The sequence below is a fragment of the Rhodococcus jostii RHA1 genome (assembly GCF_000014565.1).
GTDB lineage: Bacteria > Actinomycetota > Actinomycetes > Mycobacteriales > Mycobacteriaceae > Rhodococcus_F > Rhodococcus_F jostii_A.
Genome location: NC_008271.1, coordinates 115344 through 173014, shown reverse-complemented (window position 1 = coordinate 173014; position 57671 = coordinate 115344). Strand labels below are relative to the sequence as shown.

General features: G+C 62.7%; 51 protein-coding genes and 2 pseudogenes (1 of these 53 only partly in view). 29 read left to right on the top strand and 24 right to left on the bottom strand.

Annotated elements, in window-relative coordinates:
* Positions 1-632 precede the first annotated feature (632 nt).
* The 5 genes from RHA1_RS43600 to RHA1_RS43580 all read left to right on the top strand — a co-directional run bounded on the left by RHA1_RS43600 (position 633) and on the right by RHA1_RS43580 (position 8325).
* The gene (locus RHA1_RS43600) at positions 633-1859 is read left to right on the top strand and encodes a multidrug effflux MFS transporter (protein WP_011600447.1); all 1227 of its coding nucleotides are present in this window, start codon (positions 633-635) and stop codon (positions 1857-1859) included.
* A 798-nt stretch (positions 1860-2657) separates the two neighbouring features.
* Complete coding sequence (locus tag RHA1_RS43595) at positions 2658-4295, top strand: FAD-dependent oxidoreductase (RefSeq protein ID WP_011600445.1); 1638 nt, start codon at positions 2658-2660, stop codon at positions 4293-4295.
* Positions 4296-4406: 111 nt separating this feature from the next.
* A complete protein-coding gene (locus RHA1_RS43590) occupies positions 4407-5516 on the top strand; it encodes a Zn-dependent alcohol dehydrogenase (protein ID WP_011600444.1) in 1110 nt (369 codons plus the stop codon).
* A 122-nt stretch (positions 5517-5638) separates the two neighbouring features.
* Positions 5639-6457, top strand: coding sequence for a mycofactocin-coupled SDR family oxidoreductase (locus RHA1_RS43585; RefSeq protein ID WP_011600443.1), 819 nt, complete (start codon positions 5639-5641; stop codon positions 6455-6457).
* 11 nt (positions 6458-6468) lie between these two features.
* Entirely contained in the window at positions 6469-8325 is a 1857-nt protein-coding gene (locus tag RHA1_RS43580) for an acyl-CoA synthetase (RefSeq protein ID WP_011600442.1), read from the top strand.
* Between the two features lie 487 nt (positions 8326-8812).
* On the opposite strand, the gene pgi is transcribed toward RHA1_RS43580, so the two are convergent.
* The 5 genes from pgi to RHA1_RS43555 all read right to left on the bottom strand — a co-directional run bounded on the left by pgi (position 8813) and on the right by RHA1_RS43555 (position 14624).
* Positions 8813-10465 (bottom strand): glucose-6-phosphate isomerase, encoded by a 1653-nt coding sequence (gene pgi / locus RHA1_RS43575; RefSeq protein WP_011600441.1) that lies wholly within the window; start codon positions 10463-10465, stop codon positions 8813-8815.
* Between the two features lie 28 nt (positions 10466-10493).
* On the bottom strand, positions 10494-11507 hold the full coding sequence (fgd, locus tag RHA1_RS43570; RefSeq protein ID WP_011600440.1) for a glucose-6-phosphate dehydrogenase (coenzyme-F420): 1014 nt from the start codon (positions 11505-11507) through the stop codon (positions 10494-10496).
* Between the two features lie 91 nt (positions 11508-11598).
* Entirely contained in the window at positions 11599-12732 is a 1134-nt protein-coding gene (locus RHA1_RS43565) for an MBL fold metallo-hydrolase (protein ID WP_011600439.1), read from the bottom strand.
* A 125-nt stretch (positions 12733-12857) separates the two neighbouring features.
* Positions 12858-13748 carry a TIGR03619 family F420-dependent LLM class oxidoreductase gene (locus RHA1_RS43560; protein WP_011600438.1) on the bottom strand — a complete coding sequence of 297 codons (891 nt, stop codon included), beginning with the start codon at positions 13746-13748 and terminating at the stop codon, positions 12858-12860.
* A gap of 39 nt (positions 13749-13787) precedes the next feature.
* Positions 13788-14624, bottom strand: coding sequence for a cupin domain-containing protein (locus tag RHA1_RS43555; RefSeq protein ID WP_050787713.1), 837 nt, complete (start codon positions 14622-14624; stop codon positions 13788-13790).
* 223 nt (positions 14625-14847) lie between these two features.
* Here RHA1_RS43555 and RHA1_RS43550 point away from each other — a divergent pair, with 223 nt between their 5' ends.
* The 5 genes from RHA1_RS43550 (at position 14848) to RHA1_RS48720 (ending at position 19131) form a co-directional block, all read left to right on the top strand.
* Positions 14848-15753, top strand: a complete 906-nt coding sequence (locus RHA1_RS43550) for an SDR family NAD(P)-dependent oxidoreductase (RefSeq protein WP_011600436.1) — start codon at positions 14848-14850, stop codon at positions 15751-15753.
* Positions 15754-16017: 264 nt separating this feature from the next.
* Positions 16018-16890: an alpha/beta hydrolase gene (locus tag RHA1_RS43545; RefSeq protein WP_167541035.1), complete on the top strand. Its 873-nt coding sequence runs from the start codon at positions 16018-16020 to the stop codon at positions 16888-16890.
* Complete coding sequence (locus tag RHA1_RS43540) at positions 16887-17192, top strand: YciI family protein (protein ID WP_011600434.1); 306 nt, start codon at positions 16887-16889, stop codon at positions 17190-17192. Before RHA1_RS43545 ends, RHA1_RS43540 begins: the two co-directional genes overlap by 4 nt.
* A 27-nt stretch (positions 17193-17219) precedes the next feature.
* Positions 17220-18776 (top strand): AMP-binding protein, encoded by a 1557-nt coding sequence (locus tag RHA1_RS43535; RefSeq protein ID WP_011600433.1) that lies wholly within the window; start codon positions 17220-17222, stop codon positions 18774-18776.
* A gap of 28 nt (positions 18777-18804) precedes the next feature.
* Positions 18805-19131 (top strand): WhiB family transcriptional regulator, encoded by a 327-nt coding sequence (locus tag RHA1_RS48720; protein ID WP_011600432.1) that lies wholly within the window; start codon positions 18805-18807, stop codon positions 19129-19131.
* 283 nt (positions 19132-19414) lie between these two features.
* Here the strand turns inward: RHA1_RS48720 and RHA1_RS43530 are convergent.
* From RHA1_RS43530 to RHA1_RS43505, 5 genes and pseudogenes are all read right to left on the bottom strand, one after another.
* A pseudogene (locus RHA1_RS43530) lies at positions 19415-20560 on the bottom strand (IS3 family transposase).
* A 326-nt stretch (positions 20561-20886) separates the two neighbouring features.
* Complete coding sequence (locus RHA1_RS45415; protein WP_011600428.1) at positions 20887-22353, bottom strand: ATP-dependent nuclease; 1467 nt, start codon at positions 22351-22353, stop codon at positions 20887-20889.
* Positions 22354-22567: 214 nt separating this feature from the next.
* Positions 22568-25678 (bottom strand): type I restriction endonuclease subunit R, encoded by a 3111-nt coding sequence (locus RHA1_RS43515; protein WP_050787710.1) that lies wholly within the window; start codon positions 25676-25678, stop codon positions 22568-22570.
* Position 25679: 1 nt separating this feature from the next.
* Entirely contained in the window at positions 25680-26855 is a 1176-nt protein-coding gene (locus RHA1_RS43510) for a restriction endonuclease subunit S (RefSeq protein ID WP_011600426.1), read from the bottom strand.
* Positions 26852-28588 carry a type I restriction-modification system subunit M gene (locus tag RHA1_RS43505; RefSeq protein ID WP_011600425.1) on the bottom strand — a complete coding sequence of 579 codons (1737 nt, stop codon included), beginning with the start codon at positions 28586-28588 and terminating at the stop codon, positions 26852-26854. The genes RHA1_RS43510 and RHA1_RS43505 overlap by 4 nt, the downstream gene beginning before the upstream one ends.
* Positions 28589-28921: 333 nt before the next feature.
* Between RHA1_RS43505 and RHA1_RS50200 the strand changes: the two genes are divergently transcribed.
* The gene (locus RHA1_RS50200) at positions 28922-29167 is read left to right on the top strand and encodes a hypothetical protein (protein ID WP_041813741.1); all 246 of its coding nucleotides are present in this window, start codon (positions 28922-28924) and stop codon (positions 29165-29167) included.
* A gap of 820 nt (positions 29168-29987) precedes the next feature.
* Positions 29988-31061, top strand: a complete 1074-nt coding sequence (locus tag RHA1_RS43495) for a coiled-coil domain-containing protein (protein WP_063721826.1) — start codon at positions 29988-29990, stop codon at positions 31059-31061.
* Between the two features lie 136 nt (positions 31062-31197).
* Here RHA1_RS43495 and RHA1_RS43490 read toward each other — a convergent pair whose 3' ends face one another.
* A complete protein-coding gene (locus RHA1_RS43490) occupies positions 31198-32169 on the bottom strand; it encodes an ATP-dependent DNA ligase (RefSeq protein ID WP_011600421.1) in 972 nt (323 codons plus the stop codon).
* A gap of 592 nt (positions 32170-32761) precedes the next feature.
* Positions 32762-32926 (bottom strand): hypothetical protein, encoded by a 165-nt coding sequence (locus RHA1_RS51135; protein WP_167541034.1) that lies wholly within the window; start codon positions 32924-32926, stop codon positions 32762-32764.
* A gap of 168 nt (positions 32927-33094) precedes the next feature.
* Between RHA1_RS51135 and imuA' (RHA1_RS43485) the strand changes: the two genes are divergently transcribed.
* From imuA' (RHA1_RS43485) to RHA1_RS43470, 4 genes are all read left to right on the top strand, one after another.
* Entirely contained in the window at positions 33095-33562 is a 468-nt protein-coding gene (imuA', locus tag RHA1_RS43485; protein ID WP_011600419.1) for a DnaE2-dependent mutagenesis accessory factor ImuA', read from the top strand.
* Positions 33563-33676: 114 nt separating this feature from the next.
* Complete coding sequence (locus RHA1_RS43480) at positions 33677-34807, top strand: tyrosine-type recombinase/integrase (RefSeq protein ID WP_011600418.1); 1131 nt, start codon at positions 33677-33679, stop codon at positions 34805-34807.
* The gene (locus RHA1_RS52800) at positions 34804-37308 is read left to right on the top strand and encodes a tyrosine-type recombinase/integrase (RefSeq protein ID WP_237727127.1); all 2505 of its coding nucleotides are present in this window, start codon (positions 34804-34806) and stop codon (positions 37306-37308) included. Before RHA1_RS43480 ends, RHA1_RS52800 begins: the two co-directional genes overlap by 4 nt.
* A 3-nt stretch (positions 37309-37311) precedes the next feature.
* A complete protein-coding gene (locus RHA1_RS43470; RefSeq protein WP_011600416.1) occupies positions 37312-37833 on the top strand; it encodes a DUF6262 family protein in 522 nt (173 codons plus the stop codon).
* 147 nt (positions 37834-37980) lie between these two features.
* Here RHA1_RS43470 and RHA1_RS43465 read toward each other — a convergent pair whose 3' ends face one another.
* Positions 37981-38577: a hypothetical protein gene (locus RHA1_RS43465; RefSeq protein WP_011600415.1), complete on the bottom strand. Its 597-nt coding sequence runs from the start codon at positions 38575-38577 to the stop codon at positions 37981-37983.
* A 70-nt stretch (positions 38578-38647) separates the two neighbouring features.
* Positions 38648-39679, bottom strand: coding sequence for an LGFP repeat-containing protein (locus RHA1_RS43460; protein WP_011600414.1), 1032 nt, complete (start codon positions 39677-39679; stop codon positions 38648-38650).
* Positions 39680-39726: 47 nt separating this feature from the next.
* Here RHA1_RS43460 and RHA1_RS48705 point away from each other — a divergent pair, with 47 nt between their 5' ends.
* The 4 genes from RHA1_RS48705 to RHA1_RS43445 all read left to right on the top strand — a co-directional run bounded on the left by RHA1_RS48705 (position 39727) and on the right by RHA1_RS43445 (position 42397).
* Positions 39727-40554: an LGFP repeat-containing protein gene (locus tag RHA1_RS48705; RefSeq protein WP_011600413.1), complete on the top strand. Its 828-nt coding sequence runs from the start codon at positions 39727-39729 to the stop codon at positions 40552-40554.
* Positions 40542-41078 (top strand): hypothetical protein, encoded by a 537-nt coding sequence (locus RHA1_RS43450; RefSeq protein ID WP_011600412.1) that lies wholly within the window; start codon positions 40542-40544, stop codon positions 41076-41078. The genes RHA1_RS48705 and RHA1_RS43450 overlap by 13 nt, the downstream gene beginning before the upstream one ends.
* A gap of 254 nt (positions 41079-41332) precedes the next feature.
* On the top strand, positions 41333-41812 hold the full coding sequence (locus RHA1_RS48700) for a hypothetical protein (protein ID WP_148228589.1): 480 nt from the start codon (positions 41333-41335) through the stop codon (positions 41810-41812).
* Between the two features lie 75 nt (positions 41813-41887).
* Positions 41888-42397, top strand: coding sequence for a hypothetical protein (locus RHA1_RS43445; protein ID WP_011600410.1), 510 nt, complete (start codon positions 41888-41890; stop codon positions 42395-42397).
* On the opposite strand, the gene RHA1_RS51130 is transcribed toward RHA1_RS43445, so the two are convergent.
* Positions 42394-43965 carry an LGFP repeat-containing protein gene (locus RHA1_RS51130; RefSeq protein ID WP_050787708.1) on the bottom strand — a complete coding sequence of 524 codons (1572 nt, stop codon included), beginning with the start codon at positions 43963-43965 and terminating at the stop codon, positions 42394-42396. The genes RHA1_RS43445 and RHA1_RS51130 overlap by 4 nt on opposite strands.
* Before the next feature lie 106 nt (positions 43966-44071).
* On the opposite strand from RHA1_RS51130, the gene RHA1_RS50180 reads away from it, so the two are divergent.
* The 3 genes from RHA1_RS50180 to RHA1_RS43430 all read left to right on the top strand — a co-directional run bounded on the left by RHA1_RS50180 (position 44072) and on the right by RHA1_RS43430 (position 45777).
* A complete protein-coding gene (locus RHA1_RS50180; protein ID WP_148228588.1) occupies positions 44072-44413 on the top strand; it encodes a hypothetical protein in 342 nt (113 codons plus the stop codon).
* A gap of 513 nt (positions 44414-44926) precedes the next feature.
* Positions 44927-45439 (top strand): DnaE2-dependent mutagenesis accessory factor ImuA', encoded by a 513-nt coding sequence (imuA', locus tag RHA1_RS43435; RefSeq protein ID WP_011600408.1) that lies wholly within the window; start codon positions 44927-44929, stop codon positions 45437-45439.
* Positions 45439-45777, top strand: coding sequence for a hypothetical protein (locus RHA1_RS43430; protein ID WP_011600407.1), 339 nt, complete (start codon positions 45439-45441; stop codon positions 45775-45777). The genes imuA' (RHA1_RS43435) and RHA1_RS43430 overlap by 1 nt, the downstream gene beginning before the upstream one ends.
* 146 nt (positions 45778-45923) lie before the next feature.
* Here RHA1_RS43430 and RHA1_RS43425 read toward each other — a convergent pair whose 3' ends face one another.
* Positions 45924-46451 (bottom strand): hypothetical protein, encoded by a 528-nt coding sequence (locus tag RHA1_RS43425; protein WP_011600406.1) that lies wholly within the window; start codon positions 46449-46451, stop codon positions 45924-45926.
* A 31-nt stretch (positions 46452-46482) separates the two neighbouring features.
* Positions 46483-48255, bottom strand: a complete 1773-nt coding sequence (locus RHA1_RS51275; protein WP_193384963.1) for a hypothetical protein — start codon at positions 48253-48255, stop codon at positions 46483-46485.
* A gap of 614 nt (positions 48256-48869) precedes the next feature.
* Here RHA1_RS51275 and RHA1_RS43410 point away from each other — a divergent pair.
* Both RHA1_RS43410 and RHA1_RS43405 read left to right on the top strand, forming a co-directional pair.
* Positions 48870-49238: a hypothetical protein gene (locus RHA1_RS43410; RefSeq protein ID WP_011600404.1), complete on the top strand. Its 369-nt coding sequence runs from the start codon at positions 48870-48872 to the stop codon at positions 49236-49238.
* An 88-nt stretch (positions 49239-49326) separates the two neighbouring features.
* Complete coding sequence (locus RHA1_RS43405; protein ID WP_011600403.1) at positions 49327-49638, top strand: ParB/RepB/Spo0J family partition protein; 312 nt, start codon at positions 49327-49329, stop codon at positions 49636-49638.
* A 26-nt stretch (positions 49639-49664) separates the two neighbouring features.
* Here the strand turns inward: RHA1_RS43405 and RHA1_RS43400 are convergent.
* A pseudogene (locus tag RHA1_RS43400) lies at positions 49665-49976 on the bottom strand (gamma carbonic anhydrase family protein); the annotation flags it as partial.
* Here RHA1_RS43400 and RHA1_RS43395 point away from each other — a divergent pair.
* The gene (locus RHA1_RS43395) at positions 49973-50419 is read left to right on the top strand and encodes a DUF4192 family protein (RefSeq protein ID WP_237727145.1); all 447 of its coding nucleotides are present in this window, start codon (positions 49973-49975) and stop codon (positions 50417-50419) included. The pseudogene RHA1_RS43400 and the gene RHA1_RS43395 overlap by 4 nt on opposite strands.
* A gap of 143 nt (positions 50420-50562) precedes the next feature.
* Here the strand turns inward: RHA1_RS43395 and RHA1_RS45280 are convergent, their stop codons facing one another.
* The 5 genes from RHA1_RS45280 to RHA1_RS53435 all read right to left on the bottom strand — a co-directional run bounded on the left by RHA1_RS45280 (position 50563) and on the right by RHA1_RS53435 (position 54718).
* Positions 50563-50763, bottom strand: a complete 201-nt coding sequence (locus RHA1_RS45280; RefSeq protein ID WP_050787705.1) for a hypothetical protein — start codon at positions 50761-50763, stop codon at positions 50563-50565.
* A gap of 272 nt (positions 50764-51035) precedes the next feature.
* On the bottom strand, positions 51036-51779 hold the full coding sequence (locus RHA1_RS51120; RefSeq protein ID WP_050787704.1) for a hypothetical protein: 744 nt from the start codon (positions 51777-51779) through the stop codon (positions 51036-51038).
* 103 nt (positions 51780-51882) lie between these two features.
* Positions 51883-53058, bottom strand: coding sequence for an IS110-like element ISRhosp8 family transposase (locus tag RHA1_RS43380; protein WP_011600398.1), 1176 nt, complete (start codon positions 53056-53058; stop codon positions 51883-51885).
* 689 nt (positions 53059-53747) lie between these two features.
* Positions 53748-54584, bottom strand: coding sequence for an ATP dependent DNA ligase (locus RHA1_RS43375; RefSeq protein ID WP_011600396.1), 837 nt, complete (start codon positions 54582-54584; stop codon positions 53748-53750).
* Positions 54548-54718, bottom strand: a complete 171-nt coding sequence (locus RHA1_RS53435; protein WP_337505509.1) for a DNA ligase-like domain-containing protein — start codon at positions 54716-54718, stop codon at positions 54548-54550. Before RHA1_RS53435 ends, RHA1_RS43375 begins: the two co-directional genes overlap by 37 nt.
* Before the next feature lie 223 nt (positions 54719-54941).
* Between RHA1_RS53435 and RHA1_RS43370 the strand changes: the two genes are divergently transcribed.
* Together RHA1_RS43370 and RHA1_RS43365 are read left to right on the top strand one after the other, a co-directional pair.
* Positions 54942-55325 carry a hypothetical protein gene (locus tag RHA1_RS43370; RefSeq protein WP_041813734.1) on the top strand — a complete coding sequence of 128 codons (384 nt, stop codon included), beginning with the start codon at positions 54942-54944 and terminating at the stop codon, positions 55323-55325.
* On the top strand, positions 55322-55627 hold the full coding sequence (locus RHA1_RS43365; protein ID WP_011600394.1) for a hypothetical protein: 306 nt from the start codon (positions 55322-55324) through the stop codon (positions 55625-55627). The genes RHA1_RS43370 and RHA1_RS43365 overlap by 4 nt, the downstream gene beginning before the upstream one ends.
* Here the strand turns inward: RHA1_RS43365 and RHA1_RS43360 are convergent.
* Complete coding sequence (locus RHA1_RS43360; protein ID WP_011600393.1) at positions 55624-56718, bottom strand: IS630 family transposase; 1095 nt, start codon at positions 56716-56718, stop codon at positions 55624-55626. The genes RHA1_RS43365 and RHA1_RS43360 overlap by 4 nt on opposite strands.
* Positions 56719-57425: 707 nt before the next feature.
* Here RHA1_RS43360 and RHA1_RS43355 point away from each other — a divergent pair.
* Positions 57426-57671 carry the beginning of a hypothetical protein gene (locus tag RHA1_RS43355; RefSeq protein WP_011600391.1) on the top strand. Its footprint extends 411 nt past the window's final position, so only the first 246 of its 657 coding nucleotides appear in the window; the start codon lies at positions 57426-57428; its stop codon lies off the right edge, out of view.

The window sequence follows — 57671 nt, the reverse complement described above, 5'->3', positions numbered from 1 at the left end:
CGACCAGGTGGGGACGCGCCGATTGCAATCGACCTGCTTCTGCAGGGGGAGTCCGCTCGCACACCGGGGAGACACGAAGACCACATACCGGATTCGAGCTATCCGGTGTCGTTCTCGGTGGGCGACATCGATGGCCGTACCCGAATGATGTCGGGCGTAGGCGGATATGTGCTCTCCAGGCGTTCCTGAACTTGTGTCGCATCGCGGTCGGAGTCAAAGCCGACTTTGAGGCGAGTCCGCGGATCATGCGCGCTGATGATCGGGTGGATACGCACCAACCGATATACGTGCGGTGATCAGCGGTACACGGAACGCTCACGCATGGAACGATCTGTTTGGGGCCGAGCCGGGTACGGCGTAAGACAACGACACCACACAACCTCACCTGCACAATTGTTCGGGCCGTGCGACCGAGCGCGTCGGCGGCATCGTTTCCGTGGCAGTCTCTCCCCCGCCCTCTCCTGCTTCTCATTCGGTAAGAAATCGCACCTCTCACAATCTGGATACGCCCAGCGTGACCTGTCGTAAACGGTGACCCTCGCTGGGTTTGACCACGAGCACGTGCTTTCGCAAACACCGAGCCGCGCCATCGTCGCTGCCGAATTGATTCGTTCGGAAGAAGGGTCTCGTTCATGAGAGAAGCGATCACAGTGCCGATGTTGCTGGTACTCGCCCTGCTCTCGGCTACGTCACCAGTGGCCACCGGCGTGTACCTGCCAGGCCTGCCCTCCATCGCGTCCGCACTGGGTACATCGAACATCGGCGTGCAGCTGACGCTCACCACATTCATGGTCGGCCTCGGCCTGGGCCAGTTGCTCGCCGGTGCCCTGTCGGACAGCTGGGGTCGTCGCCGGCTCCTTCTGGGTGGGTCCGTGGCCTTCACTGTCGCAAGCGCGGTATGCGCGCTCGCTCCGACCATCGGTGTACTCACCGTCGCGCGGCTCATCGCCGGATTCTCTGGCGGTATCGGCGTCGTGCTCGCGCGGGCGGTGATCTCGGATCGGGCACGCGGGATCGAGGCCGCGCGACTGTTCAGCGTCATGATGATCATCGGTGGTGTGGCCCCCGTTATCGCCCCGGTGCTCGGTGGCATGTTGCTCGGCCCTATCGGCTGGCGCGGCACGTTCTGGGTGCTCACCGCGATAGGCGGGATAATGACATTCGGAGTGGCCACCGCCATCCCGGAAACCCTCCCACCGGAGACGAGACACACCGGCGGCTTGCTCGTGCTCGGGCAGAACTTCCGGCAAGTCGTCGGCGACCGCCGATTCGTCGGTTACGCGGCCGCGATGGCGATCGGCGCCGGTGCGATGTTCTCCTACATCGCGGCATCTCCGTTCGTCGTGCAGAAGATCTTCGGGTTCACGCCCACCCAGTTCTCGCTGGTGTTCGCTTTCAACGCCCTATCTCTCGTGACGGCTATGACGATCAATTCCCGTCTGGTTTCTCGTATCTCCGTCCGGCGGTTGCTCATATTCGGCGTCGGCGTCGTGTGGGTTAGCGGGTTGGGGCTGCTCGCGGTCTCGCTGTTCTCCCCGACTACGCCGTGGCCGTTGCTCGCATTGTTGCTGACGATGATGTTCGGCATGGGCTTGACGATGGGTAACGCCGTTGCGCTCGCGCAGGATCAAGTTCCTTCCGTTGCCGGTACAGGTTCGGCGGTGATCGGCGCTGCTCAGTTCGCGGTTGCCGCAATCGTCTCCCCGCTCGTCGGGCTTGGTGGTGAATCCACCTCGGTGCCGATGGCCGTGTCGATTGCTGTGTGCGGAACGATCGCGCTGACCGCGCTGCTCACTCTGACCCGCGATCGCCCAGAGACCCGACTGCCAGGATTCCGGTTTCAGAAAAATGCGCTCTGAACTGGGGTGATCAATGTTCTGCAGGCAACAATCTCCCGATTTGAAAGAGGCACTTCCAGTGCACTACGACATAAGGTCCGTGTGGTCTCGCGTCTGCGAGTTCGCGTCGGGCGAAGCCCCTTGGTGGACGAAACCCCGGTGCCGGTAGAGGTAGGGGTGCGGGTATCGGAGCTCTCGCCGCAGTCGGTGCCGCCCATCGCATCGGCTTCGGCGCCCATCCGGGCGCGGATGAAGCTTCCCGACCGCTGGACGAACCCCCGTCATCCCGTTCGAGAACGACTCGCCATCCCGATCGGCACACCAACGTCGTCGACCGATCGCTTTCGTAGTACGACCACGAAAACTGAGGCAAACTTTCAGCTCCGTCGCAGATCAACGGACATCTGGGGCCTGCCTCCGGCGACTCCGAAACGAAAAACATCCGAGCGGAGGTTTTCGTGTACTATGCCCAGTGAGCGGCGTCACATGACCTGTTTGGCGGGGTCGACGATGACCTCCGGATCGATGGAGCGAGGTGGCAATTTCGGTGGGTACGCACGACCGGGCCTACAGCCAACGCGCGATTTACGAGAGAGTGATCCGGTTCAAAAGCCTGCACATCGCTGGAATCTCGATCATCCCGGAGGCCGTCCACAGCAACGCAAATACGCCTTCGACCGTGTCCGTCGAATCAGTGTCCAAGCGACGCGGGTATCGCGCAATGCGCTCGGCGCGGATGAATGATCTGCGCCGGGCGCGATGTGTGTGACGCAACCAATCAAGTGAAAATGCGAACGAACCAAGTGAAGGTGCGAACGAATGGCTGAGACGTATGACACGCCGGTGCTGATCATCGGTGGTGGGCCGGTCGGCTTCGCCACCGCGCTCGATCTCGCGTGGCGTGGCTGCGAAAGCATGATCGTCGAGCGCGAAGCGGACGGGACGCAGGAGTTCCGGGCGAAGGCAACAGGCCTTGACGAACGGTCCATGGAACAACTGCGCCGCTGGGGCCTGCACGATCAGGTGCTCGAGGTGGGCTTCCCCGTCGACTTCCCCTTCGACACGGTCTACTGCACGTCGCTGACCGGCTACCCGATGGGTCGTAGTCTCAATCCCTCTATCCGGGAGGAGATCCCGCCGGTCGGTTCATCGGAGAAGCGGTATGCGTGCCCGCAGTGGGAGCTCGATAAGCTGCTAGTCGAGAGTGCCACCGCGAGCGGTCTGGTCGAGGTTCGGTGGAACTCGGCGTACGGGAAGATCACGCAGGACGCCGACGGAGTGACCACCGAAATCATCGATGCGGCAACCGGTGAGTCGTCGACGATCCGATCGAAGTACGTGGTCGCGAGTGACGGGGCCGGCAGTGCCGTGCGTCGCTCGCTCGGGATTCCGTTCGAGGGACCCCAGCTCGACTTCTCGCTGAACATCACGATCCGGATCCCGAAGCTGGAGCTGCCGGAGGAGCTGGCACGGGCGCAGCGGTACCTGCTGATCGACGAAGACGGCACCTGGGGCGTCCTCACCCATATCGACGGGCGCGAGATCTGGCGGCTGACGGTGGTCGGCGCGCAGGACGAGCTCGACGCCGACACGTATGACCACATGGCGACCGTGCGGCGTGCGCTCGGCTCGGGCGACATCCCGTTCGAGGTCATCCGGTGCGTTCCGTGGCGCCGCAGCCAGTCTGTCGCCGCGACGTATCGTCAGGGTCGGGTCTTCCTCGCGGGCGATTCGGCACACACGATGTCACCGACGGGTGGCCACGGGCTCAATACCGGCCTGGGTGATGTCTCCGATCTCGGCTGGATCCTGGAAGCGGCGCTGAGTGGCTGGGGCGGCAAGGGGTTGCTCGATGCCTACGAGAGGGAAAGGCGCCCAATCGGGCTGCGCAACGGCCGTAAGGCGACAGGCCACTATCGACAATGGGTCGACAGCTCGAACTACGTCGGTGTGACGCAGGAAGGCCCTGAGGGTGATGTCACGCGCAAGCGGGTCGGCGACATGCTGGTCGAAGCACTGAAGAGCGAATGGCATTCGCCAGGTACCGCTCTCGGGTTTCGTTACGAGGGCTCGCCGATCATCGTCGACGATGGCACTCCGGAGCCGGCCGACGACCCGATCGATTACGTCCCGACCGCACGTCCCGGACATCGTGCACCGCATGTGGCTCTGTCGGACGGTAGTTCGATCCTGGCGCTGTTCGGACACGGATTCGTCCTCTTGCGGATCGGCGCGGCCGACCTGGACACGAGCGCGTTCGAGTCGGCGGGGGCGGCGGCCGGAGTGCCGCTGCGGGTGGAAAAGCTCGACGAGCCGGCGGTGGCTGAGATGTACGAGCGCAAGCTTGTTCTGGTCCGGCCCGACGGCCACGTCGCCTGGCGTGGCGACGTGATGCCCGACGATGCCGCCGGTGTCATCGATGTCGTTCGCGGTGCCGCGGCGACGGGTGGCTCCTGAAGACACGCGGCACGCGGATACCGAAAACAAAGTGACTGCCGACCCGCGATTTCACGCACGATATTTCTTCTCCAGTTGACAGAGTGAACCCAGAGAGTAGGCGATGAGGACATGAAGACCAAGGCAGCTGCACTGACTGGGGTGCATCGGGACTGGGAGGTGCTGGAGTTCGATCTCGACGATCCGGGACCGGGCGAGGTACTGGTGCAGATGAAGGTGGCAGGGCTATGCCACTCGGACAAGCACGCGAAATTCGGCGGTATGACCTACCCGTTGGTCGGCGGTCACGAAGGTGCCGGTGTCGTCGAGGCGGTCGGTGACGGGGTTTCTCGGGTGTCGATCGGTGATCATGTGGCGGTGTCGTGGATTCCGAGTTGCGGTACGTGCCGATGGTGTGCGAGCGGGCAGAGCAATCTGTGTGATCTCGGCGCGAACATGGTCACCGGTGAGCTGGCCAACGGTGGCTTCCGGTTCCATCGTGACGGCACGGACATCGGTGCGATGGCGGCAACGGGAACGTTCTCGCAGTTCTCGGTAGTCGATCAGCGGTCGGTGGTCAAGGTCGATCCGACGATTCCGTTCGAATGGGTCTCGCTGGTGACGTGTGGCGTGGCGACGGGTTGGGGTTCGGTCGTCAACGCGGGTGAGGTCAAAGCCGGTGACACGGTAGCGGTCTACGGATGTGGTGGTATCGGGTCGAATGCGGTGCGTGCCGCAGTGGGCGCCAATGCCGGCCTGGTTGCGGCGATCGATCCAGTCGAGTCGAAGCTCGAATTCGCCAAGCAGTCCGGTGCGGATTTCGTCTACACCTCGGCCGAGGAAGCGCACGCGGATCTGTGGGAGCGCACCTACGGCGTCGGTGCCGACGTCACGGTGGTAACGGTGGGTGTGGTCACCAGTGAGGTGGTGCGGGCGGCGTTCGAGTTGACCCGCAAGGGCGGCACGGTCGTGCTAACGGGTGTCTCCGATGACGTGATGGAGAACACGATCGAGTTGCCCGGTGGGATTCTCACGCTCTTCCAGAAGCGGATCGTCGGTTCGTTGTACGGCCACTGCAATCCTTTGGTGGATATCCCGCGGCTGCTGCGAATGGCGCAGGCCGGCAAGCTCGTTCTCGATGATCTGGTCACCCGCCGGTATGCGCTCGAAGACATCAACCAAGGGTTCGACGACATGCTCGCCGGCCACAACATTCGTGGATTGATCGTCCACGACCACTGACCTACCTTCGCAGTCGACAATGAGTGCGGAGACCGCGCAGCTTCGCGTCGTTGCCGATTGCGCACGAATCATGGTGCAGCACATGAAGACTGTGCACGATCGAACAGGGATGAGGAGTGTCGATGGGTGTTGGTCGAGTCGAAGGGAAGGCCGCGCTGATCACCGGCGCCGCACGTGGGCAGGGCCGGGCCCACGCGGCCAAACTGGCGGAGGAGGGTGCTGACGTCGTCGTCGTCGACGTGTGTGCGCCCTTGCCCAGCGTGTCGTACGCGGCGGCGACAACCGAGGACCTGGCAGAGACGGTCCGACTGGTCGAGAAGTTCGGGCGCAGAGCAGTGTCAGCTCGGGTGGACGTACGTGACCTCGCGGCACTACGTACCACGGTGGATGCGGCCGTCGGCACGCTAGGCCGACTCGACATCATTGTCGCCAACGCCGGCATCTGTGTGCCTCGGGCCTGGGAGCGGGTGACCGAACAGATCTTCGAGGACACAATGAGTACCAATGTCACCGGTGTCTGGAATACGGTGATGGCAGGTGCCCCGCACCTGATCCGCGCGGGCGGTGGATCGATCATCTTGATCAGTTCTGTTGCAGGAATCAAGGCGCAGCCCTTCATGGTCCCGTACACCACCAGCAAGTTCGCGGTGCGCGGGATGGCGAAAGCCTTCGCCGCGGAATTGTCTGCTCACGGCATTCGTGTCAACAGTGTCCATCCGACAGGCGTGAATACCCCCCTGGCGTCCGAGGAGATGCAGGCCGAACTCGCAGCGGCGATCGCGACGAATCCACGATTGGGCAACATGCTGCTCAACATGCTCCCGGTCAGAGGGACGGACCCCGAGGACGTCGCGAACTCCGTTCTCTTCCTCGCGTCCGACGAATCGAGGTTCGTGACCGCGCACGAGCTTGCACCGGACGCCGGCAACTCCGAGTTCTGATTGCGGTAACGGTGAACGGAGAAGGCGGTGAATGTGGCGTTGGGGTCGGAGCTGTTCCATGCCGTAGGACACACACGTCGTGTTGCGCACCGCCGGAGAGCACCGACACTCCTGCGCACAGGAGACCGAGCGACGTATCCGGATCAGGTCGGCGACACCTGCAATGCAGGGAGATTCTCCCTGCATTGCAGGTTCTTCGATGCGCGCTTCGACAGCCCGAACAATTGAACCAAACCAACGGACGTCCAGCGAGAGACGCGGAGAACATGTACCGAACCAGGGCAATCAACCTTTCGACTTACCTCCGTCAGACCACCGCACGACACGGTGAACGGTGTGCAATGGTCGAGGGCACCGAGTCGATCACGTGGTCCGAGTTCGACTCCGGAGTCGATGCGCTAGCGCGAGAGTTGCTCGACCGAGGTCTTTGTCCCGGCGATCCGGTGCTGCTCCACTCCCCAAACCGTATCCAACAGGTCCAGTCGATGTATGCGGTGTGGCGAGCTGGCGGGATCTTAGCTCCGGTGAACTTCCGCAGCAGCCCTGCGGAAGTGGCCGGAATGGCCGCTACGGCCCGGCCGCGCCTCATGATCGGGCACGGCGACTATCGCGAACATCTCCGGGCAGTCGCGGCGACCGGCCTACTCGAACTAGGCCAGCTCGTCATCGATGGCGCGGGTGGCTCCGACGATGTCGGCGCCGTCGTGCGGCGCGACGGCGATAGGGTGGACGATGCGCGAGTCTCCCAGGATCAGCCGGCCTGGTATTTCTTCACGTCGGGTACGAGTGGAAATCCCAAGGCTGCCGTGCTCACCCATCACACACTCGGCTACATCATCACCAATCGTCTGGCGGACCTCGTACCGGATACCACCCAGCAGGACGTCTCGCTCGTTACCGCCCCGCTCTCGCACGGCGCCGGCACCCATCTGTTGTGTCAGGTGGCCCGCGGTGCGACCAGTGTGCTGACGCTGGCACGTCCGTTCGACCCCTCTCAGGTGTGGAAATTGGTCGAGCGGCACCGGGTGACGAACATGTTCACCGTTCCCGCGATCCTCAAACTCCTGGTGGAATCACCTGAGGCTGAGAATCGCGATCATTCCTCGTTGAAGTACGTGCTCTACGCTGGTGCGCCCATCACCATGCAGGATCGTGAACGCGCTCGCGCCGTGATCGGCAACAAGCTGGTCCAGTTCTACGGCATGGCCGAGGTCACCGGCACGATGACGGTCCTGACGCCTGCCGGCCACGACGTGGAGCCCGTGGACGCCGACGGATTCGGTCCCGCTGGGTATCCGCGGACCGGCGTCGAGCTCTCGATCCAGGACGACCGCGGGAACCTGCTTCCGGCAGGGCAACGGGGCCATATCTGTGCCGCCGGCCTTCCCGTGTTCGCCGGGTACCTGAACAACGACGCCGCCAACGACGAGGCATTCGTCGACGGCTGGTTCCGCACCGGTGACATCGGCTACCTGAACACCCGGGGCTGTCTATATATCACAGGACGCGCTTCCGACATGTATATTTCCGGCGGCCACAACGTCTATCCGCGCGAAATCGAGGAACAGCTGTCACAGCATCCGGCGATCACCGAGGTTGCAATTGTCGGTGTGCCCGATGGGAAGTGGGGTGAGATCGGTGTCGCAGTGTGCGTGGCATCCGACAGCATTCCACCCGACGCTGACGAGCTCGCCGAGTGGCTCTCCCACCGCATGGCAAGGTACAAGCTCCCCCAGCGATTCGTGTTCTGGCCCGAACTTCCGGTGTCCCCCAACGGCAAGGTCGCAAAGAAGACCCTGCGCGAACTTCTGAACTCCGGAATGTTCGATGCCGAGAGAATTCCGACTGTCCAGTCCGTGCCCATGTGACACCTGGAACCAGCACCGGATGGCCCGTGGTGCATCGAGACCGAATCGAATCGCCAACCTCCAGCTGCGTGATATTTTTCGGCGCCGACGATGGGGATAACGACGATGGGGATAACACTGATGCCGACACCATCGGCTATCACCAGCGGCGAGTTGACCGAGCAGAACTGGATCGGCGTTGGCGGATCGCGGCCCGTTGAATAAACGGTCGACGCGATCCCGACCCGCACAGCCGGGTGGACACCGCAACCGAATCGATCGAAGTTCTGGTATCGCGTGTTTTCTTCGCCGAGCCGCGCGGATTGCTGAGAGATCGATAAACGGCGGTCATTTGCCCTCGAGCGGTACTGCTTTCGCCTCACGTCTCACGCGAGGCGAGAGCTCGGTGTGCACTCGTGTGGGACCCGGCGGCAAGGTCTTGCCGGAGTCGCCCGCGCCGATGATGTCCGGTGAGTGTATCACCGTCGCCCCCTGCACGTGCTGGTTGTCAGGGGTGCCGGAGTCGTCTGTAGGTGCGGATCAGTGCATCTGTCGAGGTATCGCCCGTACAGGGGGCGGCCTCGCCGGCGACTGCGGGTGCGAGGGCGAGGGCCTGAACCTTGCCGAGTTCGACGCCCCACTGGTCGAACGAGTCGATGCCCCACACGACGCCTTGCACAAATACCTGGTGCTCGTAGAGGGCGATGAGCTGACCGAGAGTCGAGGGAGTGAGCCTGGGGGCGAGGATCGTCGTCGACGGCCGGTTGCCGGGCATTACTTTGTGGGGGATGAGGTCGGCCGAAGCGCTCTCCGCGGCGATCTCCTTTCGGGTCTTCCCAAACGCCAGGACCTTGGACTGCGCGAAGAAGTTGGCCATGAGCAGGTCGTGCATGCTTCCGGTGCCGCTCATCGTCGGTAGATCGTCGGTGGACTGCGCGAAGCCGATGAAGTCCGCTGGAACCAGGCGCGTGCCCTGGTGCAGCAGCTGGAAGAAGGCATGTTGGCCATTGGTGCCGGGTTCGCCCCAGAAGATTTCACCGGTATCACACCGCACAGGGGAGCCGTCGGTGTGTACGGATTTGCCGTTGGATTCCATCGTGAGCTGCTGCAAGTAGGCGGGGAAGCGGACGAGGTCGTTGCTGTATGGGAGGACTGCGCGGGACTGGGCGCCGCGGAAGCTCGAATACCAGACGCCGAGCATGCCCAGCAACAGCGGCGCATTGGATTCGGGCGGTGCGGTGCGGAAGTGCTCGTCGATCGTATGGAATCCATCCAGTAGTTCAGTGAAGCGTTCTCTGCCGATTGCTGCCATGACGGATAGGCCGATTGCGGAGCCGACCGAGTAGCGGCCACCGACCCAGTCCCAGAACCCGAAGATGTTCTCCGGGGCGATCCCGAACTCGGCGACGGGTTGTGCGTTCGTGGACACCGCCACGAAGTGCTTTGTTACTGCGTCTTCGCCGAGCGCAGAGACTAGCCAGCGCCGCGCCGCCGTTGCGTTAGTCAGCGTCTCCAATGTAGAGAACGTCTTCGACGTCACGATGAACAACGTGGCTGCGGGGTCCAGTCCCCGCAGGTTGTCTGTCAGATCCGCCGGATCGAGGTTCGACACGAACCGCAGCGAGATTCCCGCGTCCGCGTAATGGCGCAGCGCGCGGTACACCATGACCGGGCCGAGGTCCGAGCCACCGATACCGATGTTGACGACTGTGGTGATCTTCTTCCCCGTCGCACCACGCCACCGGCCGTCGCGCAGCCGCTCGGTGAAAACGCCCATCTTTTCCAGGGTTTCGTGGACGTCGGTGACGATGTCCTGCCCGTCGACGGACAGAGATGCATCCCGAGGCAGTCGCAACGCGGTGTGCAGCACGGCGCGATTCTCGGTGGTGTTGATGTGCTCGCCATGCAGCATCGCGTCACGATTGCCTTCGACGTCGACCGACCGGGCCAGGTCGAGCAGCAGTTCGCGGGTGCGGCGGGTGATCAGGTGTTTGCTGTAGTCGATGTGTAGATCACCCGCCGTGACGGTGAATTCGTCGACTCGATCGGGGTCCGATGCGAACAGCGCCCTCAGGTGACTCCGGTCGATCTCTTCACTGTGCTCTGAGAGGCGCAGCCACGGTGTGGTTTCGGTGAGCAATTGCGCTGTTGTTGCGGTCATGCTTTATCTCCTCGTCTGCTCGTGCCTGTCAGCCCAGGGCACGCAGGCGCGGCGCCAGGTCGCGGTCGAATAACTCGAGGAAGCGTTTCTGGTCGTGACCCGGGGCATGGAACACCAGGTGGTTCAAACCCGCATCGATATACTGCTTCACTTGGGCGACTGCGTCGTCGGGGTCCGAGGAGACGATCCACCGCTTGGCGACCTGCTCAATCGGCAGTGCGTCCGCCGCCGCCTCCATCTCAATCGGATCCTCGATCGAGTGCTTCTGTTCCTGTGTGAGTGACAGGGGTGCCCAGAACCGCGTGTTCTCCAGCGCTGCTTCAGGATCGGTGTCGTAGGAGATCTTGATCTCGATCATCTTGTCGATCGAGGTCACGTCCCGCTCTGCTTTGGTTGCGCCCTCCGAGACGGCCGGCATGAGCTTGTCTGTGTACAGTTCCATGCCTTTACCCGAGGTGCAGATGAACCCGTCACCTGCCCGGCCCGCGTACCGTGCGACGACGGGCCCGCCGGCCGCGATGTACACGGGGATGCCGCACTCGGGGACGTCGTAGATCGACGCGCCCGTCGTGGAGTAGTACTCGCCCTTGAAATCGGTGCGCTCACCCGTCCACAGGTCTCGCATCAACTGCACCGACTCCCGTAGGCGCGCGTAGCGCTCCCTGAACTCCGGCCACTGACCTGTGTACCCGGTCGCGATCTCGTTCAAAGCCTCACCGGTACCGGCGCCGAGCATTATCCGTCCCGGATATAGGCAGCCCATTGTCGCGAACGCCTGAGCGATTACCGCCGGGTTGTATCGAAATGTCGGGGTGAGTACCGAGGTACCCAGCTGCAGGCGTTTCGTGCGTTCACCGACCGCCGTCATCCAGGACAAAGAAAACGGTGCGTGCCCACCGTTGTGGCGCCACGGCTGGAAATGGTCCGACACCGTCGCAGAATCCATCCCGTGCTTCTCGGCGAGCACGGCGAGTTCCACTAGTTCGCGTGGTCCGAACTGTTCTGCAGATGCCTTGTACCCGAGCTTTAACTGCTGTGTCATTCGTCGTTCCTCGTCATCGGTTTGTGGAGTGTCCGCAGCCGCCCCTGCGTGCGGCGCCCGTTCGTCACTGGACAATGCTGGGGGAGGGAGATCAGCTGTGGGGCCCCACGCCGTGGGCAGTCAGATCTCGACCTGCGACAACCGGCCCTGCGTATGTGCTCGAGACCCGGGAAACCCATTCGTCATCGGTGACCAGTCGTGGATCTCCCGGTGCAAGGTGGTTCAGGACGACCTTCTTCGCTCCGGCCTCCGTTGCGACCCGGCCGACGTCGTCCGGGGAAGTGTGGGTTTGGCGGTGGTGTTCGAGGACGTCCTCGGGGAATCCGTTGCGCTTGTAATAGTCGATGTCGATGGCTTCGTGGACGAGAATGTCGGTCCCGGTTGCGAGTCGGGCGACGTTCGACGAACGCGCGGTGTCTCCGGAGAAGGTCACGGAACCGTTGTCGGTATCGAAGCGGTACGCGAAACCAGGGAGCGCTGCTCCGTGTGGCACCAGAATGCCGGTGACACGCACTCGGTCGTCCTCGAAGACGGGGAACGGGTCCATGTCGGGTGCGGGATTGTCGGCGGACATGCGCACCGAGTCCGGGATCACGACGTCTCGTCCGACGACGACCTTCTGGTAGTCGACGGGTTTCGCGGCTTCGGCGTTGCGGACGTCGATTTCATGCGCCCACGCGGCGAGTACACCCTGCAGCATTCCCTGCATGCCGGAGACTTCGGCGTGCGGCGCGCCGGCGATGTGGCCCGGACCGAAGATGGGGGTGGGAGTTTCTGGTGCTCCCGCCATGTAGTTGCCGACGTTCAGTAGAAAGATGGTGAACAGATCGGCGAGGTGGTCGCTGTGCATGTGTGTGACGAAGACACCGCCGAGCGATTTTGCGCCGATTCCGGCCTGTGCCATCCGGCGGTATGCCGACGAGCCAGCGTCCACCAGGTACGGTCGGCCGCCGACGGTCACCGCGCTGGAGACTCCGGTGCGTCCCGGGTGGGCGGTCGGCCCCCCACCGGTACCGAGTAGGAGCAACGTCGTGTTGTAACCCTCCGTGTCGCCCGTGAGTTCGACCGCGTCTGCGGGAACTGCACCATCAGCCGGGCTGGCCGGTGCGACGGAAGGCGCACACCCCGTCAGGGCGACGGTTCCGCCCAGTGCACCCGCTGCCTGGAGGAAACGTCTTCTGGGAAGGGCGGCAAGGAGGGGCGAACCGGACAGTCCATCAAACATATGCGCTCCTGGGATGAGGGTGTCGGGGACAAAGAAGTGGGGGAGATGCCTCCCCGTGGCGGTGCCGATTTCTGGATATGGCGAACGTCCCGCGCATTCGCACGGGACGCTGCGTGCCCGGATTGCTACAGACCGAGTTCGTCGGCCAGGGCGTTCAGCGGTGCCAGGTCGCCCGTGATGCCGGGGAACGGAGGACCGTCGTTGCCCTGCCACGGGGTCACGATGACCCGTCGAACCCCGCGCGCTCGCATATTGCGCAGTTCGGTGACTGTCGGCGGGTGTAGCACGATGACGGAAATGTCGAAGTCGTCGGTCGGCAGTCCGGCGGAGCGACGCAGTGCCAGGAGTTCGTCGACGATCTCGTGCACGGTGTCCGCGGACTTCGCGCCGCCGATCCAACCGTCGGCGAGTGCCGCGCACCGGGCGAGGGCCTTCGGTCCCTGGCCGCCGAGGTGGATCGGCGGGTGCGGCGATTGCAAGGGGGTGGGGCCGAACAGCATCGGGGGAATCTCGAAATGCTTGCCACTGAACTGGAACGGTTCACCGGCGAGCAACCCGGTGATTACCGTGACGAATTCCTCCAGCCTGGATCCCCGGGTCCTCCAGTCCCGTCCCATGGCCTCGTACTCCTCACGCATCCAGCCCAGGCCGGCGCCGAGTTCGATTCGGCCACCGGAGAGGTGGTCGAGCGTCGAGATCTCACGGGCGGTGAGCAGTGGGTCGCGAAGCGGCAGACAGACAATGCTCGTACCCAGCCGGATCGTGGACGTGGCCGCTGCGATGTGACTCAGCGCGATCAGCGGTTCGACAAGCGGTGAACCGGGTTCGAAGTTCACTGCCTTTCCCGGGTAGGCCGCAGACACGTCACTCAGCGGTGTGATCACGTGCTCGCCGAGCCAGACCGACTCGAAACCCAACTCTTCAGCGGTCTGTGCTGCTGCGCCGAGCGAACCTACGTGAACGGGAACCAGATTGATCCCGATCTTCGGAAGCCCGAGTCCCTGTTCGTTTTCCATGGCGGCCACCTCTTCCTGCGATTTCGGTGTATAGGGGCGTCAGCGGCTGCCGTAGATGGCGCGGAACGCTGGATCATCTGTCACGATCTTGTACGTGCCGACCTCTGGGTTGATCGGCCAGCCCGGATCCGACTCGTAGTAGGTGGAGGTCTCACCCTGGACCAGGATGCGTCCGCCGATGTCGAAGAAGAGGCCGTCCTCTGTGCCGAAGTTGGCGTAGCTGTATGGGGTCCGGGCACGGACCAACATCAGGTCGTACGGCTCGAGAAGGCACTTGCGCCCGGCGAGAGAGAACTCGACCTCGCCCGAGAACTGCACGAACAGCAGGTCCCGCGGGATGCCGTGCCATGGGCTCGCCTGATTCGTGGGAATCCTGACGGTGTGCCCGAGCAGACTCCGCAGCGGGGTGTGCGGGGCGGACAACCGGTGATGTCCGTATTCCATCGCATGGGGGAGAATGGCCGACCGGAATTGCCGTCGGTAGTCCATCCACGGCAGGAGGTGAGGGCCGGAGAGTGCCGAGGCATCGTCCTCCTCGGCGGTGGTCGTCACGGAGACGAAGAGTGCGGACTCGAAATCGTGGTTGGCACACGAATGGGGGAGACCGTTGGGCACCGTCAGAACGTCACGCGGCCCGACGACGATCCGTTCCTCTCCGATGCGGAACTCCAATTCACCCTTGACCCCGACATAGACCACGCTGGCGTCGGATGTGCGCTCCGGGACGGACTGGGATGAGGGCAGCTGGACCATGTGCGCCGTGAACGTCTCGCCGACCAGTTCGGGATAGTGGGCTCGGTGCAGACCCCACTTCTCGGCGTCAGGGAGATCCCAATTCGCTTCCCGGCGTGTCTCTCGCCAGGAGAGGTGAGTCACCGGGAATGAATTCGATTCGGCCATGGCCTATGAGCCCCATTTCTGTGTTGTGCCACTCGCAGCATTGCGTGCGTTGCTGCCGCCCGAAGAGGCACCAATACGCATACCGTATTCTGGATACAGTTTGTGGTCAAGCCCACATTACCAGTGCTCACCGGGTGTAGCGTCGGCCGTGGTGAGCGGTGCGCTACCAATTCGGAAGCCGTGCGGGAGCGGCTTCCGGGTGTTCGGGCGAGTGGTATTGCTCTGCAATCTGCAGGTACGTGGCCCACTCGTCGAACGCCCGGCGCCTGAAGGATCGCCGACCTCGACCGACCAACGGAGGATTTCAGTCTTGTCGCCAAATGCAACAATCGAATTTGACTTCAGTGGATGCACGGTTCTCGTCTCCGGGGGCACGAGCAATCTTGGCTATGTATTCGCCTCCGCGTTTGCGCGGGCGGGCGCCTCGGTGGGTGTGTTGGGTGGGTCGAATGCCGCGGCTCTCGAAAAGGCGGTCGACGACCTGAGGGATACCGGGGTGCCTGTGTCCGGACAGCTTGCGGATCTGGCGGACGCCGTGGCTCTGGAAGGTGCGGTGTCGCGCATCGTCGCGGAGCTCGGGCCTATCGACGTCCTCGTCAACAATGCCGGTGTTCGTTCTCATCATCTTCCTCAGGATCTCGAACTGGAGGAGTGGGATCACACGGTTGCGGTCAACCTGCGGGCTCCGTATCTGCTGGCGAGGCAGCTGATGCCTTCGATGATGGAGCGTGGTTTCGGCAGAGTCATCAACGTTTCCGGGCTCAACGTGTGGTGGGCGTCTCCGGAGACGACGCACGTCGGTGCTTCGAAAGCTGGTCTCCTCGGTCTGACCACCTCGTTGGCCGCGCAGGGTGCGAGCCGCGGAGTCACGGTGAACTCGATCGTTCCGGGTTTCGTCGACACCCCGTCCTCCCGGGCAACCGCCGGCACCGGGCGGGACGAGATCGTTCGACGGCTCGTCCCGATGGGGCGCGCAGCACGGATGGAAGAGATTGTGGACACGGGCCTGTTCCTGGCGTCCGATTCCGCCTCGTACATCACCGGCCAAACCTTGACTGTCAGTGGCGGAGCGTCCCCCATGGTCGCGTTCGGCGGTGGTGAGTGAGCAGTTGCTCGGCGAACCGCCTGTGCAGCGTTTTCGATCGAGTCCGCCATGTACGCAATCGGTATTCGGTATACGATATGTTCACCCTGACGGATAGTGCTCGGCCGGATCGGCCGCCGAACGAGGTGTCACACCCAATGTGACTCATCGCGAAATCCGGTGCTGCGGATACGTCCTGGGCGCCAGGTCAGCCCGAGAGAAGTCTCCGACACGTTCGGAGTTGTGAGAGGAGTCGTTGTGCAGGTCAAGCCGGAAGATGTCGCTGTGACTGAGGTCGAATTCTACAGTGACGGAACACGAATCGCAGCCGAGTTGTTCCTTCCTCCCGGATTGGGTGTGCCCGCGCCGGCAGTTGTCGTCGCCCACGGTTTCGGTGGTATCAAGGCCTTCTTCGTGGCCGACATCGCCAGGGCCATCGCGGCGGCCGGTTTCGCATGCGTGACCTTCGATTACCGCGGTTTCGGCGAGAGCGACGGGCCCCGTAATCGACTTCATCCGCTCGAGCAGGTGGAGGACGCCCTCGCTGCCGCTGCATACCTGCGGACCCGTGATGAGGTCGATCCAGAACGTGTCGGCGTCTACGGCACGAGCTTCGGTGGAGGTATCGCGATCGCTGCTGCGGCACTCGATCCGAAGATGCGTGCGGCGGTGTGTGCGGTTGGTATTTCGGACTGCGGACACTGGCTCCGTTCTCTTCGTCGCAACTGGGAGTGGATCGAATTCCAGCACCTCCTCGAGAAGGACCGTCGGAACCGACTGCTCACGGGCGTGTCCGAGGTCGTCGAACCGGAAGTCATCATGGTCCGCGACCCCGAATCGGAGAAGCACGAGCAGTACCTGCGTGAGAACTGGCCCGATCGTGCCTTCCAGCTCGATCTCGCCTCGGCGGATGCGATCATGGCATTCCGGTCCGTCGACTACGCGAAGCGGCTCGGCGACAAGGCACTGCTCCTCGTCGGCGTCGACGAGGACGGATTGACATCGTACGACTACACCGTCGAACTCTATGAGGCAGCCACCGGGCCCAAGAAGCTCATCGAGCTGTCCGGCATGACGCACCACGATATCTACCAGCCCCAGGAGCGGGACGGCCTGATGGCCAAGGTCGTTGAGTTCCTGAAGGAACACGTCGCATGACACAGGAGGGTGGCACGGAAGGAACATTCCTCGTCGAATACCTCTATGTGCCCGAGATCGAGCGGCGTCGCGAGGAGATCCGACAGGACCACAGGGCCTATCTCGACGACAGCTTCGAGACGGGCACGCTCCGATTCGCGGGAGCAGTTCGGGATCCGGTGGACCGGGGCGTGCTCCTCGTCGAGGCCGACTCGCGGGGAAAGGCCATGCAATGGGCAACCGCAGATCCCGTGGTACGCGCCGGACTCGTGCGGGCGATACACGTCCATGAAATCGGAGTTGCATACCCCCGCCACTTCTGAATTGCCCACGACGCGAGGAGCGGTCATATGACTCTGAGCAATTTCGCGGTTCTGACACCGACCCAGTATCTGGATCGCGCAGCGGTTACCGTCGCGCACCGCAATGCCATCATCGATGGTGACCTGACCTTCACCTATCGGGAATTCGCCGAACGCTCGAACAGGCTCACGGGCGTGCTCGCGGCTCGGGGGATAGGCGTGGGCGACCGCGTGGCCGTGTTGTGCACGAACAGCCACATCATGCTCGAACTGCATAACGCGGTGCCCCTGCGAGGTGCGGTCCTGGTCCCACTCAACATTCGACTGTCCGAACCCGAACTCGACTACATTCTGGAGCATTCAGGTGCGACATTGCTGGTCGCCACTCATGAGTTCGCAGACATAGCCGGATCGCTTGCCGCAAGACGAAACATCCCGCTGCTGCAGGCGGACGGGAGTGACAGTGCCTACGAGACGGAACTCGTGTCCGCGGAGCCGGCCAGAGTCGAGTCCGACGACGATAGGACGCTTCTGGCGATCAACTACACGAGCGGCACCACCGGTCGCCCCAAAGGCGTGATGTACCACCATCGCGGCGCCTACTTGCAGGCACTCGCGATGACCTACCACATGGGTCTGGGACCCGGCTCACGCTACCTGTGGACCCTGCCGATGTTCCACTGCAACGGATGGTGCTTCCCCTGGGCCGTCACGGCTGCCGGTGGAACACACGTCTGTCTCCGGGCCGTCGACCCCAGCGAGATCTGGAGACACATCCGAGAAGGTGCCACCCACTTCAGTGCGGCTCCAACGGTCCTGTCGATGATCGCCGAACATGCGGCGGCGGCCGACGGTCCCACGGCGAATCCGGTCAAGGTGTCGACCGGTGGCGCACCACCGTCTCCGACACTCCTCCGGAGGATGGTGAAGCTGAATATGCAGATCACCCATCTGTACGGAATGACCGAGACGTTCGGGCCGGCGATCATCAACCTGTGGCAACCCGAGTGGGATTCACTCGGTGATCAGGCCGCAGCCGAGAAGCAGGCCCGCCAGGGTGTCCCCAACGTCATCACGGGCGGCGCCCGGGTGGTGGATTCAGCCGGGAAGGACGTCGAGCCCGACGGGCAAGCGATCGGCGAGCTCATCATCGAGGGCAACAACATCATGTTGGGCTACTACCGCGACGATGCCGCGACTGCCGCGGCCAACGTCGACGGATGGCTGCGCACCGGCGATCTGGCAGTCATGCATGCCGACGGCTACGTGGAGATCCGTGACCGTCTCAAGGACGTGATCATCTCCGGTGGAGAGAATATCGCCTCGGTGGAGGTCGAGCGTGTTCTCGACAGCCATCCAGCTGTCGTGGAAAGTGCGGTGGTGGGGATCCCCCACGACCGGTGGGGGGAGGTGCCAATTGCATTCGTCACGGTCCGCCCCGGAACGGAGGTCCACGAAGAGGAGTTGGTTGAGTTCGCACGTCAACACCTGGCACGCTTCAAGGTGCCTAAGAAGATCATCTTCGCAAACTTACCCCGGACGTCCACAGGCAAGATTCAAAAGAATGTCCTTCGGAATGCCACTGTGGACGTGATCGGGCAGTGATCTCTGCATCGTCACCGTTTGCCGGTAGGTGAACGGTCGGACACATCAGGAAAGGTTGCAGTTGCCTGCAAAACTTCTAAAACTGCCTCCGCCGATCGTCGAATCGTGGGAATGGCAACGGCACGCCGCATGTCGCTCGGTCGACACCTCACTTTTCTACTACCTCGACAACGAGCGCGGTGATCCACGGGACTGGCGTCTACGTCACGCCAAACGCGTGTGTAGAAAGTGCCCGGTGAAGGAAGCTTGTTTGCGGCACGCTCTAGAGGCGAATGAGACCCATGGTGTGTGGGGCGGCTTGTCCGAAGAAGAACGCAGACAGCTCAGGCGTTCGTCCGGGCAACAGGTCACTTGAGGCATGGCAATGGGGCGGTCGAGGGAATCGTCGTCTCAGATGGACGAGTTACCTCCGCCCACCGGCGCTTTCGGGCACGCGCGCCCCCTGCGCGGATCACGACTATCGGCGAAGCGGAGAGTCCTCAGGCGTCCGCCCGGCGTACGTGGTGACGTCACGTGGTGCACAGCACTCCTGACTGCGGAGGATCAGAAGACCACTGCATGGACCCGACCTGGACCTGGACCCGGAAACTCCCAGGCGGGACTGCCCCCGCCCTGGTTGACACACGGGGTGTGCAGTTTCAGGCCGCGTGTACGGTGTGATGGAGCGTCTCATATTCGACGGGTGTCAGTCGACCGAGACCGCGTTGCCGGCGCCGCCGGTGGTAGGTCTTCTCGATCCACTCGACGATCGCCAACCGTAGTTCCTCACGGCTGCTCCAGTGGCGCCGGTCGAGGACGTTGCGTTGCAGCAACGCGAAGAACGATTCCATCGCGGCATTGTCACCACATGCCCCCACCTTCCCCATTGATCCTTGTAAACCATTGCGGTCCAGCAATTCTACGAAGATTCCGGAACGGAACTGGCTGCCGCGATCGGAATGTACGACGGTGCCGTCCGGGTTGCGGAGCGCAATGGCATTTCGCAGCGCCGCACACGCCAGGTCCGCGGTCATCCGGTCGGCGATCGAATAGCCGACGATCTTCGGTGGAGAAGCAGTCCTTGATCGCGCAGAGGTAGAGCTTGCCCTCATCGGTCCAGTGCTCGGTGATGTCGGTCAACCACAACCGGTCGGGCTGCTTCGCGGTGAACTGCCGCCTGACCAGGTCGTCATGGACCGGTGGCCCGGATCGACGAGCAAGGCCGCGCTTCTTCGCGACCACCGAGAAGATCCGCTGCTGCGAACACAGCCGGTGGACGCGGTTCTCGCCGGCGACGATGCCGTGGGTGGGTAGTTCGTCGGCGATGAAGCGGTATCCGAACTCCGGGTCGCCGGCGTGGATATCGAGTGCGGCGTTGATCAGATGGGCATCGTCCCAGTCCCGTCGGGACACGGGATCGGTGTTCCACTTGTAGAACGCTTGCCGGGAGAATCCCAGCACCCGGCAGGTCACCGCGACGGCGACACCGTCGGCGGCAAGTTCACGGACCAGCGGGAACATCATTTTGGGTTGACATCGCGCGATAGGTAGGCCACCGCCCGGCGCATCACCTCCGTTTCCTGTTCGAGCAGCCGGATACGTTTGCGGGCCTCGCGGAGCTCGTCGGATTCGTCTCGTGTGAGGCCGGGTCGGGTGCCGTTCTCGATGTCGGCCTTGCGCAGCCAGTTCTTCAGACAGGTCTCGGAGATCCCGAAATCCTTCGCGATCTGCTCCAGCGGGGCTTCGCGTTTGCGGGCCACGGCGACGACGTCGCGGCGGAACTCCTCCGGGTACGGCTTCGGCATGTCGATCATCCTTCCACCGTGAGGGCGGATCCCTCACAGGTCAGGTGTCAACCAGAGCCGGGGCAGTCCCGGCCGCCGTGCAGCTCACTTCTGAAACTGACAGCGCCGTTCTCCGGTGTACCGGTATGTCCTAGGCCAAAACGAACCCTGGTGGCCGCAGATCGTCGCTCAGCCCGTTTTCACCTCCTCGGTGGCCAAATCCCACAGACGTCAATCAGCGGAGCGGTGTGGGCGTGAACTTTTGCGACCGCTCGTTCTTACGTCTGTAGGGCGGCAGTCGCAGGCACCGGCATTGACAATCTGAGGTGAAGGCCGGTAACCAAATTCTACCGGCGGTCGCCTAGCGTCTTGGTCAGGAAGTTGGTGAGCTCATCAAACTCGCTGGGCTCACGTGCGGCAACGTAAGCCATGCAGGATTCAGTGGCAATGACGTTCGCTTCCACTGACGCGTGGCGAGCAATCGCCAATGAGAAGTCATGATGATCGTCAATCGACGCAAGCACCTCGTCCAAGTCAAGTCGATAACGTTCATCGAAGTGTGATGCTACGGCCGGGTCGCCAAAGACGAGTCGCTCTGGCGGAATTGTCCCAGGAAGACGCGAAATATATTCGCCCTTGAGATTCATGTCCCCGTCGGTAATTCCAACAGCCCGCAGACCTGCGTCGCGGAGCAACTCAACCGCTTTTGGAATCTCCTGTCCTCCTCCAATTGTGATGAAGTTGCATCCACCAAGCAGGTCCGCATTGCAGATTCTAAGGATCTCTGTAGCGAAACATTTCGCGAACTGATCTTCCACACAAATCGTGCTTCCGTTACTGGATCGATCTTCGCTTTGCAGATAAGAGTCGATCTGATACGTACTCAGGCCAGTGGTCGCAGTCAGGCCGCCCTCGCGATCTCGTCGAAGATAGATCACTGACTTTCGGTTCAGTTGACTTAGAATAGCGCTGCTGTGCGTGGTCATAACTATTTGATGACCCCGTCTGCTGCAAACGTCTACAAGATAGCGCGCCAATCTCCGTTGCGCGTCACCGTGCAAGGAGGTCTCAGGTTCCTCTAGAACGAAGAGGCTTTGCAGCGGAGCGGACTCCATTGCAGTGACCATGTACACGACCCGGCCTTCTCCGAAACCCATATGGTTCTCGGAGTAGCGCTTACCCCTCCTGACAGCCATAGCTAACTGCATAGTTCGATCCTTGTGGGATACTTCAGTAAAGTCAAGATTCTCGTATGGAAGTGAGAGAATCTTTGCGATGTTTTCGGAAGCCTCTTCTGACAATTCGGTCGAGACACCAAGCGTCAGTTCATGTGCACCGTAGACCGAGAAATCCCGGCGTTCTACCTTTGGGATAAATTGCGTAAATCCTACATAATAACATGCGCGCTCAGGTTGTCTTTTATATCCCGACCATTGACTTTCCTTCCGGCTAACAGTGACCTTCTGCGCTTCCGCGCCGCGTTCCACGCAATATGAGAATACAACTTTCGCAATCGTTGAGAATGGCTCTGGATCGGCTGCAGAAATTGGGAAGAAATCTTTGACATAGTAGCGACTTAGGGCAGCCGTGCTCGCCTTTTTGTACCCACAGCTCATCAGCTGTGCGATGGTGCTTTTTCCGGTGCCATTTAATCCGGAGATAGCGGTTATGGGAGATTTGAGATCAAGTTCCAAGTGTTGAATTCCGCGAAATCCACTTATCTCAATGGACTGTAGAATTGGCCCGAAGTTGGAATACCGATTTGACGTATCATACTTTCCGGCTAAACTTTTGACGTTCTTTTCGTGGCCCATAATTCCCTTTGGCTAGATACTGTGGAAGGTTCGCGCTACTATTCTTTGCATCGAAAATATGCGTATCCCTACGCTCTACGTTTCACGTCACCCGCGAAACCTGAGTGAAGGATCACGGGGCTCGCCGTGACGAGCGGCTCTCGGGTCAGGGTGCCCCGCGGGCTCGCAGGTCGGCTGCGAGCTGAACTGCTCGTCGGCGTTCATTGCCAGAACGTTATGTGCTCGCATTCTCCTCAGAGACGACCTGGTAGAACCACTTGGCGATGTCGGAGATCAGGTGGGAGCGGCCGGGGGCGTTGGTGAAGAAGTAGTCGCTCATCTTCTCGTGCGCCCCCTGGTTGTCGGCCACTGCGCCGGTCACCGCGTCGTCGAAGTCTGGCGACTCGACGAACTGCTTGGTGGAGTTCACCGTCGCCTGTTGCACGAGCGAATCGTTGTCGAGCAGGGTCCGCAGCAGCGACTCAAGAAACGAGACCTTCTGAGACTGGGTGAAGTCTTCGGACCCGAATAGGTCGTTGAGGCGGTCGAGGACCTGCCGGAAGGCGACCATCTTCGGGTCACGCTTCTCTCCAGAACCGGCCGCTGTCACACCGGTAAGCCCGACTCTGGCACCGAGGCTGATATCGCTCTTGCCCTGGTCGACCTGCTTGACACGCTGCAGGACAACGTCGGACAAATCGATTGGTGCGGTGTAGTTGTCGGGCTGGATGACCCTGTCGAGATGGCGCAGATAGATCTGCTTCTTCTCCAATTCCGGGTCGCCGTAGTCGACGATCTGGGACATGAAGTCATAGAGCCGCACGAACGAACCGACATCCTTGCGGAACATGTCCAGTTCAGCGAGTGCCGCCTTGTCGCCCTCACCCCCGTTGTGGATCAAGGCCGCTTGGTAGCGCTCGGCAAAACGCTTCTTGCCCGGGTCTACAGCGGCTGCGAGAGCGCTGTGGCCTCTGCCCTTGACGAACCCCTCCGCGCACTGGTCGACCTCGGCTTGGGCGTAGATCGCGGCGGTGTCGAGCTTCGCCGCGAGATCGTGCACCAGGTTCGGGTCGGTTTCGGTTTCGAGGAACGCGTCCGTGAAGTACGGCTCGAACGCCTCCCGGATCACCGTTGGCTCGTTGACGAAATCCACGACCTGGGTCATCGCCGCGGACTTCAAGACTCCCGACGGAGTGCGGTAGGTCCGGTTGAGCCGCGAAAGGGTCTGCACTGCGGTGACCCCGGACAGGATCCGGTCGACGTACATCGCGCACAGCAGGGGCTGGTCGAACCCGGTCTGGAACTTGTTGGCGACGATCATCACCCTGTACGCATCACCGGTGAATGCGGTCCGCAGATCGTGAACCCCAGGGTTCATGGTGGCCTCGGTGAAGTCCTTGGGGCCGGACTCTGGGTCTTGGACGGCGCCGGAAAACGCGACCAGGGTGCCGTAGCCGTAGCCCTTCTTCGCGATGAAGTCATCGATCGCGAGTTTGTAGCGAACGGCGGCTTTGCGGGAGTCGGTGACGACCATCGCTTTCGCGTGCCCATCGAGTAGGTGCGCGACGTTGGCACGGAAGTGTTCGACGATGATCGCGGCCTTCTGGGCGATCGTCTGCGGGTTTAGCTTTACCCAGCGCATGACCTCTTTGGTGGCCTGCGACTGGTCCACCTCGTCTTCGCTGGTCGCGTTCTGCCCGATCTGGAACGCCAGCTTGAAAGAGTGATAACCGGTCAGCACGTCGAGGATGTACCCCTCCTCGATGGCCTGCTTCATCGTGTACACGTGGAACGGCACCGGCTTCCCACCAGCCGCGGGGGCCCGCCCGAACAGCTCCAGGGTCTTGCCCTTCGGGGTGGCGGTGAACGCGAAGAAGGAGATGTTCGCTGACGCCGCACGCTCGCTGGCCTCCGCCGCGAGCACCGCCTCGACATCGACATCAGCGCCATCCTCGATGTCTTGCAGCTCCTCTGCGGTCAGGACGGCCTTCAACTTGCTGGCGACCTGCCCGGACTGCGACGAGTGTGCCTCGTCCGCGATCACGGCGAACGTCTTTCCCTTGAGGCCCTTGTTCTTGCGGATCTCCTCCATCGCGAACGGGAACGTCTGGATGGTGACGACGATGATCAGCTTGCCGTCGGTCAGTGACTTCGCGAGCAGCCCCGACTTCGAGCCGCCGGCCCTCGCAGCCTCATCCCGGTCGATCGCAACGACGATGCCCTGATCGTTGTCGATCTGCTTGATCGCGTCCTGCAGCTGCGCATCGAGGACGTTGCGGTCGGTCACTACGATCACAGAGTCGAAGACTTTCGTGTTCTCAACCTGCAGCCGCGCCATCCGGTGCGCGGTCCACGCTATCGAGTCCGTCTTCCCGGAACCGGCGGAGTGCTGGATCAGGTACCGCTTACCGACGCCCTCGGCGGTGACCGCAGCGGTGAGCTCGGAGACTGCCTCCCACTGATGGAACCTCGGGAACCGCAGCGTCGACGACTTGCTGGTCTTGCCACTGATGGGATCCGTGCTGGACTCGTGCTTGATGTACATCAGCCGGCCGAGGATGTTCAGCCAGGCATCCCGCTGCAGCACCTGCTCCCACAGATACGAGGTCCTCGACCCGTTCGGATTCAGCGGGTTCCCGGCACCGCCGTCCTCGCTGCCTCGGTTAAATGGCAGGAAATGCGTCTTGTCCCCGGCGAGCTTGGTGGTCATCCACACCTCGTCGTTGGACAACGCGAAATGCACCAGCGCCCGGGCACCGGACACGAACAGCGGCTGGGCCTTCCCTGTCGCGGGGTCCTTTGGCAGTCGCGACGTGCGGTACTGGCTGATTGCATCCGTGACAGTCTGGGTGAAGTCGGTCTTCAGCTCCGCGGTGGCGACAGGGAGCCCGTTGACGAAGAAGACCAGGTCGACCGAGCGGTTGTCGGCGGTGGAGAAGTGCACCTGCCGCATCACTCGCAGCCGCACCGCCGCGTACTCACCGTTCCGCTTCACATTCAGCGTCGACTCCGGCCGGAACACGCACATCTGGAACTTCGCAGACAGATGCGAGAACCCTTTCCGCAGAAGGTTCAGCGTGCCACCGCCGTTCTCCAACGGAGTGTCTAAAATCTTTACAATGCGATCAAGCAGCTGATCTTGCTGCTTGGCGACATCAGCCGAGCCGGACTTGACGACCTTGTCCAATTGCTCCGGCTGGGTGTCGGCGAGCCAGCCGGCAACGTCCTCGGGGAACAGCGCTCGCTCACGGTCGTAGCCGGTGTCATCCCGGGAGTACAGCCATCCATGGGCGTGCAGGTATTCGGCAATTTCTTTCTCGAACTCGATCTCGTTGTGCTGCGCCACTTCAGGCCACCTCATCCCTCACGTCGATCTGGCCCGTCACCGCTGCGGTGATGAGTGCCGATCGCCGTTCCTTGGCAAGGTCGATGAAGCTCTCGGTCTCAGTGATCAAGGTGTCGATCTTTGTGGTGGCTTCTGCCACCGATTCGACGATTCGTCGCTGTTCCGGGAGTGGTGGCATCGGGATGCGCAGCGTGGCAATGATGTCGGCATTGAGGTTGTCCATCGTGGCCCCCACGGACGCCAGCGATAGCGAGTCTCGGTTGCGGCGGCTACTGAAGACGAGCGCGAGGAACTCGGGATCTGCGACAGTCTCGCGAAGCCGAATCAGGGCCGACCCAGTGCCGCAGAGAAATCCGGTATTTTCTGCGCGGACAACAGCACATCTACCAAGTTCGCCGCGGCGGGCTGCGATGACATCTCCCGCCCGTAGAGCGTGCCGACCCAACTCAGACGCCTTCGATGCGCTCACCGCGACGCGCTCGTCGGGCTCGATCCTCCCCATGACTAGATGCGATGGATTGATAACAGGCGTCCCGCCGGTCTCGTATTCGTCTGACTTAAGTTGGCTCCCGAAGGGCCCCGTCTGAATCAGAGCGGTCACGCTCCGTAGCGGAGTGCTCCAGGAGAGACCGACAACGGGCCCTTCCGCCACAGCGATCCGCCGTTCCCGCAGCAGTTCGATCAGCCGCCGCTGCTCCCTGATCAGCGTGTCGATCCGGGCCGTCTCGCGGTCGAGGAAGTCAGCGATTGCCCCTTGCTCAGTTATTGGTGGCAAAGGAATACGGTGACCACCCAGTTCACCCTGAGTCATGCTAGGCAATGCCGTGCTTGTGGAGTAGTAGTCGAACGGCATAGTGGTGGCGTAGTAGTGCAGGTACCGGGGCTCGATATTCGAGGTCAGCTCGGTGAAAAACATCGTGTCGACGGTCCAAAATCGACCAGAAACTAAGAGCGGTTTGTCGATCGTCCCCTTGCGCCCGAATAGAACGCTCTCGCCGTCGTAAAGGTACTGCGACGCACGCCTGAACTCGCCGCCCGATCCGTACACAGGGTAGCCACCTTCGGTGACTTCCACTTCCTTGTAGTCCGCCCCATTTCGAAAAGTGGCTATCCGGCGCATCTGCGCCACCACCCACCCACTGGGGAGGATCTCAGGAAGCCACGGCTCTGCCGTCACTGCTCAACCACCCGGAGTAGCTCCATGATCTTGGCTACCTGTTTCTCAAGGTCCGCGTCGATCTCGGCGATCGGGCGGGGCGGGACGTACTTGTAGAAGTGGCGAGTGAACGGGATCTCGTAACCGATTCTGGTCTTCTTCGCATCTATCCAGGCGTCATGCACATGCGGAAGCACTTCGGCCTCGAAGTATGCCTTTATGGTCGCCGTGCGACCAGCCTCTCCCTCGGTGTTGCCCCCGTACGTGAACGGGATGTTCTCGGTGTCACGCTTCTTCGTGTCCGGCTTGGGATTGCCGCTGCGGTCCGTCACCGGCATCCCGTCCTCGTCGAGGAGCGGTTGTTCGACGGTGATGGTCCAGTAACCGAAGTCGTCGGAGGTGAAGATCTTCGAGTAGGCGGGGTCGGCCTCGTCGTACGCGTCGTACAGAGCGAGAATCCGGTCACGGGCGCCAGCGTCGAGCTCGCGGCTCTTCGCGCCGAGGCTTTTACGCATCTTGCTCCAGAACGGTGTGGCGTCGATCAGTTGCACCTTGCCCTCACGCTCGGGGCGCTTGGTGTTGTCGAGGATCCAGATGTAGGTGGCGATGCCGGTGTTGAAGAACATGTTCGTCGGCAGCGCGATGATCGCCTCCACCAGGTCGGACTTGAGGAGCCATTGTCGGATCTTCGAGGGACCGGACTCTGCGGCGCCGTTGAACAGCGGCGAGCCGTTGAGGACGATCCCGGCGCGGCCGCCGCCGTCATGCTTCGGACGCATCTTCGACGCGAGGTGAGACAGGAACAGCATCTGACCGTCACCGACGGCGGGGAGCCCGTGGGAGAAGCGGGAGTTCTGCGCGAGCGCTTCCTTCTTCACAGCTTCCTGCGATGCCTTCCAGTCGACGCCGTAGGGCGGGTTGGACATGCAGAAGTCGAAGGTCCGGTCGAAAAACTGGTCTTCGGCCAGGGTGTCGCCGAGTTTGATGTTGCCAACATCCTGACCCTTGGCGATCATGTCCGACTTGCAGATTGCGTAGGACTGGTCGTTGATCTCCTGCCCGTACAGCCGCAGCCTCGCGTCCGGGTTACGCTCGAGCAGCCGCTCCTCCGCGACGGAGAGCATCCCGCCTGTGCCGGCGGTGGGGTCGTAGATCGTCCGGACGGTCCCCGGCTCCAGCAGAGCCGCGTTGTCCTCGGCGAAGAGGAGGTCGACCATGAGCCGGATCGCGTCGCGCGGTGTGTAGTGCTCGCCGGCCTCCTCATTGGAGGCCTCCGCGAACTTGTAGATCAGGTGCTCGAACAGGTCGCCCATCTCGGCGTTCGACACCACGTCCGGGTGCAGGTCTACATCGGCGAACTGTGACGTCACCAGGTACAGGCGGTTCTTTTCATCAAGGGTCGCCAGCTCGTTCTCGAACTTGAACCGCTCGAAGACGTCGATGTTGGCCGAGAACCCGGTGATGTAGTCCACCAGGTTTGCTCGCAGTCCCTCGGGATCCTCAAGCAGGTGTTTGAAGTCGAACGGGCTGGTGTTGTAGAAGGCCAGACCGGTCTTACGCTTCACTTGCACGTCCAGGGCGCCGTCGGCGTATTTCGTGGCCAGGGCCCGCACCTCGTCACGGGTGGGCTCGAGGATGCAGTCGAGACGTCGGAGGACCGTGAAGGGCAGGATCACGCCGCCGTACTGATGCGGCTTGTACACGCCGCGGAGCTGATCCGCGATTCCCCAGACGAAGTTCCCCAGCTTGCTCAACCCGATCTCCTTTGAAAACTGCGCCAGACGTGTAACTCGAAGCTAACTACAGCACGTGTGTCCTGGGGGTCGGTTAACGAGGTCAGTCAACCGTCCTGGCTCAGCTCCGTGCGCACATAAGCGAGAGGGAAGCTACGTCACGCCGGTAACTTTGGTGCGGCCCAGAGTTGCCTTGAGAGGGACATAGCGGTGAGCAAGCCCAGAAGCAAGAAACCCAAGCCGAACCGTAGGACTGCACGAACGACGAAAGAGGTAGCCCGCCTGGAGGAGTTCCTGGGAAGGGCAGACGCCACCCGCCAGGAGCGCCCCCTCACGGGCCAGGAGGAGGCTCAAGTGGCCGAGGCCCGCAGGATGCGCGCCGAGATTCTGAACCGCACCCCGCGTTCGTACCGTGGCGGCATCAAGGGCAATGAGGGGCGCGGGTACAGGCAGCCGTCCGGCGGCATCGCTTCGACGGTTTCCGGCGGCGCCCCCAGCGTCGGAAAAAGCGATGACGATGGATCCGAACGATTGCCTGTGATCATCACGCCGATGGTGGCAGAACACTTCCCGCCGCCGTTGTGGTCCCGATGGACCTAAGCCTGCGTACTACTGTCTGCTCACCTACGCCCGACCTCTAGGTCGTTGTGCCGAGCTACACGAGCATTCTCGTGGGCGACTATTGCCTCCTGCCAGTCCTGATCTGTCACGACGTCTTGGCCGGCGGCAGGATTTGGTACGCCGAGCCGCCCGCCGATCTGTGCCCATGACATGCCTGCCGCGAGAGCCTCACCCACGGCTTTGGCGAGGAGTTCGTCCGTCTGTTTGCCGACGGAGACGGCATTTGGAGCGCCGGAGTCCCCGGACGGCTTCCCTTGGTCCGCGTGGTGGGCATGGATTGGTTTCTCCATTCGCGCGACTGTATCGGCGATCAAGCCCCTGCTGGTAGAGAAATGTCTCGGCGCGGCCCGCTTGGTGCAACACCGCTTCCGACGCAACCGACACCGGGCCCCAGTGTCGGTTGTCATCCCGATGTGGCGAAGCTCGTTGGCCTGACCTGCGGTTCGCCACTTATCCCCCGGACGCAACGCCGGTTGATTCCTCTCATCGGATCTGGCGGATCTCTGGTCGCGTTGCGGCTGGCCGTGGGGGTCGGTAGCCGGGGTCCGGGGGCGTCCGGGGTGTTGTTTCGCCTGGTCGTCGTGTGGTGGGGGGCTTCTCCGCCATATCGGACGAGCCTCCGCCACCGTCTTGCCACAAAAGTGAGAAAACCGCCAGACCAGCCGAGAACCGACACCCGGCGCCGGATCATCCGCACGCCTCAACTCATTGGGTATCTTTAGTTACGCGATCGACGAAAGATGCGTAACTAAACGAAACTATAGACACGCAAGATACTAAACCTGTAGGCTCGGGAGTTATGGCGACCAACGACACCGCGGCCCGGGGCGATCGCCGGGGGATGTGCGAGTTCCCCGGTGGGAGGTGCAGTCGGCCCAGCCTCGACGATCCGAAGACAGGACGGCCGTCGAAGTACTGCGGACAGGCCGATCCCGGGGGCCCGGTGCACAACAAAGGCAACGCCTGGAAGGAGCGCCGGCGCCTCGCGACCGTCGGCGCGGGACAGGCCGAGTCACCGGGGGCCGCAGGGGATGAGGAGGGGGTGACGGCGCCGGTGTCGATGGCACGGGCCACCCTCGGTGTGCAGCTCGAGGAGCTGCCCCGCCGTCTCGCGGAGCTCCGCGGTTTCCTTGAGGCCGTGACCGAGACGGTCACCTCGGTGACCGATGTCGAGGCGGCCGCGGCCGAGGTCGACCAAGCCCACGCCGAAGCGCTCGCGAAAGTTGCCGAAGCCGATCGGCTGCGGGGCGACGAAGAACGTCGCCGCCGGGATGCCGAGGCCCGCGCGAGCGAACATCAGCAGGCACGCGAGGAAGCCGACGCGGCCGCGGAGGATGCATACGCGGAGCTGGCGCGGATCCAGACCGAGGCCGCCGAGGCACGCGCGGAACTCGAGCGCATCCAGGCCGATGCGGCGGAGAGAATCGCGGCCGCAGAGACCGACGCATCACGCCGAATCGGCGCTGCCCAGGAGGAGGCGCGGAAGGCGATCGAGGAGATCCGCGGCCGTACCGCCACCGAGATCGCGGAGGTGAAAGCCTCCGCTGCCCAACAGGTTGACGCGGCGCAAGAGGCTGCCGCCGAAGCTCAGGTCGCACAGACCCGCGCCGAAACGCAGACCGCTGCAGCGCAAACATCCGCGCAGGAAGCCCGCGAGGACGTGGACCGTCTTCGCGGCGAACTCGCCGACCTGCGCACCGAGGTCCGCACGGACCGCGAACAAGCGCGCGCCGATCATGCCGCACAACTGGCCGAGGCTCGGCAATCAGCTTCCGAACGCGTCGATGCCCTGACCACCGCGCTGCGCGCCGCCGAGCAGACGATCGAGGAACTACGGCGGCATCCCGGCGGCGGGGGCGCCGCGACCGTGTGAACCAATCACCGTCGAGGACGCCCAATGACCACGGGCCCGTGCAGGCCTGCAGGGACAAACCCGCAGGAATACCACCGGATAGCGATGAGGAGCCGCTGACGCCGGGGAAGGCGTCGGCGGCTTTCCTCTCGCCGGTCTACAGGTCCTCCACACGAACCGATTGAAAATCGACGTCGAAGCGCCGGCCTTTCAGTGAGGGGTGCCGGAGCCCGCCCGCCGTGTGCGCCCTGTAAGCGACGTCCACGACCAGCCGAGGATTCAGCCACTGAACCCCGGGGAAGGTCTCCGCGGCCGCTGACGGGTCCGTGAGAGGGCTGCTAGGGCGTTCTAACGGCCGGAAGTCCTCCCGGAGCTGTCGGCGCATCGACACCGTCAGTCCGGAGGACACAGAACCGACCTGGACTAACCGTCCTTCGGCGTCGTACGCCCCGAGGATCAGAGCCGCGACCGATCGGCTCGAGCCGACGAAGCCGATGACCAAAACCGAACTGCGAGTGCGGATTGCGTGTTTGATCCAGGATCGGCTACGCTGGCCCGGAAGGTAGAGCGATGTCGACCTTTTGGCTAAAACCCCTTCCATACCAGCACTTTTCGCGGCATTCAGCATGATTTTGCTGCTCTGATTGTCCCAGTGCGGAGGGACGGTGATGGGCAGGCCGCCGACGTCCTGGATGGTCGAATCCAGCTCGGCCAGCTCCGCCCGCCGCTCCAGATATGACGCTTTCGTGAGATCGTCTCCGTCGAGCGCGAGGACGTCAAAGGGTAAGAATGTCACAGGGATTCGCCGCTGCAACGGCTTCGTCGCATGGGCGACCCCCAGTCGGCGCTGGAGCAGCCCGAACGACGGCTTGCCCTGATCGAGTACGACGACCTCGCCGTCGAGAACGATGCGCCCGCGGCCGCCGAATGCTGCCGTCAATGCTTCGGCGATCTCGGGATATGAGGGTGTCACCACGTTCATGGCGCGGGTCCACAGCACCGGTTCGTGGCCGCCGCCAACCGAGGCCAGCATCCGGCACCCGTCGTACTTCATCTCGAAACTCCACGGGCGGTCCGTGTTGTCCGGAAGCGTGCCGGCCGTGGCCAGCATGGGCGCAATCAGCCGCATAGCCCCGATTGTGCCCGTGACCTGGGAGCTACGCAGGTAGAAGGCTCACGAAAGCGCGTCGCCGGCGGCGCGCGATCGGTACAGGGTCAGTGCCAGGAGTTCCACCAGAGAACTATGGGCACCAGCCAGGGCGTCCAACACCATCCAGCTGCCGCCCAACCCGTACGGGGGAATAGGAATCACCGTCATCAACCTCCGGGGTTAGGTGAATGGAAGCGACTGCCACCACATGCTTATTGCCACCCAGGCGTCGGTGAACTGAGGGAAGGAAGAGAAAAATCCCAGGTCCAACATGGCGAACTCCTTGGTCGGAAACGGGCTCAGTTGAATGGAAGCAACCCCCTCCTGCCTTGTGTATCGCCTGCCGGAGGCGGATCGGTACAGCTACCCAATCGAGTGGGCCCTATTGGGTCCAGGCCGAGTGGTGGCGGGTTTACCCGCAGATCGCAAAGAGGAACAGGCCGCCACGCACCTGCCAAATCCGCGGAATACCGCAGATCAGGACCGGGAACGAGTCACCGGTCTGGGCAGTGGGTGGCGACCTGTTGCTCGTCGCGGTTGTCAGAGTAGATCGTCCCTCTGACAGCGACGATCAGGACGTCGCCGGGACGAGAAACTTCACCGCGACGCTGAACGCGTATTTTCCTGGGCTGTCCAGTAGGGACTCGATGAGTGCATGGCCGTCCTCATCGATGCTGAGGATTTTGAACTTCGAGACCCCTTGAGGGTGGAGCATCACCGTGTCGCCTGTTGTCATGTGGTCATTCCTCCAGTGCTTCAGACGCCGAAAAGTGCAGGTCATCGGCGTACCTCAGTGGGTTCCCTCCGAGCCGAGGCATCAGCAAGGTTACACCCTATTCGAAAGTATGTTCGACTACACTGGGGGTGGATCGGATCGGGTTAGGGATGTGTGAAGGCGGCGAGTATGAGCGAACTGCCCATTGCGCCCGCCTCGAACGGGCTCACCAAAGCGGAGAAACTCGACCAGCTGCGGCGGAAGATGGCGGCGATTCCCGCCCGATCCGAGGGCACCGCACCGGCCATGCCTGCGGTGATGCTCCGGTCCGTCGACGAACCGACACCGATTGTGGCCACCGCTCAGACCACGCTGCGAACGCTTCCCGTGCCCTCTCCGATCGCGGGGCTTCTTCCGCGTGGAGGACTCGCCCGGGGCACCGTTGCCAGCGTCGCTGGAACGTCGTCGGTGCTGGTCGGGCTCCTTGCCTCGGTCACTGCGGCCGGTTCACACGCGGCCGTGATCGGAATGCCGGATTTGAGTCTGCTCGCCGCAGTCGAACAGGGTGCGGACCTCTCCCGGATTGCGATCGTGCCCGCACCGAAGGACTCCGCGGTCGAGGTCGCGTTCTCTGGGGGTTCTCAGACTGTGGCGTGACGTCGCGTGGGAGACACTGTGTGGGTCTCGTGCGACGGTTCTTTGGGGGTGTCGCTCTGTGGTTCCTTATCGATCGATGGAGTGGAGGCAATTGTGCGAGCTTTTCGGGTTCGGATGCCGTCAGGCGGCGCGTATTGGACGGTGGTCGATGACGACTACGCGGTGGAGTCGATCGCGGACAGGTATCTGCGCGAGTTGCGATTCGGTCGGGATCGAGCGGAGTCGACGACGAAGGCGTATGCCGAAGGTATGTCGCTGTTCTTGCGGTGGTGTGATCGCACCGGTCGTGAATGGCGCACAGCGGCACGAGATATCGGACTGTTCATCGTCTGGTTGAAGTACACGCGATCCGACGGTTCGGCGATGTTGGCGGGTCCGGATGCCCGACAAGTGCGTGGTGCGGGGCGGATCAACAAGATCTTGGTCGCAGTTCGAGGTTTCCTGGCGTTCGCGGTGGTGGCGAGGGAAGCGCCGGCGGCGGTACTCGAACAGATCTACGAGCTGGCGGATGCTCGTGACCTGCCGTTGGCGGCACAGGGTGAGAGTGCGCGGTTGAGATACCGGTTGCGGGCTCGGCACAGTTTGCACGAGCCGGAAACTGCGGTGGACCGGGCGAGCGACGAGGAGGTCATCGCCTTGTTTCGTGTGTGCCGGTCCGCGCGGGATCGGCTGATCGTGTTGATGCTCTCACGAGCGGGAGTGCGGCGCGGAGAGTTGGTCGGGATGCGGCGCAGTGACCTGCATCTACTTCCAGACAATGCCGTGCACCACTGTCCGATACGGGGAGCGCACGTGCACGTGGTGCGGCGAGAGAACTCGAACGGCGCGGTAGCGAAATCGCGGAACTCAAGAGCTGTTCCGATCGACTTCCTGCTGGTACGCGCCCTGGATCTGTTCCTGCTCGAACGCGCCGAGCAGCCCGCGGCAGACGAGTGCGACTTCTTGTTGGTCAATCTGTTTCGGGAACCGTTGGGAGCTCCGATGACGGTGGGTGCGATCAACGAGTTGTTCGAGGCGCTGTGTGTTCGGGCGCAGTTGGCTCGGTCGATTTCACCGCATCAGTGTCGGCATGGGTTCGCTAGCAACCTCGCGGACTCCGGGGCTTTGCTTGACGAGATCCAGGGGTTGCTCGGGCATGCGTCTGCTTCCTCGGCGACGCCGTATCTGCATCCATCACCGGACCGGCTGCGCGATGCAGTCGAGCGGGTGCCGTCGCCGAGGGCATTGACGGATGGCCTGCGGTGACGGCCGCGCAGCCGCGCATCAGGCGGGTTTCTGCCGTCGCGGCAGACAAGGTGGTCACGGCTCAGCTGTGGTCGATAATCACCCCGGAGTTTCTGGAGTTGATGGGGTGGTCGGACGAGAGCAAGGTGCTGCACTTCCCGCGCGGACACCCTTCTCTCCTCTGGAAGAAATGTGTCGTGGTCAATTGCGAATCCGAGTCACACGCTGTGAACGGTTTGTGTCCAGCTTGTAGGACACAATGGAAGATTGCAGGATCCCCGGCAGTGAAGGACTTCGCGGACGTGCCAAGGGCTCGGTTCCGCGCGTACGGTTTGTGTGCTGTTTCGCAGTGTGAGCGTCCGTGGACCTCGATGAACTCCGGGCTGTGCGAGGCGCACCGTTCACAGCGCATCAAGACATTGAAAGTTTCGATGGCAGACTTTCTGAAACACCCGAAGGTTGTGGCGCGCAAGTCATTCGGATCTTGCGAGGTCGTCGCGTGCGATCGCGCGCGGTCGGGGCAGATTCCGTACTGCATGAACCATGGAATTCAGTGGCGCAAGGTGCGTGATGGAGCTGATGCTGCTGGATTGGCAGCAGCGGACGAGATGCGCTTCCGTCGGACCACTGCGGCGATCTCGTATCTCAACGAGTGCACTCTGCGCGGGCTGCCGGACCGGGTGGTCGCCGAACTGATCTACGGGCTCCAGCAACGCACAGGTCAGGGGGTCAAAACCCGTGCGGATCAGGTCCGGCCTCTCGTGACACACCTTTTGGCCAACGAATATCGGACACTGGAGGACGTGCTCCCGGGCGATCTGCGTCCGGCAGTGAAGAACGTGTGGTCGACGGCGACCACCGAGCTTCGGCGTCTGCACCTGTCTCCGGAGACCGAACGGGTCAAAGACGAATGGGATGCCACCGTTTTCGGATTCAGGGGAACGTTGCGATTTACGAAGATCACGCAGCCCTGGTTACGAGAAGCCGCCAAGATCTGGGCCTACAACGACATCTCCCGTAGACGATCCAAGAACGCAAAAGCAATGGTCCAAAACGAAATTCGATTCCTCGTGATGCTCTCGGACAGCCTACGATTGCAGCGTCCAGGCGATCACGGAAACGATCCACGTGATCTCTCACGCAGCGATATCGCCGGCTTCCTGAACCGGCTGACCTTCCTGCACAACGATGGATCAATGTCGCCTTATGCCCGCATGACCGCGATCCGAGGGGTTCGGCGGATCCTGGCCACGATGAGAGGGCTGGGCCTGCGAAGGCCGGGACAACCGATGCACGGCCTGCCCGAAGACTTCACCCTCGACCCGGAAGACGTTCCCCTGGAGGGCGAACGAAACAGCGAACATCGAGATCTACCGGCCGAGGTCATGCGGCACGTCTGCGCACATCTGAACAGTCTCGAGGAGAATACTTCACGGGAAGTGCGGGTAGCGGTGGAGCTGATCATCGATACAGGCCGCCGCCCAGACGAGATCTGCCAGCTCCGACTCGATTGTCTCGAACGTGACGAACAGGGAAAACCTGTCCTGGTATACACCAACATCAAGGCCAACAGACTCGACCGACGGCTACCGATCACAGAGCCCACGGCCGCCGTGATCGTGGCCCAACAAGAACGTGTCCGAGCTCGATACCCGAACGAGGACGCTACACAGATGAAACTCATCCCCGCCCTCACGCGGAATCCGCACGGGACCCGGGGCCTGAACGACGACTGGCTCACCATGCGACATCGCGACTGGGTCGTCACACTGCCCGACATCACTATTCCCATCATCGTGGACATCGATGGGCAACACGTGACGAAGATGCTGCCTTTCGACCGAAACAAGATCTTCCTCTACGCCTACCGACACACCTACGCCCAACGTCATGCGGACGCCGGTGTCGCCATCGACGTCTTGTCCGACCTGATGGATCACCGCCAATTCGGGACCACACAGGTCTACTACCGTGTCGGTGAAACGCGGCGGCGCGATGCCGTCGACAGGCTCGCCACCATGCACTTCGATCGGCACGGCAACAAGATCTGGCGTGAAGCGAGGGCACTGCTCGACTCCGAACATCTACGCCGCGCGGTCGGTGAGGTCGCCGTCCCGTACGGGACGTGCAGCGAGCCTAGCAACGTGGCCGCCGGTGGGCACGACTGTCCCGTTCGTTTCCGCTGCGTCGGGTGCTCCCACTTCTCCACTGACGTGTCCTACCTGCCGGATCTGCAGTCGTACCTCGCCGATCTGCTGCGCAGCCGTGAACGGCTGCGGGGTGCGCTCGCCGCCGACGACTGGGCAAAGGGCGAAGCGATGCCGTCGGACGAGGAAATTCAGCGGATCCGCCGACTGATATCGCAGATCGGCGCCGACGTCGACGACTTGTCCGATGAGGACCGCTCCCAGATCGAGCAAGCAGCGGCGACCGTGCGCCGAGCCCGCAACCAGATCATCGGTCTGGGGACACCACGGGTTCGTCAACCACTGCCCGACCTCCGCCAGGACAGGAGAGCATGAGCGATGACGAACCCGATGAGCGAGGGCCGCCGGGCCGATTCCATCCGGCGCAGGCAACGAGTCGTGAAGGCGCTGGGCGCTGCCGGAGCAACCGGAACGGAGATCACCGTCTCGTCGATAGCCCGAGCGGCTGGCGTGGACCGCAGCTTCCTGTACCGGCACAGGGACCTGCTCGCCCGGATTCACACCGCTCAAAGTTGCCCGTCCCCGACACACTGGAACGGGGAACCCGTGACACGGGAATCGCTCAAAGCCGACCTCGCCAACACCCACCAACGCATCGCTCGTCTGGCCGCCCACAACACGCAACTCGAACGAAAACTCTCCGAGCTGCTCGGCGAGGCAGCATGGAGAGAATCCGGGCTCGGCGCCCCCACTGATATCGATCAACTCCAAAGGCGCATCACGATGCTCGAACAGCACGTCGTCGACCTCACCGGCCAACTCGAAGAACGTAGCCAGGAACTCGACGCGGCCCGCTCGGCGAACCGAGAACTGTTCACGAACATGAACAAACAACACTGACATTTCAGCAGGGCACTCGGGTATCGCGTCGCTTTCGCCCTACTGCCAGGCATCGCATATCCGCGCTCCCGGGGTGCATCACCGACCCGGACATCGTCGGGTCACCTCACCTGTCAGCACCACGTTGCGGTTACCTCAGTTTTCGTGTCAGAACGTTGTTACGAGCTCATAGCGGTACCAAGGTCCATCGATATGGGTGGTGGTGAATTCGCCGTCGCGAGATGCGGGCGCCGGCGCCCCGTCTGGGGAGTAAGCCCAACCTGACTCGGTGGTGAACGCTGTCGTCCGTTCGTCGGTGAAGAACACGTCGCCCTGCTCTGTGTTGTAGGCCCGGCCGACTTCGAACCGCCCGATCTTCAAATCGCTCAAACTTGTGGGACCCGGTGTGGCGAGTAGCTGACGAGCAGTTTCTTCGAACTCGGGGCGCGAATCCTCGAAGTCCGGGCGAGCGGCGAGGGCCAGCGCTACACCCAGCGCCACTAGGAGGGGCCAGGTCACCATCCACCACGCCCACCGCCGGTGCTTCCACAGCACGTAGATCGAGCCGAGCGCCCATACCGCTCCGGTCGCAAGTAGCAGCGCCACCGCCACTGCAGCCGGTAGGTACCAGGCGTTGCCTGACGGCCACCACTGACCCCACACCACAATCAGCAACATCAGCGCGCCAGCGGTGACCGCCATGGTCACTACCCACAGCAGGGTGCGGGGCGAGCGTGGATCCGCTCTCTTGAGCGTTTCGTCCATAGCCCCTACCTAACCCTAGTTCTTCAATTTCAGATCGGTTGTGCCCGTTCAGCATGCTCGTCGTGATTGTCTATTCGTGAATAAACACCAAATCGTTCTCATTCACATTCTCTCCTACTTCTGAAACCGCGTTGACCTGGCGGGCGTCCCTGCCGTATTGCCTGCAGGTAGTTTCTATTCCTGTAGCGCTTCCTTCTTCGCGCAGACCGACTGCGATTCCCGTCTGATTGTTGTACAGGTCCATTGCCGAGGCGAGAGGTTCGTTGTAGTACGCGCGTTCGTGCGCAGTTGCCATTCGGTTCGCAAAATCTGAGTCGGCACGTTGTGTCATGTACGCCAGCCATGCGCAATGCCGTACGGCGTCAACCCGATTGTCCTGCTCGCCGATGGTTTGGTAGTTGGGATACTCGCGATGAGAAACCTCCTTGGCGTCATCACCCGTGTTTCGGGTGTTCCAACACTCGGGCAGATCGTCTCTGCAGACCTGTCGCTCTTGCTCGGTCAAGTTGTCGTAAGACTCCGGCGCCGGGTAGGGCACGTCCACTGCGCGGAGGAACGAACGATGCGGATAGGACGAGGATGTTCCGAGATTGATGGTCACCTCGTTTCCGGAGAGGGTCGTATTCGTGCCCACCTCCAAGCCATTCACGCCGAAGGTCAACGGCAAGGTCACTCTGCCGATAACAGTCCCTGCTGACGACCGTACTTCTACGCTGTTGTTCGCTACCGCCATGGAGTAGCCGGTCGGCAAACCCGCGATCAACTTGAACTGAGCGGGCGCTTGCGCCGTTGTCCGGAGATAATCGACGTTGATGTTTCCGAGCGAATTCCGTTGGAAAGTCAGCGAGAAACCTTGGCCGTTCAGAACCACCCCGTCGGGGACTGGCCCTGCTGACAGCGCCGCCACAGTCGGCACGCCCAGCGTCAAGTTGATTCCGGTAGCACCGAGCGGAACAGCCATATTGGGGGCGTAGATCTTGTCGTTCTGAAACTGCTGCTCTGCCGCGAGAGTTCCCTGGTTAGCCGCGTCGGCTGTGGGGTAGCCGAGCCGGCTGCGCTCGTACCCCGCAAGGGACCACTGGTCGAGTATGGCCCCGCTCACCGGGTGGGCTTGGTGCGTGGGGTGCGCATCCAGTTGCCGGCGCCATCTTGGATCAATGGTCAGCAGCAGGCTACGAGCAGAGTAGTTTCGGCTATCCCACTGCCGACCAGGCCGACGTCTCCGGCGTCGCTTTCGAACAACAGTTCCAGAACGGCAAGCTCTACAGCCCCAAGCCTGCCACCGAAAAGTACGCCGACTACCAACTCCAGTCCACCGGAGCTGACCAGTGCCCGTTGCCCCAGGCATCGCGTGTTGGGCCATGGGTGTGTGGGGCACTAGGGCCATCAGCTCCGCTCGAAGCCCCAGCCCCGCCGCAAGCACTCAGCGATCCCGGGACATGGTGCTCCGGAACGGGGCTCGGCGGCTGCTGGACCGTTCATAATGACCTCAAAGCGAGCTATGAGGTCGACCTGTTCTACGGCCGCGGGCCCGAACATCTCGGCACCGGAACTGCTCTCATAGTTTGGCAACTCGCAGGCCCCTACACCGACATCCTCGAGGCGAGGATCACCTCCCCCGACGCACCCATCGGCAGGGTGACCTTTAGCGGGGCACTGTACAACGGCGCCGCCGGAGTCGTTGGCTCGCAAATCCATCGCACTCAACCACAGTTCGAAAATGGCCCCTTCATGACCAACCGCCCGATCAATCTGACAAACAAATCGGCGCTGACGCTCTCGGACTTCAAGAATGACGACCACAACTATGCCCTGCAGGTATCTGTCGAGTTCAGCGAATACCCCACCGGATACTTCTACTTCTACGCCCGGAGTCCAGTGTCACACTACGACGACAGTGTCCCTGATAACGTCTACCGATTCATATCGGCCGACAACCTACCCGCGGACCGCGAGGATGCAGGATGGAACTGGTGACACGGATGAATGCAGACGATGACGCCGGGGTCCCCATCCGACTCGTACTCGAGCGTTCCCGCGTGGTCGTGCAATGGCGCGCCGATGGCACGAGCCTCGTAGCCCAGGAAGACGACCTGGACGCGATCCTCCAGCGAGATCCTCCGAGTCCGCACGGTATCTGGCAGAAACCACGCGGCCCGGGCACGACCTCAAGTTTCATAGAAGCCGACCCGGGAGAACTTGGTCGCCCCTCGTGGTGGGTGCTCTACGGTCACGCGGACCCATCCGTGGATGTGAGAGTCCACATCGACGAGGCGGATGTACCCGATCCCGTCGTCCACCGTGTGGGCGGAGTCTGGGCATGCGAGTGGGTCAGCTACCCGACCATCGCCGAGATCCACCGGTCCGATCGAGACCGGACGGACCGCGTCTCGTTCGAGCGACCGATGTTCATGCCGCCGGCCCCACACCCTGAAGTCGAAATCAGACAGAGAAAACGCGGCAAAGGCTCCGGGAAGTCAGTCGAAAATCCTGTCGACTGACGCGGAACTCGCGAACAACCGGAGGCTCCCGCGAGTATCGGGGGCCTCCGGCTTGACCCTATCCGAGAACCATCCCACGGTCCCTCAGCGGTCTGCCGGCAGCAAAGATGGTCCCCCCTAAAGACAGGCCACCACGTTGAGACAAATCGTGGTGGCCATAATCGTGAGACCCAAGATGGATGCGCAGGTCGCAGGGTCTCGAAATGCCACTGGCAGCAGGCCGCCGAGGCACGCGCGGAGGTGCCGTTCCGGACGTGGATGCCGGCGGTGACGAAGGAACAGTGCTGCTCGGGGCTGCACGCTGCGCCGGGGTATCCGTGGGTGTCGGCGCCGGCGGTGTGGTGGTGGTCGTGCTCGGCGTGGGGGTCGGTGTGGTGCTGGGTTGCGCCGTGGCGATTCCACCACCTGTCGTGATCAGCATCGACGCCAAAGCCCCGATGATCAGCGATTTCAATGGTGATGCGCGTTTCGGGCGCGGCAAGTTCAGGTATTTCGCAACTCTGGCCAGGCCTCGATACCGTGCAGGGTATCGAGGCCCCAGGCGTGGAGTGCGCGACTACCTGCCGTTATTCCCGCCGGTCGTGGGTGGGGGCTTGGGCTTTGTCGCGGACGCCGGAGGTGGCTTCATCTGCGCGCGCGGCACACGCGCGGAGGGATATCCGCCTTTGCGGTCGAACGCGCCGGTCCGCGAGTCATTGGTTCGAGTCGTGGCCACCGTTCGTCCCTGTGCATAGTCCGAGGTGGCTCCCGTAGGTAGGGGTACATTTGCGATCTGCTAGCGGGGAGCTGCGCCACGGTAGAGTGCTGATATGCCCTCGATCTGGGTCGTCAAGTCGGAAGACTCTAGGACTTCCGACGAAACTGGTCTAACTAAAATCATGAGTTGCGTTCTCAACACGAATGTGGCCGAAGCGCCAGCTGGCGTAGTAAGTCGTTTGACGGTCGAAGTCAAACACCTCCCTTCCGTCACATCTGAAGTCGATCCAGTGTCTTTGATTTCTGATGAGCGATCCGGATTTAAAGCTATCGTGCGGCACCAAGGATTTCCCGAAGGCTTACGTATTGTCGAAGGGATCGTCGAAGAAGCGGCACGTGAGCAGATCGCCGCATATAGCCCCGTGGTCCCCCAGTTCAAGGGGACCATCGCCGAGACTGGCTTTCTATCGACCTTCGCCGGGTCGATACCTGGGGGGATAGGGCGGACTCTGGTTTTCCACCGCTCGATGTCCGACATGCCTACCGATTACCGGGTTTACGCCACGTGCCTTCGGGTTGAGTACCACGGTGAACCCAACCCGAAGGCGTCCTCGTCGTGCTAGAGATAGGGCGTGGGTAGTTGCGGGCAGAACTTGATGATGTTGTCGTTGTCGTTGGGATCTGAGCAGAAGGATGTCACGACGCCGAACTGGGTGTGATCGGATACTTGGTTCGTTTCAGCGAAATCGGCAATCACCTCGAATGTGATCAGGTAGCTGGTTTTTCCACGGAAATTATCGACGTAGTAGGCCTGCGCATACCGATAGCGGTCAGGATTTTCGGTGACTCCTGTCCCTTCAGCGTCGAAATTCGTTGGCACCCCGTAGCTGTCTTGAAGCAGCAACTCGACCCACCGGTCCTTCACCTGATGATCGGTCTTGTAATGCAGCTGTCCGAATCCGTTCGGATCTCCGCGCCCTGCTCGGACGTTGATCCACGTGCCACCGATATCTTGGAACCGAATAACGCAGTTGTACGCCGATTGAGCGCCCTCGTAATCCTGGGTTCCTTCCGGGCAGGGCGATTGGAACATAGGTGCCACCATTCCCGAACCCTCGGAAGTTTGCGAGGATTTCTGCGCAGCAGAAGAGCTTGCCACGTCTTTCCATCCACCCCGAAGTACCTCGTTGTTCTGTCCACTCCAGATCAGAGAGCCGTTTTGGAAGAACTGGGTTACTGCTCCGACCGGGGCAATGAGCGGAATGGACGACTGCTCATCGGTGACGGGGTATCCCATTGATCCACCTTCGGATCCGAGCGTGTTCCACTGTTCGAGAATGCGGCCATGAACTGAATTTGCACCAACAGAGGGGTGCCAGTAGATATATCCCCGTTGGAACTGCTGACGTCGGCCAACATTGTCTGCATTCAGCAAATCCCCCGCGATCGGGTACCCAAGTGAGCCCGTCTCGTAGCCAAGGCTTCCCCACTTGGTGAAGAAGGTCGTCGACATCGCCTGTGCCCCGGTGCCGGCCGTCCAATAGATCGCGCCGTTCGCGAACCGGTTGAATCTCCCGATTCCATCCGGCGTACCGAGCTCGTCGGATGATGGATAACCAAGGAACCCCTGTTCGGCTCCAACGGTGTTCCATTTGTCACGGACTGCCCCCCGAACCGCATAAGCCTCATTGAGTTTCCAATAGATGGCGGCGGTGTTCTGGAACTCCTGACGTCGGCCGAGTCCGTCGGGGTTGACGATTTCGTCCGTGGTCGGATACCCGAGGGGACCGGCTTCCCAGCCATTGCGTTGCCAGGCGGCGAAGAAGTGGTTGACCACGGGGTGGGCGCCGCTGGCCGCAGACCAGTATATGGGCCCGTTCTGAAACGTATTTCTACGCCCATAACCGTCGGGGTTGACCAGTTCGTTGCTGGTGGGAAGCAGTAGGAAGCTGGCTGGACCGCCGAGGGAATCGTACTTGACCCGGATCGCACCGCAGACCTGATACATCCACTGGGGGAAATACGTCATGCAGTCCGTAGGGGCTGCCGCGGCTATAGCGTTGGTGGCCGTGGTAGCGGTGCGTGCGTTGCGCGGCTTCGATGCCGCCAGAATTTTCGCCTCAGCGATCTCGGCTTTGTCGGCGTCTTCTTTGGTGAATCCCTCGGGCAGTTCTTCGCGATCCGAGCGCATTTTGCCTGGAATAATGGTTGCGTTGGGGTTCTCGGTCGGTTTGCCCGTATACGGGATCTTCTTGCCGTTCGCCGGTGGCGTTGGAGCTGCACTCGGGGACGACTCAGTGGATGCCGTGGTGGTCGGCGCGGAGCTGGCTGCGGGTGGCGGTACGACCTCGGTAGTCGGCGGCGCGAGGGACGATGACGTTGGCGGTGTTGCCGGGGATGTGGCGTTGCTGCTCGTCGCGGATCGCTCTGCGGGCCTCGCCTCGGTCGTCCGCGCGGCAGGTGTGGTCGTGGCGGGGGCACTGGCGCTCGGCGTGGGAGTGGTGGTCGGTTGTGCCGCGGCGAACCCTCCGCCCGTCGCGATCATCAACGCCGCCATCATTGCCACTACCAACCCCTTTGATGGCGAGGCACGTTTCGGACACTGCGAATTCACTGATGTTGCTTTCTTGGCCATCTGACATCCGATCTTTTGTGAAAGGACTTCTCAACGGCGGGCCCGACGCTCCTTCGCAACGTAAACCATGTGCCTCAGGGATCTCACAGGAAACATCAGCATCATCTGTCACAGATTCGACACGACGGATTTGTCACCCGTCTGAGCAGTAGGTTCGACCCATAGCTGACCGCATAGGTAACCGAGCGAGTCTCGGCGTGTCGGCGAAACGGGAATTGCATGGGCGATTCTGTCGCTTTACGTCATTGCAGCGCTGGGTCAGTGTGGATTCGAGGTTCTGTTGTCGCTTCGGGACTGCTAGCGAGCGATGCTCACGGGGACGGTGATGGTTGGGTCGGCCCACCACCTACGACCGCGTCAGTTTGTTCGACACCTGCGTCATCATGCGCAGGCTCCATGCCCCGCCGTCGGCTCGACATTCGTCACGAGCAGGCTCGAACACGGCTCAGTAGCGGAACACCGACTTTTGCCGGACGTCACCAGCGCTCTCCAAATGACAGCTTGATTCGAGATCGCGATGGTGGGTGGCCGAAAACGTCGCCTGCCGCTGTGTCGCATTTCGCCTGTGCCACACCTGCTGCAATCTGTTAGGTTCTCGTCCGAGGACGCTGACCTGCGTGGTTTTGTTCAAGAACCAGCGACACAGGCTTGTACCCCTAGAGAAGTCGCGGCGATCCTGCTCGACGGCATTGACCTGGTGATTCTCGGGCTGGCGGGCGTGGCCGTGCCGCCGTCGCGGGCCCGGGCGGTGGTGGCGCGGGCACGGTCGAAGGGCGCCGTCCTGCTGGTGGCCGAGGGGCGCTGGGACGGGGTGGATCTGCGCATCGACTCCCGCGTCGCCGGATACACCGGTCTCGGCGACAAGTACGGCCGGGTCACCGGGGTGCACCTCGATGTGGCGGCCGCCGGCAAGGGATTTCAACGGCGCACCCTCCGTGTGGAGATCCGCAGTGACGCCGGGTCGGTGGCCTGGCGCACCGTCCCCGAAACCCAGGCCACCGGCCCCACCCGATTGCGGGCTGCGCTGTGATGAACACCGACGGCTGGACCGAACGATGGCCACAGCACCCGGTCATCAGGACCTTCGACCCGCCGCGCCCGGTCCGGGTGGACATCGGCAAGGCGCTGCCGCTGGGGCGCGGCGGAGCGGCCCGCGCCGACTACGTCAGCATGCGGGTGAAGAGCTCAGCGGTCTGCCTGTCCGGTCTGCTACCGGCGCTGCAAACGCACTGGTTCCAAATTTTCGACGGGCAATGGTGTGCGGCGATCACCGTGTACGTCACCGACGCCGCGGGCAGCAACAGCCTCGAACTCGACATGATCGTCACGGCCGACGCCATCAGCGAACCACCTTCCCCGAGCTCCTGAGCACGTCGACCGGAAGTTGTCGTCGTACCGAGCTAGTAGCTGAAGGCCCGATCGACGAAGTGCGCGACCGACTCACATTGGTCTGTCGGCATCGCGCTCATTAGGCGGCATGGAGAGCATCACTGCATCTACGTCAACAGTAGGGTCTAGCAACCTAGCGGCCCGCAACTCTCGCTGCTTGATCTTAGCGATATAGCGTTCATGCGCCGCACCTTCGCCCGTTCCTTGTTTGACCAGACGCTCCGGAGAAACTGTTCTACTTCCTCTGACTGTGTCTGCATACCGCGCAGCACTGACTTGACGAGTATGAGGGCGGCTTCCTCATTGCCTACTTCATGCAGGTGATCAAAGGCGTCGCAGACGTACTTCCACCTACCGCCCCATCCAGCTATGACGGGCTCCATTCGTTCCTCCCGGAAGTATTCCCGTGCCACGGCAAGAGCAGAGAATAGGAGAAGTTCCTCATCCGAAGCGTCAGGTTGGGCAGCACGGCGAGCAATGTTCGCCATGAGGAAAAACATCTCCATGTTTTCGATGTTGTCGATGAGATCACGCCTCTCACCGCCACCCGAGCGTAGGTCTTCGAACCATGTGGTTATGAAGGTCTCTAGGCCTATATCGTGCGTGCTCGAATCCGGCGAGACGACGATGGAGGGCTCGTGCTCGTTGTTCACGGAACCTGAGACGCGAAACCGTCGCCGACACTCACTGCGATGTTCGGAAGGCCATCGCCACGAGGGCGGCTGTGCCCTGTAGAACGTCGACGGCCCGCGATGCGGCCAGCAAGTCGGTTTGACCAGAGTGAACGACGCTCTCGAGGAGCTGTGCTGCATACGCGATGTGAACTCGTGGATCGTTCCAATTTCCCCAGTCTTCGGTCGGCGTTCGGACAGGGATAAAGATCGCTCCACGTGACAGTGGTTTCAATTCCGGCGGTGATTCGCTACCCGAGTCCTCGCCCCACCCAGTGTCCGCGGCATTTGGTATGACGAGAGCACCGTGTTTCAGGGCTTCGGCAATGCGCCCGGCAAGAGGGTCGTCGTTTTCGTCCGCTGAGGGCCCCAGCGGGTCGTTCACAATATCGATGAGAGATTTGTGCCGGGGAACGATCGAGGGTGGCCCTTCATCGCTACCATCCCAACCCATTCCGTCGTCCCCCGGCTCATCGGTGGCGCTGTCGTCCACGTCACCGCCATCGTCGCCATCGTCGCCATCGTCGCCATCGTCGCCGTCACCGCCGTCATCGCCGTCATCGCCGTCGCCATCATCACCGTCATCACCGTCATCACCGTCGTCGCCATCGTCGACCGTCTCGTCGCTGACCACTTTGCCGTTCTTGTTGATGACAGTCGTGTGCGTTCTACCGCGACCGGTCGTGGCATCGCCAGTTTTCGTCACGATGGTCGTCGAGCCATCTGGGTGCGTAGTGATTACGGTCGTGCTCCTGACACCGTGCCGGGTCTCACCCGAGAGGACGTCTACGCCCCGTTGCGTAGTTTGTTTTCCGTTCGAATCGGTGGTGGTCGTCTCCCATGTAGTGATCACTTTGCCGCCCCCGAATTCCTTGTGCTCATGATGAGACGAGGTGGCTACTGCTCCGGAGGGCGCCCTCTCCGTCGTGTGCGAGGTGCTGTCTGTGGATGTCCCGCCGCCGGGAGTCATCTTTGGCGGGGACGTAATTGTGGACTCACTCTTATGACCGCCGTTGTCGAAGGTAGTCACCGTTGTCACCGTCTTCGTTCCATCCGGTGCAACCGTCGTCGTCTCGCTCGCGTGGGATCCGGGGGCAGCGGGAACAAAGCGCCACTGAGACTGTTTCCTCTTGTCCGCCTCGTCGGTATACGAGAGGACACGCGATGTTCCGTGCCCGCCAGCGGTGAAGTCAACCTGCGATCTGGTCAGTTTCGCGAAACCTCGGTGTGCATTTGCGCCGCGTTCGGTGGACCCCCGGTCATCCACGCCGGTTGTTGCCGATAACGTCCAAACCTCGCCGCCCTGAGGATCAAGGCGACAGCGGGTCATTTGCGAGTTACCGCTTGAGCCGACCTCACCCGAAGCTTCCCCGACGATTCGGACTCCACTTCGACGGACATCTTGATACCGCGACTTCCAGCTTCCCTCGGGTGTGATGCCGATGTCGCGGACAAGGCGACGCCGCGGACCGAAGGTGCTCACCGACCGGCCCTCGATGCTTCCGTCGTCAAGCGAGCGCGCCGACCGAAGGTCGACAACGACATTCGGTGATCGACCATCCGTACGAATTCGAATGGATGCCACCTTCCAATTCGTTTCCCGCACGGTAGACAAGCTGTACGTTCCGGTGGCATCGAAATCCAGGCGGACTAACTCGCCGCTCGGGCTGGTGATTTGTACCGTGAACGAACCAACATCACTGGCGCTTGCCGTTACGGTCGCCGGCGGACCATCGACGGCAGCATTTCCAAGCCATTCCGATGTGGGTGCCACAATGTTGAACATGGCTTCTCCGTATCACTGACGAATCGGGAAATATCGGCTGAAGTCGACTCTACGCAGATTTCGCATCCACGTTCACCCCTCGTATCCAGAAGGCCCACAGTTCACGAGCCTGACTCCGGGGCGAGCGATGGCGGCAACATCAGTCTAGGTCACGGCCAGCCACTATGAAGCGCTCTGCATCAGTCACGGACCCATCATCCAGGTTTCGCGTCCGCTGCGACGAACGAACACCACCGCGCTGATCCTGCCGCCCGCAGCCCGGTCCAGAACGGTCGCACCTTGCGGGGGAGTGGGCGTACTGCTCGCCGACGCTCGCCCACTGGCTTCTGTCCGCCGAGTGGTCATCTCCAGTGAGATTTGGCCGAGAGTTCGAGACCCTCGAGGTCTGGGGTGAACCAGTCTCCCGTTCGCACGTAGTCGTCTATCAGTTGGGGATCCGCCTGCCCGGCGGCCTGGCCACCTTCGGTGTCCTTCAAGAGGATGCTCCGCTTCGCTCCGCTCTGTTGAAGAAGAACATCGTTCTTTTGACTTGCTGGCCTTCCGATCTCCTTGCCAGCAAGGCAAAAAGAACGATCAGGGCGCGGCAGGTGTCCTGATCCCAATTGGAGGTAACTGTGAGCAGCACAGCGGATTTCATCGTCAACGGAGTCATCACCAGTGCTCCCGATGTCGCCCGTGCCGAACTGGCTCAGGCACCACTCACCGAACGAAAGGCGCACAAGGTGTACGACATCCTGGCTATCTGCGAGGCCGCAGACGGGTTCGCGGAAGAAGTCTTCGCGGACAAGTCGGTGGTCCGGCAAATCGCTCTTCTCGACTGCCGCCACGTCGACCGTTACGTCACGTTGCTGGAAGCGCTGGGGTGCGAGGCCCTCGCAGCGGAACTGCGTGATCTCCACATCTTGGAGTACTACCTCCACAAGGGAACCACGTGGAGAAGGGTGACCGGTTTTCCCGCACACGACAGGTCCGCGACCGGCTAGCTGAGACATTTCGACCGGAAAACACAAGACACCGGGCAGTTGGTACCTGCCCGGTGTCTTGGATCCGAATCCTAGGAGAGAGACCAGCATGACTGCAATTCAGAACGGCCCCATCGCCGAGATCATCGACGGCGAAATGTTCGTCCGTCTCGACCCGCACGCTCTCGACATCGGCGCCAACGTCCGCGACCGGGTCGCCCTGTCCGAGACGCCCGATTTCGTGGAATCCATCCGCGACCACGGAGTGCTCGAGGCGATCAGCGCCGTTCAGCTCGCGGACGGGCAGATCGTCGTTCGTGATGGTCAGAGGCGAACGTCCCCTAGAAAGTGGGCGTGTTGTGTCGACGCGAGTTGGCGGCGAGTCGCACCGTCGGCTGCGAACTTGCCTGACTCTCACTGAGCGCGACTACGCTGAAACGGTCCGTTTCAGGATTTCGTGGCGTAGTAGGCCAATCTCTTGACGTAGTTGTCGGCGTTGTGTCGTATCTGCTCGAGTTCGTCCGGAGTGCATGTGCGCCGAACTTTGCCGGGTATGCCCGCGACGAGTGAATTCGGTTCGATGACGACGCCTTCGGGCACCAGGGCACCGGCCGCGATGATTGCTCCTCGTCCGATTTTGGTGTGGTTCATTACGATTGCGCCCATGCTGACCAGGACGTCGTCGCCGATGGTGCAGCCGTGCAGGACGGCATTGTGCCCGACGGAGACGCCGGAGCCGATGGTCAGCGGGGCTCCTGGGTGACTTCCCCCGCACCACCATCACCGAACTGGCCGCCGTCGTGCAGGGCCGGGAGACCCCGAGCGCCGATCTCGCAGCCCGCGTCGGCTTGCTCGCCGCGATCAACCCGGCGTTGCGGGATGCGTTGCTCTCCCTTGCCCATTACGGTGCCACCGACGCACACGCGGCGATGCTGTTGGTCGCGAACCAGGTACGCGGCGTCGCCCGTGTGCAGACCCTCACCATCACCGGGATGTTCGCGTACCTCGACGGTCGCGGCGCGGAAGCGGGCATCGCATTCGACGCCGCCCGCGACGTCGCCGAGACCGCGCCGGAAACGCACACCGGGTTGCTCGACATGCTCGAAATTGCGATTCAGGACGGCATCCGACCCGACGCAATCGCCCGTCTCGTGACTATCGGCGTCGACATTGCGGAGAAGTTGGGCGTCGAGTTCAACTGACACGCACAACAAAGGGCGCGCCCCCGAACGGCCTAGGTTCGGGGGTGCGCCCTCGGTGATCGTAGAGGGTGTTCGGGCATCGAGCCCGAACACCCTCAGCGCATGCGAAGTGCGCAACATCGTCGTGTTGCGCGGGCTCCGGTCTAGATCAAGTCCCGCAGCGAGTCCGGGTTCGGAAACGCGACGTCCACGCCCGTCGTGTCAGCATGACCGAGCGGTCCGACACGCTCGCCAGCGACGATCGCCTCGAGATCGGTGTCCGTCACCGCCCAGATGTGCTTGGTGGCCTGATACAACGCGGACTCAACTGCCGAGCGTTGCACCGCTATTCTGTCCTCGCTCATGCTCTCCCCTTCGTACCTAACGCTTCCCGGCATCGACCGGGCGTGTTTCTGTCAGAACAAGGTCGGGACGTCAGTCCGCAACAAGGCCGACCGCACTTTCTCATCATCCCACCCGTCGCGAATCGCTTCCCGCAACGCCCGCGACCGCGCCGCGCGCGCCGCACGATCGGGCCCGTACCAACGCCACGTCTGCCCGCGACCGCCGCCGCGTCCCTTCGCACCCATCCCGGCAAGATTTTGTGCTTGCGTTCCGAGCACCACGTGCGGACGACCTAACGCTTCCGACGTCGCCCGAACACAGATAGGGTTGTCGCAGACTTCGTGCAACGCAACCTCGTCCGGTTCGAGGGGCCGCCCGAGCTCGATCGCCAACGCGTACCGGTGCGGGATATGGGGGTGGGGTGACGGCGCCGGTGTCGATGGCTCGGGCGACCCTCGGTGTGCAGCTCGAGGAGTTGCCCTCCCGTCTGGCGGAGCTCCGCGGTTTCCTTGAGACGATGACCGAGACGATCGCCTCGGTGACCGATGTCGAGGCGGTCGCCGCCGAGGTCGATCAGGCCCACGCCGAGGCGCTCGCGAAAGTGGCCGAAGCGGAACGGTTGCGGGGCGAGGAGGAACGGCGCCGACGTGAGGCCGAGGCCCGCGCGAGTGCATATCAGCAGGCACGGGAGGAGGCCGACGCGGCCGCGGAGGACGCCTACGCGGAGCTGGCGCGGATTCAGGCCGAGGCCGCTGCCGCCGTGGAGGACGCGGCGAACCGGGAACGTGAGGCACGCGCGGAACTCGAGCGCATCCAGGCCGACGCCGAGGGGAGGATCGCGGCCGCCGAGGCCGAGGCTCGGCTCGCTCAGACCCGCGCCGAGACGCAGACCGCTGCAGCGCAGGCCGCTGTGCAGGACAGCCGCGAGCATGTGGACCGTCTGCGCGGGGAACTCGCCGACCTGCGCGCAGAGGCCCGTACGGACCGCGACCAGGTGCGCGCCGATCACACCGCACAGCTGGCCGAGGTCCGGCAATCGGCCGCCGACCGTGTCGATGCGCTGACCACCGCGCTGCGCGCCGCGGAGCAGGCGATCGAGGAGCTACGGCGGCAACCGGGGGGTGTCCCTATGGTTCCCGTCAAGCCGCCGAGGGGAGTGGTGCCCGGTAGAGTTCCTTGTTCTTCAGCATGGCGTAGAGGACGTCGCAGCGGCGTCGGGCGAGGCAGATCAGGGCCGCGTTGTGTTTTTTCTTCTCGGCACGCTTTTTGTCGTAGTAGGCGCGACTGGTGGGGTCGTGGAGGGCGGAGAACGCGGAGAGGAACAGCGCTCGTTTGAGCTTTTTGTTGCCGGATCGGGCCGGGTGTTCGCCTCGGATCGAGGAGCCCGATTTGCGGGTGACCGGTGCGATGCCTGCGTAGGCGGCAAGGTGGGCGGCGGAGGCGAAGGCGGAGCCGTCGCCGACCTCGATCAGGATCCGGGCTGCAGTCCTGAAACCGATGCCGGGCATCGAGGTCAGGACTCGGGAAAGAGGGTGGTCATCGAGGGCCCCCTCCACGTCCTCAGCGACCGATTTCCGTTGCTGGAGAGTCTCTTTCAGGGTGTCGGCGAGTTTGGGGAGGATGGTCTCGGCGGCCGTGCTGCCGGGGACAATTACGGTCTGCTCTTCGAGGGCGGCAAGGATCTCGCCGACGAGTCGGGTGCCCATGCGGGGCGCGTGTTTGACCGCGATCGCGGTGAGCTTGCGCTTGCCGGCCTTGCGGATTCCGGCCGGTCCCCCGCAGCGGGAGAGGATCTCGAGGACCGCCGGATGGGCGATGCGGGGGCCGAGGACCCGTTCGAGGGCTGGATGGATTCCGGTGAGGAGTCCGCGGATGCGGTTGCTGACCCGGGTGGCCTCGCCGGCGAGGTCGTCGTCGAACCCGATGAGGACCTCGAGCTCGGCGAGGGCCTCGTCGCCGGTGTCGACCCGGCGCAGGGTGTGCGGCATGGTGCGGGCGGTATCGGCAATGATGAAGGCGTCTCGGGCGTCTGTTTTCGCTTGTCCGGGGTATAGGTCGGCGATGCGGCGCATCGCCAGTCCGGGCAGGTAGCCGACCTCGTGGCTGCAGGCGCGGGCCACGGTGACCGGCAGGGCGCCGATCGTATTGGGTTGGTCGACGACCACCAGCACCGATCCGTGGCTGGCCCGCAGCTTCGCTTCGTCGTTCGGCAGGGCCTTGTCGTAGATTTTCTTTCCGGCGGCGGTCAGTCCGACGGCGTGGTGCTCACCTTTGCCGACGTCGATGCCGCAGTACACCGCATAGTTCGAGTCCATTCAGGGTTCGCCCCTTGTGTCTCCGGTCGGTCGGTCGCCGATCCGGCATCGACGCCCGGCACCCACGTTACAAAGGGACCTACCCAAACTTCGGTTGGCCGTGTCCCTATCAGCGGTCCGTCGACGCCACCACACCCGGCGACACCACCCCCCGGATCATGCGTGAGACAGGGGCAAGGAGTCATACCGGGTCTGGCGACCGTAGCCCTTCTGTGAAGGACCGTAAATAACGTAACGGGGCCGCGGTTTCGGCACCTGAATCAGCGCCGCACTGCGTTCTCGTCACGCCCGATCCCTGATGGCACCACCGGCACCGGGCAGCCTACAGACCTACCCGGTGTCCAAGGCCGTGAACAACGTCCGCAACAACGGCGCCGAGCTGCTGAAGCCGATCACGGTCGAGGAAGCCCACTGACCAGCGTGTGAGCCCACGCGGGCCCCCGCGCTGGCGCGCCTCATCGGGGTTGGAATACGACCACACCTCCCGCTGTTGAAGGGGCTGACGGTGGCGCGCATGCCCCGGGTACCACACCAGAAAAGTCGCTTCGAGCGACCACTTGCCGAGAGGCGATATGGCGTCACTGTCACCCCCGCCCCGGGTAAGACCTACAGTGCGTAGCGTTCCCGGATACGTAGGGGATGAGGAGCCGCTGACACCGGGGAAGGTGCCGGCGGCTTTCCTCTGATTTCTACAGGTCCTCGACCCGGACCGATGCGGGGTCGATATCGAGGCGTCTGCCCTTGTACGAGGGATGCCTGAGCCCACGCGAGGTGAGCTCGCGGAAATCGACCTCGACCACCGTGACCGGAGTCAGCCAGCGGACATCGCCGTCACCGTCCGGGGCCGCTGCCGGGTCGTCTGGGAGGGGGCTGGTGGGGCGTTCGAGCGAACGGAACTCCTCCCGGAGCTGGCGGCGCGCGGAGACGCTCAGGCCGCTGCTGACGTGCCCGACTTGCTCGAGTCGCCCGTCGGCGGTATAGCCGCCGAGAACCAGCGCGGCCACCGACCGGCTGCTGCCGACGAACCCGATCGCGAGCACCGTCCCCCTCGTCCGGATCGCGGTCTTGATCCACGATCGATTCCGTTGCCCCGGAAGGTAAATCGAGTTCGACCGCTTGGCGACGATTCCCTTCATCTGCGCCGAACGGGCCGCATTCAGCATGACGCGACCATTCTGGGATTCCCAGTGCGGCGGCACTGCGATCGGGAGCCCGCCGATCTTCTCGACGATCGATTCCAGTTCGGCCAGCTCCGCCCGCCGATCCAGGTAAGGCACTCGCAGGAGTTCCACGCCGTTTCGGACGAGCGCGTCAAAAGGCAGATACGTCACGGGGATCCGCCGCTGAAGCGGCTTCGTCGCGTGTGCCACACCGAGTCTGCGCTGCAAGAGCCCGAAGGACGGACGGCCCCGGTCCATGACCACGATCGCCCCGTCGAGGACGATGCGGCCGCCGCCGCCGAATGCCGTCGACAGGGCCTCGGCGACCTCTAGGAGGCGGTCACGACGTTGAGATTGCGGGTCCACAGCACCGGCTCCCGGCCGCCACCGACCGAAGCCAGCAACCGGCACCCGTCGTACTTCATTTCGAAGCTCCACGGACGGTCATCGCCCGGGGGCGGACCGGCCGTCGCGATCATCGGCGCGATCAACCGACTCACACCTGCGATTGTGCCCTGGACCTGCACCCTCGGTTGAAGGAACTCGAACGCATCCAGGACGGCTCCGCTCGCGCAGGCCCGCGCCGAGACGCAGACTGCTGCAGCGAAGGCTGCCGTGCAGGAAGGCTGCGAAGAACAGGGCATGATGACACGCTGGAACGTCGCCACCCGACTGGAAGGGCAATCAGCGTCGCCGGACTGCCAAAACAAAGGAGCTGACCTGATGGGCGAATGGATTCTCCGGGGCCTGAACGTTGCCGCACTGGGAGTCCTGCTCGGGTGGATGGTGCGCAACCACTGGGAGCGTCGCAGCCGGGGCAAACTCTCCGAACAGGGCCTCGACCACCTCGCCGACGGCAGACCGTACGTCACCTTCGGGTTCCATCAGGGGCCGATCGAGGTCCATACCCAGGACGGCGACGTCATCGCTACCTTGCCGCTCGAGCCAGGCACGGTCCGCATCACCGAGGCCACCCGCGTGCTGACCGAGCACGGCTGGCAGCAGGCCGGAGCACTCATCATGTCCGGCGTCGACACGATCTTTGTGCCCGTCACGCATCGTCCGGTCCCGAAATCGTCACGTCCGCACGCACAGGGGGAGCTATGACCGAGTTCTACACCGCAACTGACCTCGCACACGCCGGTTACGCCCGCCACCGGCTGACCGAGCTGTTCGGCGAACCCGACACCACCGCCGACGAGGACCGCTGGTCGCGCGACACCGTGGAGGCTGTCGAGCACACGGTGCTCGCCCCAGCCGCTCGGGTCGTCTTCGCCGCGTTCGAACCGGATCTCGACACCCGTGCAGGGATGATCGCCACCGACCTGCGGTTCGGGTGGCCGCAGATGGAACAGATGCTCGCTCGCGTAACCCTGCGAGAAACAGACAGGGGAGAACGCGCGGTCTAGTGTCCCGCGTCAGAAATTCGTGAGATATATTTAGCGAGGGAATCGAGGAGCTCCTCGGCGGTCTTGTGCCAGACGAACGGCTTCGGGTCGTCGTTCCAGGTTTTGACCCAGTTGCGAACGTCTTTCTCCAGTGCTGCAACGCTTTTGTGTACACCACGGCGGAGCAGCTGATCGGTCAGGAATGCGAACCATCGCTCGACCTGATTGATCCACGAGGACCCGGTCGGGGTGAAGTGGACGTGAAAACGTGGGTGCTTGGCCAACCAGTCGCCCACTGCCGGCGTCTTGTGGGTGGCCAGGTTGTCGCAGACAAGATGCACGTCCAACTCCTCGGGGACGGCCTTGTCGATCGCGGTGAGGAACTTCTTGAACTCCACGGCCCGGTGACGTCGATGAAGCTCGGAGATCACCGTGCCGTCGGCGATGTTGAACGCCGCGAACAGGCTGGTGACGCCGCTGCGGACGTAGTCATGACTGCGCCGTTCCGGCATGCCGGGCATCATCGGCAGCACCGGCTGGGAACGGTTCAAGGCCTGCATCTGGCTCTTCTCGTCCACACACAGGACGACGGCACGCTCAGGCGGATTATGGTAGAGACCAACAACATCGACGACCTTGTCCACGAACTGCGGATCCGTGGACAGCTTGAAACCGTCGGTCAGATGCGGTTTGAGTTCAAACTTGCGCCAGATCCGGCCGATCGTCGACGGTGACAGGCCGGTGCGCTTGGCCATCGAGGTACGCGACCAGTGCGTCGCATTGGCCGGGGAGGTTTCCAGTGTCGCGGTAACCACGTCTTCGACCCGGTCCAGCAAGATCGAGGGCGGACGACCCGGTCGAGGTTCATCGACCAAGCCGTCCAGGCGTCGGTCGACGAAGCGCCCGCGCCATTTGTTGACCGTATTGGCGGATATCCCTAGGTCTGCCGCAACTTGCTTGTTTGTCATCCCCGGCTCCGCGCAGGCCAACACGATCCGCGACCTCAGTGCCAACGACTGTGGGGTTTTCGCTCGCCGCGACCATCGAACGAGTTGTTCGCGTTCGTCATCGGTCAACATCAACTCAGCCTTCGGGCGTCCGGTTCGAGGCATGCCTCAGGATATCAATTTAAAGCACGAATTTATGGCGTACGACACTAGCGTGCCTGGTGCCTCGATCGAGCAGGTCATGAACCGCGAGATCGCCGTCAGACGGCGCGTCACCCGCCGCGACCGGCCGGCATCGGGTGATTCGGTTCGTGCGGTACCCGCCTCCGGCGGCTACCGGACCGCCTGCGGCGTCCCCTGATTCGAACTGTAGGGTCTCGCTGCCGATGACATTTCGAGAAGCTGCGACCTGCGGGATTATCATTGGTCTCAAGGTATGGCCACCGCAATCTGTCTCAATTCCCTGGCATTTCTTCAGCCGACATCGCGATGCGGGCCGTGCCGTGCCGTGCTGAGACGAGCGTTGGCCTGGACCCGCTGACGTCAGGAGTGGTTGGGGCGAAGGAAGGCAATACTTTGAGCCCTCCAGGAACGGGCCGTACATCGGGCTGTCGCTGCTGCCGGTGTTTCGTACGACATGGCGCACTACCGCCCTCAGCGAGTGGGGCCGGTTGTTGAGCGTCTCTGGCGATGACGAGGATCGGGTCCGCGGTCGTCAATGACGTTGCCGATCTGATTGGAATGATCGGCGTGGGGTTGATCTTGGTGGTCTGCACCATCAGTGTGACGAGGAACTGATGGGTGCACGGCGCCCCCGCTGAATTCTTGGCGGAGCTCACGGGGGCACCGTGCGTCGTGCGAAAGGCGCACTGATGGTCACGGTAGAGGTCGATCCTGTCCGCGTCGAGTCCCGCCTGTCGCGCGGGGACATGTCCTGCCCGTCCTGCACCGGTGGAGTGCTGGCGGGCTGGGGTTTCGCCCGACCCCGCCCGGTGGCCGGAATGGCTGCGCCGGTGCGTCCGCGACGGGCACGGTGCCGGGGGTGTGCGGTGACGCACGTCCTGCTGCCGGTGACGTTGTTGCTGCGCAGGGCGTATCTCGCGGAGTTGATCTGGGCG

Excerpts from the sequence above, each read along its gene's own strand:
- RHA1_RS43595 (WP_011600445.1), top strand. The coding sequence starts at position 2,658 with ATGGCTGAGACGTATGACACGCCGGTGCTGATCATCGGTGGTGGGCCG.
- RHA1_RS43465 (WP_011600415.1), bottom strand. The coding sequence starts at position 38,577 with ATGGACGAAACGCTCAAGAGAGCGGATCCACGCTCGCCCCGCACCCTG.
- RHA1_RS43490 (WP_011600421.1), bottom strand. The coding sequence starts at position 32,169 with ATGCGGCTGATTGCGCCCATGCTGGCCACGGCCGGCACGCTTCCGGAC.
- RHA1_RS43480 (WP_011600418.1), top strand. The coding sequence starts at position 33,677 with ATGCCGTCAGGCGGCGCGTATTGGACGGTGGTCGATGACGACTACGCG.
- RHA1_RS43370 (WP_041813734.1), top strand. The coding sequence starts at position 54,942 with ATGGGCGAATGGATTCTCCGGGGCCTGAACGTTGCCGCACTGGGAGTC.
- RHA1_RS43360 (WP_011600393.1), bottom strand. The coding sequence starts at position 56,718 with ATGCCTCGAACCGGACGCCCGAAGGCTGAGTTGATGTTGACCGATGAC.
- RHA1_RS43450 (WP_011600412.1), top strand. The coding sequence starts at position 40,542 with ATGGAACTGGTGACACGGATGAATGCAGACGATGACGCCGGGGTCCCC.
- RHA1_RS43560 (WP_011600438.1), bottom strand. The coding sequence starts at position 13,748 with ATGGAAAACGAACAGGGACTCGGGCTTCCGAAGATCGGGATCAATCTG.
- RHA1_RS43585 (WP_011600443.1), top strand. The coding sequence starts at position 5,639 with ATGGGTGTTGGTCGAGTCGAAGGGAAGGCCGCGCTGATCACCGGCGCC.
- RHA1_RS51275 (WP_193384963.1), bottom strand. The coding sequence starts at position 48,255 with ATGTTCAACATTGTGGCACCCACATCGGAATGGCTTGGAAATGCTGCC.
- RHA1_RS43535 (WP_011600433.1), top strand. The coding sequence starts at position 17,220 with ATGACTCTGAGCAATTTCGCGGTTCTGACACCGACCCAGTATCTGGAT.
- RHA1_RS43365 (WP_011600394.1), top strand. The coding sequence starts at position 55,322 with ATGACCGAGTTCTACACCGCAACTGACCTCGCACACGCCGGTTACGCC.
- RHA1_RS43540 (WP_011600434.1), top strand. The coding sequence starts at position 16,887 with ATGACACAGGAGGGTGGCACGGAAGGAACATTCCTCGTCGAATACCTC.
- RHA1_RS43565 (WP_011600439.1), bottom strand. The coding sequence starts at position 12,732 with ATGTTTGATGGACTGTCCGGTTCGCCCCTCCTTGCCGCCCTTCCCAGA.
- pgi (WP_011600441.1), bottom strand. The coding sequence starts at position 10,465 with ATGACCGCAACAACAGCGCAATTGCTCACCGAAACCACACCGTGGCTG.
- RHA1_RS43590 (WP_011600444.1), top strand. The coding sequence starts at position 4,407 with ATGAAGACCAAGGCAGCTGCACTGACTGGGGTGCATCGGGACTGGGAG.
- RHA1_RS45280 (WP_050787705.1), bottom strand. The coding sequence starts at position 50,763 with ATGAGCGAGGACAGAATAGCGGTGCAACGCTCGGCAGTTGAGTCCGCG.
- RHA1_RS43470 (WP_011600416.1), top strand. The coding sequence starts at position 37,312 with ATGACGAACCCGATGAGCGAGGGCCGCCGGGCCGATTCCATCCGGCGC.
- RHA1_RS43380 (WP_011600398.1), bottom strand. The coding sequence starts at position 53,058 with ATGGACTCGAACTATGCGGTGTACTGCGGCATCGACGTCGGCAAAGGT.
- RHA1_RS45415 (WP_011600428.1), bottom strand. The coding sequence starts at position 22,353 with ATGGGCCACGAAAAGAACGTCAAAAGTTTAGCCGGAAAGTATGATACG.
- RHA1_RS43495 (WP_063721826.1), top strand. The coding sequence starts at position 29,988 with ATGGCGACCAACGACACCGCGGCCCGGGGCGATCGCCGGGGGATGTGC.
- imuA' (WP_011600419.1), top strand. The coding sequence starts at position 33,095 with ATGAGCGAACTGCCCATTGCGCCCGCCTCGAACGGGCTCACCAAAGCG.
- RHA1_RS43405 (WP_011600403.1), top strand. The coding sequence starts at position 49,327 with ATGACTGCAATTCAGAACGGCCCCATCGCCGAGATCATCGACGGCGAA.
- RHA1_RS43445 (WP_011600410.1), top strand. The coding sequence starts at position 41,888 with ATGCCCTCGATCTGGGTCGTCAAGTCGGAAGACTCTAGGACTTCCGAC.
- fgd (WP_011600440.1), bottom strand. The coding sequence starts at position 11,507 with ATGACACAGCAGTTAAAGCTCGGGTACAAGGCATCTGCAGAACAGTTC.
- RHA1_RS51130 (WP_050787708.1), bottom strand. The coding sequence starts at position 43,965 with ATGCGCTCGGATCGCGAAGAACTGCCCGAGGGATTCACCAAAGAAGAC.
- RHA1_RS43600 (WP_011600447.1), top strand. The coding sequence starts at position 633 with ATGAGAGAAGCGATCACAGTGCCGATGTTGCTGGTACTCGCCCTGCTC.
- RHA1_RS51135 (WP_167541034.1), bottom strand. The coding sequence starts at position 32,926 with ATGACAACAGGCGACACGGTGATGCTCCACCCTCAAGGGGTCTCGAAG.
- RHA1_RS43430 (WP_011600407.1), top strand. The coding sequence starts at position 45,439 with ATGAACACCGACGGCTGGACCGAACGATGGCCACAGCACCCGGTCATC.
- imuA' (WP_011600408.1), top strand. The coding sequence starts at position 44,927 with ATGGTGGGTGGCCGAAAACGTCGCCTGCCGCTGTGTCGCATTTCGCCT.